Below are 57,671 nucleotides of genomic sequence, written 5' to 3'. Positions count from 1 at the left end.
CTGCGGGCAATCTGCAGGTTCATCTTGATACGTCGCGACGTGATGAAGTGGGTCAGTTGATCACGGCCATTAACGGCATTGGTGACGGTTTAGAAAAAATTGTGGCGCAGGTGCGCGGCGCGGCGCAAGAGATCAGCGATGGTACTGACACTATCGCCGCCAGTAGCCAGGATATCAGCGCCCAGATAAGCCGTCAGGCCAGCAGCGTTGAAGAAACCTCGGCCAGCATGGAACAGTTTGGCGCGACGGTGGAGCATACGGCGGACAGTTTACGCCAGGCGATGTCGTTGGTATCGGAAGCCACCAGCATGGTGAATCACGGCAGCAAAACAGTGGTGCGCTCGGTCAACACTATGTCGGCGATTAAAGTTTCGTCACAAAGCATTGCCGACATTACTCACGTGATTGAATCGATCGCTTTCCAGACCAATATTCTGGCGCTCAATGCCGCTGTTGAAGCCGCGCGTGCCGGTGAGCATGGCCGCGGCTTTGCTGTTGTCGCGGCTGAGGTGCGTGCGCTGGCGCAGCGTTCGGCACAGGCCGCCAAAGAAATTGATGGCCTGATTGCGACTTCCATCAGTAACGTTGCTGAAGGCCATACCTTGTCTGAGCAAACACGCGAAGCGATGACTAACATTGTGACGCACATTGAGCAGGTTCAGGCATTGATGGGTGAAATCAACGTTGCCGCGCAGCAGCAGGCAGCGGGCATTGGTCAGGTGAATCTGGCCATGAATCAGATCAGCCAGGCGACGCATCAGAACAGCGATTTAGTGGCGCAGGCAGAAACCACTGCACAGAACCTGAGTCAGAAAGGACATCATCTGACGCAGTTGGTCAGCGTTTTTAACCTCAAATCGTAATTGCCTGCGGGACGGTGTGACATACACTTAATACATCGTCCCTCAGGAGGATTTGCCATGCGTTACGCTTTCCTGTTGTTTTTTGCCTTACTGCTCAGCGGCTGTTCAGTTTTTAAAGATACGCCGGAAGCGCCGCCTGCGCCGACCAGCCATGCACAAGAAATTTCACGATCGCAAACTCACGGCTTGCCGAAGCTGGGCACGATTAGCGTTAGCGTGCGCGGTTCGCCAGATGACGCTGAGCGTGAAATCGATGCGCGAGCAAATCAAGCGGGTGCGATTTACTATCAGATTGTGATGGTTGATGAAACGGTGATGCCAGGCTTATGGTACGCCACGGCAACATTATACGGCGCTTCAACTGCCGCTCGCGCGCAGTAATAAACGATCGGTCAGCGCGTTTTCTAACGGACGCGATCCGCGCAAATCGAGCCATTGGCGACACCATGCATCAGCAATCGGCGGCTCAGCATATTTCAGCAGTTGCGCCGCCGTTGCCAGTTGTAGCATCTGATGCGTAAATTCATGCGCCTGCACTTCCTGCGCTTTATGCAGCCGTAGCTTGAGTTGACGCCAGCGCGCATCAAAATGGCGATTGCTGCCTTTTACCGCATCAAATTCCTGATTCAACATGTCGATAATGCCAGATTGCCGGGTGAGCACCCGCAGCACATCCAGGCACATCACATTCCCGGATCCTTCCCAAATGCTGTTAACCGGCATGTCACGATACAGGCGCGGCAGTTCGCTCGCTTCGCAATAGCCGATGCCGCCTAATACTTCCATCGCGTCGGCGACAAACGGCATGCCCGCTTTGCAGATGCCATATTTCGCTGCTGGCGTGAACAAGCGAGCAAAACTGACTTCATGCGGTTGGGCAGGCTGCGACCAGGCGCGAGCCAGACGTAATAAAAATGCGGTTTGCCCTTCTAGCTGCAGCGCTTGCGTCGCCAGCATCTGTCGCATCAAAGGCTGGTCCACCAAATTTTTTCCCTGCACCTGACGCTGATGTGCATGATAGAGCGCCACAGAAAAAGCGCGTCGCATTTGACCGTGGCTGCCAAGAGCACAATCGAAACGCGTCATGCTGCCCATTTTCAGGATCATCCGCACGCCTTCGCCTTCTTCGCCCAATAGCCAGCCAATGGCATCTTTAAACTCAACTTCTGCGCTGGCATTCGAGCGATTACCGAGTTTGTCTTTGAGTCGTTCAATAACGATCGCGTTGCGCTCGCCGTCAGGAAGCAGACGCGGCAGAAAAAAACAGCTTAACCCTTGCTGGGTTTGCGCCAGAATCAGATGCGCATCGCTTTGAGGCACGGAAAAGAACCATTTGTGGCCGACGATACGATAGGCTTCGCCAGGCCCGCGCTGCTCCAAAGGCTCTGCGCGAGTGGTATTGGTCATGACGTCGCTGCCGCCCTGTTTTTCCGTCATGCCCATGCCAATCAACAACCCACGCTTCTGTTCGCCAGGTTGTGCATGCGTGTCGTAACGATCGCTCAACAGGGGATCGAGCCAACCTTCAAACGCGGCGGGAAGCGTCCGTTGTAGCAAAGGAATGGCAGCGTGCGTCATGGTCACCGGACAAAGCGTGCCGGCTTCCACTTGCGCATGGAGAATAAAGCGCGCCGCACGCGCCACGCTGCCGCGTTCAAGCACATTGGGCTGCCAGGTAAGATTATGCAGACGGCTGGCGCAAACGCCCTGCATCAGTAAATGCCAGGCTGGATGGAAGCGCACTTCATCAAGACGCGCGCCACGCGCATCGTAACGCAGCAGTTCGGGTGGCTCAGCGTTGGCTAAACGGCCCAGCTCCAGTGATTCGGCGCTGCCAAGCTGCATACCAACCGAGGCGAGCCAATCGCGATCCCATTCACCGCCTTCACGCAGTAGCGCTTCACATAACGGCGTATCGGACAGAAAGAGATTACTGTTGCTAAGAGGTTGCGGCTGATTGAATACGGTGTGGGTTGTCCAGGTCATAACGGCTCCTCACGGATTTCACTCCCTAATTATGGGAGTGATGCGCAGTTATGCCTGGTACAGAAACTTTTTGCGGTGGCGATCACGCCATCAGCAATTACAGCGCGCGTTGACGCACCGCTTCAAACAAACAGACGCCGGTTGCGACTGACACGTTCAGCGAGGAAACGCTGCCCGCCATTGGAATGCTGATCAGCTCATCGCAATGCTCTCGCGTGAGGCGACGCATACCTTCACCTTCCGCGCCCATCACCAAGGCCATTGGACCGGTCATTTTGCTCTGATACACAGTGTGATCGGCTTCGCCGGCGGTACCCACTACCCAAATGTTGTATTCCTGCAGCAAGCGCAAAGTACGCGCCAGGTTAGTCACGCGAATTAACGGCACGTTTTCGGCTGCGCCGCTGGCCACTTTTTTCGCTGTTGCGTTGAGTGTCGCGGAGCGATCTTTTGGGACGATGACCGCATGCACACCCGCAGCATCGGCGCTACGCAGGCAAGCACCCAAATTGTGCGGATCGGTGACGCCATCCAGCACCAGTAAAAATGGTTTTTCCAGGCTTTGCAGCAGATCCGGCAGATCGCCTTCCTGATACTGACGGCCCGGCTTCACGCGCGCGACAATACCCTGATGCACGCCACCTTCAACCTGGCTATCGAGCCATTGACGGTTAGCCAGTTGAATCACGATACCTTGAGCTTCCAGCGCGGTTACCAACGGTTGCAGACGACGATCGTCGCGGCCTTTGAGGATAAAGACTTCCTGGAAACGTTGTGGATCGTTTTCCAGCAGCGCCTGCACGGCATGGATACCAAAAATTATTTCGCTCATCGATCTGCTCAGTATTGGGAGAATGAATGGATTACAAACCGCCCTTGCTCTTCGGAGCAAGGGCGGAGATGCGCATCAGACAGGATTTGCCTTCTTCGCGGCGCGCTTGGCCTTAGTGGCGGCGGCGATTTTACGGGTTTTCTCCGAGACTTTTTTACTTTTTTCTCGGTGTTTGCAGCAGCAGGCTTTTTCTTTTCGCCAGCGGGCTTTTTCTTCTCACCGCGGAACGCGGAATCTGGCTCGAAGTTAGCCTTCTTACTGATTTCACGACGACGCTTCGGCGGTGCTTTGCCTTCACGTTTATCGCGTTCACGAGCCGTTTTACCTTCGCCGCGTGGCTTGCGAGAGCTGGAAATCAGGGCAAAGTCGATTTTACGCTCATCCATGTGCACCGCTTCAACTCGGACTTCTACGGCATCACCCAGACGATAAGTACGCCCGCCTGATTCGCCAATCAAACGCTGACCAATCGGGTCGAAACGATAATAGTCATTGTCGAGCGTTGATACGTGTACCAGACCATCAATGAACAGATCGTTGAGGCGAACGAAGAAGCCAAAACCGGTGACGCTAGAAATGACGCCATTGAAGACATTGCCGACCTGATCCTGCATGAAGTCACACTTCAGCCAATCAGCAACGTCGCGGGTGGCTTCATCAGCACGGCGTTCAGTTAAGGAGCAGTGCTGGCCCAACTGCAGCATTTGCTGCATCTCGTAGTGATAACCGCCAGTTTCGGTAGTAATGCCTTTCACTTCGCCCTGCTCTTTTGCCAGCAGATATTTGATTGCGCGGTGCAAGAGCAGGTCTGGGTAACGGCGAATCGGTGAAGTAAAGTGCGCGTAAGAGGTCAACGCCAGACCGAAGTGACCACGGTTTTCTGGATCGTAAACGGCCTGCTTCATTGAGCGCAGCAGCATGGTTTGCAGCATTTCCGCATCAGGACGATCGGCAACTTGCGTGAGCAGCGCTGCGTAATCGATGGGTTGCGGCTTAGTCCCGCCCGGCAAGCTCAGCCCCAGCTCGTTTAATACGGTGCGGAAGCTTTTAATACTTTCATCGGTAGGACGATCATGATCGCGGAACAGCGCCGGCTCTTCATTTTTTCAACAAAGCGTGCCGAGGCAATGTTCGCCAAAATCATGCACTCTTCAATGAGTTTGTGCGCATCATTACGCGAAGTGCGCTCTACACGTTCGATACGACGTTCAGCGTTGAAGATAAACTTGGCTTCTTCCGTTTCAAACGAGATACCACCACGCTCTTCGCGCGCCGCTTCCAGCGCCTGATACATATTATGCAGCTCTTCAAGCTCTTTGACTCGCGGCGCATATTGCTCGCGCAGTTCCGCATTGCCCTGCAGAATATTCCACACTTTGGTGTAAGTCAGACGCGCATGCGAATTCATCACCGCTTCGTAATGCTTAAAGCCTGTCAGCTTGCCTTTGGATGAGACGGTCATTTCGCACACCATACACAGGCGATCGACCTGTGGGTTCAGCGAACATAATCCGTTGGAAAGCACTTCCGGCAGCATAGGAACGACTTGAGACGGGAAGTAAACAGAAGTGCCACGCTGATGGGCTTCATCGTCAAGCGGCGTGCCTGGACGCACGTAATAGCTGACATCCGCAATCGCAACCCACAAACGCCACCCACCGCCACGCTTTTTCTCACAGTAAACGGCATCATCAAAGTCTCGCGCATCTTCACCGTCAATAGTGACCAGCGGCAGCTGACGCAAATCAACACGCCCAACTTTGGCCTCTTCTGGCACCACTTCACTCAGCTTGCTTACCTGTTTCTCTACTTCTGGCGGCCAGGTGTGTGGAATCTCATGGGTACGTAATGCCATATCGACGGCAAGGCTAGTGCCCATGTCATCGCCAAGAATTTCAGCGATTTTACCAATGGCTTTCGTGCGGCGTGTTGGACGTTGTACCAGTTCGACCACCACCACCGAACCCATGCGGGCGTTCAGGGTTTCTTCTGGTGGAATGAGAATATCGAAACTCAGGCGGCTGTCGTCAGGCACCACAAATCCGGCTCCCGCATCAGTGAAGTAGCGGCCCACGATTTGATTGTTACGCGGCTCTTGCACACGCACAACGCGCGCCTCACGACGGCCTTTGCGATCCGCGCCCAAAGGCTGAGCGAGAATGACATCGCCGTGCATGCAGAACTTCATCTGTTCTGCAGAGAGGTAGAGATCGTCTTTCTGCCCTTCTGCGCGCAGGAAACCGTAGCCATCACGGTGGCCGATAACTTTGCCGCGCAGCAGATCGAGACGTTCAGGTAAGGCGTAACATTGACGGCGAGTGAACACCAGCTGGCCGTCGCGCTCCATTGCACGTAAGCGGCGACGTAATGCTTCAAGGTGTTCTTCTTCTTGCAAATTCATTTCTTGCGCCAGCTCATCGCGGCTGGCTGGCTTTTCGCGTTTTTCTAACAGCGCCAGGATAAATTCCCGGCTTGGAATTGGGTTTTCGTATTTTTCAGCTTCTCTATCCTGATAAGGATCTTTTGACATAACGGTTCCTCCGATGTCATTTAATTTTCATTGCCACCGGCGGTTCGGACAATATGATTTCATATAAAGGTGTATTTCCTTCAACGAGATCCGCCAGGGTATAGCTATCCAGTTCCCGTAAGAATACCTGCACCGCAGCATGGAGTGCATTCCTTAAACGGCAAGCTGGCGTAATGGCACACGCGCTGCAATCTACTAATTGTAGCGGTTCCATCTTACGAACGACTTCACCAATGACGATTTGATTGGCTTTCATGCCTAAACGAATGCCGCCATTTTTACCGCGCGTAGCTGCCACAAACCCAGCACGGCTTAATTGATTGATGATTTTGACCATATGATTACGCGATACGCCATAGGTATTGGTTACTTCGGTAATGTTAGTCAACTTGCCTTCCGGCAAGGTAGCCATATATATCAAGGCCCGCAGACCATAATCAGTAAAACTTGTCAGCTGCACATTAACCTCGGTGAATCATCAAAAGTGGCATTGATTCGTGTGTTCGCCTTGCGATTAATTTCAATTGTTAACCGGTTCGCTTTTTAATTAAGTAAGATGATAAACCAGAGTCTGGGCAGCTGTGCGTTTTTTAAGCCAGAGGGTGATTTGATAAGCGAAGGGATATTCAGGGGCGTCAAAGCGCGGAAAAACAAAGGCCGGAGATTGTCCGGCCTCAATGTGATTATGCGTCGAACGGATCGCGCAGAATCATCGTTTCACTACGATCAGGGCCAGTAGAGATGATATCAACCGGCACGCCAGTGATCTCTTCTACGCGTTTGATGTAGTTACGGGCAGCTTGTGGCAAGCCTTCCAGTGTTTTCACACCAAAAGTCGTTTCGCTCCAGCCTGGCATTGATTCGTAAATCGGCTCAATGCCTTCCCAGTTTTCTGCCGCCAGCGGTGTGGTGGTTGCTTCACTGCCATCTGGCATGCGATACGCTACGCAGATTTTCACTTCTTTCAGGCCATCCAGCACGTCCAACTTGGTCATGCAGAAACCTGATAAAGAGTTGATCTGAACGGCACGACGAACAGCAACAGCGTCCAGCCAACCAGTACGACGACGACGACCCGTGGTAGCACCAAATTCGTTGCCTTGCTTACACAGGAACTCACCCGTTTCATCAAACAGTTCCGTTGGGAACGGGCCTGCACCTACGCGAGTAGAGTAGGCTTTAACGATGCCCAGCACATAATCAACGTAACGAGGACCAATACCTGAACCGGTGGCAACGCCGCCTGCGGTGGTGTTTGATGAGGTTACATACGGATAAGTACCGTGATCGATGTCCAACAACGTACCTTGTGCGCCTTCGAACATGATCAGGTCGCCACGCTTACGCGCGCCGTCCAATAGTTCAGACACATCAACAACCATGCTGGTCAGGATGTCGGCAACCGCCATCACATCACTCAGCACTTTGTCGAAATCGACAGCTTCTTCTTTGTAGTAATGCACCAGCTGGAAGTTGTAGTAATCGACCACTTCTTTCAGTTTGGCTGCGAAAGTTTCTTTGTTGAAGAGATCGCTAACACGCAGAGCACGGCGAGCCACTTTATCTTCATAAGCCGGGCCAATACCACGGCCGGTGGTGCCGATCGCTTTGGCACCACGCGCTTTTTCGCGCGCCATGTCCATCGCAACGTGATATTGCAGAATCAGCGGACAAGCTTCAGAAATCAGCAGACGTTCGCGTACCGGAATCCCACGCGCTTCCAGGCCTTTCATCTCTTTCATCAATGCTTCAGGAGAGAGAACCACGCCATTACCAATAATACTGGTAACGTTTTCGCGCAGAATGCCAGAAGGGATCAAGTGGAGAACGGTTTTTTCACCGTTGATGACAAGTGTGTGGCCCGCATTGTGGCCGCCTTGATAACGCACAACGTAATTCGCGCGTTCAGTCAGAAGGTCTACAATCTTACCTTTACCTTCGTCACCCCATTGGGTGCCCAGTACGACGACGTTCTTACCCATTTCTCAAAATCACCGATTGCTTAAAAATGGATTCTACCATCTGATCGGGTCGCTTTCAGCACTTTTAGCATACGATTGCGCGCTTTTTTGCCTGAGTTTTGATCACTACAACATGTGGGGGAAACGCGCCTTAAAACCACAATTTAGGCTGTGAGCGATCGCGCATCAGATATTGCCGTGCATGCTTAACATGCAATAAATCACTACACCCGCGACCACTAAGCCGCCGCCAAAACGATGCAGCAGGCGATCGGGCAGTTGCGTCATGGTTTGAATTAACCGCCGCCAGGCACGTGGCATAAACATCGGTCCTAAGCCTTCCAGCACCAATACCAACGCTAATGCTATCCAGATACTCGTGTTCATTCCTGTAATCCAAACAAAAGGCCGACAAAAGTGTCGGCCCGTAGGTTATATCAGTTCTTATCGCGTTGCGTTAGAGGGCGCTTTCATATATCGGAAGAAATCGCTGTCTGGGCTCAACACCATGATGTCCTGATTTTCGTTGAAGCTATTTTCATAAGCGCGCAGGCTGCGGATGAAAGCATAGAAATCCGGGTCCTGACTAAACGCATTTGCAAATAACTTCGCCGTTTCAGCATCACCATCACCGCGGGTAATCAACGCTTCACGCTGTGCTTCTGCGATGGTACGTGTTACCTGATAATCGGCTTGAGCGCGCAATTTCTCCGCCTCTTCCTGACCTTGTGAACGCTGACTACGCGCTACCGCTTCACGTTCTGCACGCATACGGTTAAAGATGGCGTCAGACACTTCGGTCGGCAAGTTAATTTGCTTAATGCGCACATCAACAACCTGAATACCTAACGCCGCCATGCTGTTCGGGTTTGGCGCAGGTTCACTGCTGTTGGTTTCACGCTCAACGCGCGCTGCCGCGTTAGCAATCGCATCATCAGCGGCGGGTGTCGCAATTTCGTCGTCGTTGCCCGCGCTACCGGTATTCAGTGCATCACGCACGTCAGTGGTTAAGCGGCCACGCGAATCCGTCACGATGTCTTTCACATCCAGACGACCCATTTCAGAACGCAAACGGTCACTGAACTTACGTTTCAGCAGCACTTCAGCCTGTGAAACGTCACCGCCGCCGGTTGCCAGGTAATAACGGCTAAAATCACTGATGCGCCATTTGATATAAGAGTCAACGATCAGGTCTTTTTTCTCTTTGGTTACAAAGCGATCGGCTTGGTTATCCATGGTCTGAATACGTGCATCCAACGATTTAACCGTTTCGATAAACGGAATCTTGAAATGCAGACCCGGTGAAAACACCTGTGGTTTGTTTTCATCATCGCGCAACACTTTACCGAAACGCAGCACAATGCCCCGCTGGCCTTCTTGCACAACAAACAGCGATGCGTAAAGCGCCACCAGCACAACAATAAGTAAAAAGATTATGGGCTTACGCATCGATTACTCTCTCCCTTCGCGCTGGGTATCGTTGCGCTGAGCATTCACTCGACGCTGATCCAGGACGCTGTCTGGACTGTATGACGAACTTTCACTGCGGCTGGTATTACGGTCTGAAAGAGGTGGCAGCGTAGATGAACTCGTGCCTTTTTTACCACTCTGACCGGAAGAATCCATGCCACGCATCAGTTGATCAAGCGGCAGCACCATCAGGCTATTACCACGATCATTAACCAGCACCTTACGAGTGTGACTCAACACGCGTTCCATGGTTTCGATATACAGACGCTCTTTGGTGATCTCTGGCGCGGCTTTATACTCCGGCAGAATCTTGGCAAAACGCGCTACTTCACCTTGTGCTTCCAGAACAGTACGCTCTTTATAAGCACGTGCTTCTTCAAGCAGACGTTGCGCCTGGCCATTGGCTCGCGGCTGAACTTCGTTGGCGTAAGCTTCCGCTTCACGTACGTATTGCTCGCGGTTTTCACGCGCTGCAATTGCATCGTCAAACGCTGACTTCACCTCTTCCGGAGGACGTGCTGCCTGGAAGTTGACGTCAAGCACCGCAATACCCATGTTGTATGGACGAATGGTTTCATCGATTTCACGTTGGGTATCGCTACGCACCACGGTACGGCCTTCAGTCAGAATGCGGTCCATGGTTGAACGACCAATAACGCCACGCAGCGCACTGTCAGTTGCCTGACGCAAGCTGTCATCGGCGCTGGTCACTGCATAGAGATAGCGCTCTGGATCGGTCACGCGGTACTGCACGTTCATTTCTACGCGCACCACGTTCTCATCAGACGTTAACATCACGCCAGAAGCCGCCAGTTCACGTACTGCTTCAACGTTAACCGCGCGGACCTGATCGATAAATGTCGGTTTCCAGTTAAGGCCCGGCTCAACCAGATGGCTGAATTTACCGAAGCGTGTAACCACGCCGCGTTCCGCTTCTTTGATGGTGTAGAATCCGCTGGCGGCCCAGATGACCACAGCAGCAACAGCTACAATGCCAACAATTTTTCCACCGCTGCCGGAGCCGCGCTGTCCGTTGTCACTCTGTTTGCCACCGCCCAGTCCACCGAGCTTCTTGCTCAGCTTACGGAAGATATCATCCAGATCAGGTGGCCCTTTATCTCGACCTCCTTTATTTCCCCCAGAGTTGCCGCCTTGATTATTGCTGCTTCCCCACGGGTCGCGGTCCTGTCCGTTATTTCCGGGCTGATTCCACGCCATGTCTCTACTCCATTTATTGTATTTGCGGCTTACCTTCATCTTTCATGCTGGCGCGACGTTAGCTGCTCTCGCTTACCCCAATGACTTACCGCAGTATGCTTTATGGGATTCGCTCAATGACTGCCTTGCTACAACCTGAAATCTATTGGGTAAGTTCGATTGGGCAACATGTCAAACAATGTAACTGGTTAGTGACGGCTCTTGTTTACATAAACGACGCCAGTCAACAATTGGCATCCTGATCTGTAAACCGACACTGCCGTCTTCTTCATTCCACTCTTTCTCAATCGCCTGCAACTGATAGAAACGGCTGCGCAAGCGCCCCGCATCTGGTGGCAGACGCAAATCATATTGGGCAATTTCACCCGACAGGCGCTCTGACAACGCTTGCCACAACAAAGGAATGCCCACGCCAGTCTGGGCTGAAAGCCAGACACGAATCGGCAGATTTTCTTCGTTGCGATCAATACGCGGTTCAAAATTATCGAGCATATCGATTTTATTCATGATCAGAAGCTTCGGTATTTCGTCCGCTTCAATCTCTTCAAGAACCGTATCTACGGCTTCGATATTCTCATTCAGTCGCACGTCTGCACCGTCAATGACGTGAAGCAGCAATGCTGCCTGACGCGTTTCTTGCAGTGTAGCTTTAAACGCAGCGACAAGGTCATGCGGGAGATGGCGAATAAACCCAACAGTATCCGCTAATACCACCTCGCCAACATCAGCCACATTCAAGCGACGTAAAGTAGGATCAAGGGTCGCAAAGAGTTGATCCGCAGCGTACACATTGGCAGAGGTAATGGCGTTAAACAGAGTGGATTTTCCGGCGTTGGTGTAGCCTACCAGAGAAACGGTGGGTACATCGGCTTTAGCGCGCGCCTGACGTCCCTGCTCGCGCTGTTTTTCAACACGCTCAAGACGGGAAAGAATCTGGCTTATGCGGCCACGTAATAAACGGCGGTCAGTCTCTAGCTGCGTTTCACCCGGGCCACGCAGGCCAATACCGCCTTTTTGGCGTTCAAGGTGCGTCCAACCACGCACAAGACGCGTAGCAAGATGACGTAGCTGAGCCAACTCGACCTGCAATTTACCTTCGTGGGTGCGGGCGCGCTGGGCAAAGATATCAAGGATTAAGCCTGTGCGATCAATCACACGGCATTCGCATAACCGCTCCAGGTTTCTTTCCTGAGCGGGCGTTAAGGCATGATCGAATAATACGACCGATGCTCCACTTGATTTTACCGCATCGGCAATTTCAACGGCCTTTCCTTCACCGACAAAATACTTCGGGTGTGGCGCTTTACGACTGCCGGTAATGACTTGCAGCGCTTCGACGCCAGCAGAAGAAACCAGGGTTTCAAATTCCTGTAGATCTTCTACCTCTTTGTCTTGGGAGAACCAGATGTGTACCAGTACGGCCTGCTCACCGGCATCATAACGGTCAAACAAGCTATAACCTCGCTAAAAATAAAAGACCAGGACGGAAAACGATTAACGTTCTCCAGTCCTGGCTGAACGGCGGCGCCTTATTCTGCGCTATCACCGTCTTGTTGTGGCTGCGGCTGCGCTGATGGCGTGCTGCCGCTATGATGGTAATTATTCGTGCTGCCGCCGGTATTATTGCTATGGTGAGAAACCGGACGTGAAGGCACTACGGTAGAAATGGCATGCTTGTACACCATCTGACTGACCGTGTTCTTCAACAAAATCACAAACTGATCAAATGACTCAATCTGACCTTGCAGCTTAATACCGTTAACCAAATAAATCGAAACCGGAACACGTTCACGACGCAATGCGTTCAAAAACGGGTCTTGTAATGATTGCCCCTTAGCCATTCTATCTTTTCCTTATATGCTTGTAGTTTGTTGCTTTTAGAACCTAGAGTTCTGAAAAAACTGCGTAAAAATTTGCGCACGATAACCAGCCAATTGTACACAATCACCCATGCTTCGCACTAAGAACCTGTAACACCGTTTCGCGGGCTAATTGGGGTTCGTCGCTGTCTAACCAGTGAACGTTTTCCCAACCACGTAGCCATGTCATTTGGCGCTTAGCGAGCTGCCGGGTCGCGCAAATTCCCCGATAAACCATCTCGTTGTAATCAATTTCGCCAGATAAGTAAGACCACATCTGACGATATCCCACACAACGAATGGAAGGCATGTCCGTATGCAAATCACCTCGTGCAAACAGGGCCCGAGACTCCGCTTCAAATCCTGACGCTAACATCTGTTCGAAACGTAAAGCGATGCGCTGGTGTATCAGCTCGCGGCTCGCGGGGGCGATGGCAAACTGGTACACGTCGTAGGGTAACGCTTCGCCGGACGTTTTTGTCAGTTCCGTTAAAGTTTTACCCGAAATAAAAAAACTTCCAGTGCTCGCGAAAGTCTCTGCGGATCATTCGGATGAATACGACTGCCGGCAACCGGATCGATTTCACACAGTTGGCGGTGTAAGGCTTCCCATCCATCATCACGCGCCATTTGCTCTATACGCTGACGAACCTCCGGATCGGCCGAGGGCAGCGGCGACAATCCTTCAAGTAACGCCTTGAAGTAGAGCATAGTTCCACCAACAAGCAACGGAATACGTCCGCTTCGGACAATATCCGCCATTTCTGCTAAAGCATCGCGACGAAATTCCGCAGCCGAATAGGCCTCTGCGGGATCGCGTATGTCTAACAAACGATGGGGTGCCAACGCTAACTCTTCAGCCGATGGTTTCGCCGTGCCAATATCCATCTGACGATAGATTAAGGCAGAATCCACGCTGATAAGTTCCACAGGCAACTGCTTGCGCAGCTCAATCGCTAAGGCGGTTTTGCCCGAAGCGGTGGGTCCCATCAAAAAAATAGCCTTGGGCCGGCCAGCCTGGTTTAGTTCACTCATGCTTCAACGCGTTGATCGCGCTCTCAGTTTCAAGGGCTTGTAATAAGCCTGAAGGCGGCGATTTTAATAGCTGTGGGCAAAGCCGTTCCAGCTCAGCCAACAATGTAATCGCCTGCGAGTGATTCCAGTTTTGAGACTCTGCATCTTCGCGTCGTGCCAGCCATTGGGCCAGCTGCGCGGCAGAATTCTCTTGCTGTCGGGCCAAATAGCCTAACAGCTCAGGAATCAAGATTTGTAAATTTTGTGTTCGTAACGGTAAAGGCACTGCGCGTAAGGTCACATGGTCGCCTTGTGGCTGCAAATCAATTGCCATCTGATTGAGTAAGCTGGCATTTTCTTGCGCCGCCTTGCGCTCAACCTGTGCAATTTTCAGCCGGACCGGAATCAACAATGGTTGCGGTTTTAACCCCGCTTCGCCAGGCTGAAGCTGGGCCTGTTTCAACCAGCGAGATGCAACCGGTAGCGCCATAAGCATCAGGGTTTCATTTTGTTCCAGCAGCGCATATTGGCCCTGTATTACCGTTAATACGCGACCAAAACTTTGTGCATGCGCTGCCAGCGGAGCTTCTTTTACCGCTGGACGAAGCGTGGTTTCTGGCGCGCTAACCTGCGGCGTTTTCAGCAATTGCTGATACACCGAGCCTTCACGCTTACTGTAACTGTTCTCTTTCGTTTGCCACGCGGGAACCTGAGCGGGAGCTGGAGCTGAGACACTTTCACTGCGGCGCGGCGCGGGCTGGGCAAAATGGTTGCCTCCCGCCGCCTGGCGGTTTTCGGGCTGCCAGCGCGGAGCCGGTTCTTCAGCTTGCAACGTAGGCAACGTTGGCGCGGCGCTCGCCTGTAAAGCGCTGATTACGCCCTGATAAATAAAATCATGCACCAGGCGTGACTGATGAAAGCGCACTTCATGTTTTGCCGGATGAACGTTCACATCGACCTGATGTGGGTCGATCTCCAGATAAAGCACATAAGCGGGTTGTTGGTCGTCCTGCAGCTGCGTTTGAAAAGCCTGGCGAATGGCATGATTGATCAACTTGTCACGCATCATGCGGCCATTAACATAGCAATATTGCAGCTCGCTAACCTGACGTGAACCGGCGGGATCGGCGACCCATCCGCGTAAAGAGAGATCATCATGTTGCCAGTCAATACGCATCGCATGTTGCATAAAGGTGGTGCCGCAAATCGCGCCCAGACGGCGTTCGCGCTGCCCTTCATCAGTGACAGCACGATATTGGCGCATCAATTTGCCGTTGTGGCTAAGTGAAATAGCCACGTCAAAACGCGCCAGCGCAATGCGACGGACAACTTCATCGATATGCGTAAATTCGGTTTTTTCGGTACGCATAAACTTGCGGCGTGCAGGCGTGTTGTAGAACAGGTCGAGCACCTCAAGCGTGGTGCCGCAAGGATGTGCCGCCGGTTTGACTGTGACTGCCATATCGCGCCCTTCTGCATAGGCCTGCCAGGCTTCATTTTGCTCAGCAGTACGTGAAGTCAATGTCAGACGCGAAACGGAACTGATACTCGCCAGCGCTTCGCCACGAAAGCCCAGGCTCATAATGGCTTCAAGATCGTCAAGTGAGGCGATTTTACTGGTGGCATGACGTGCCAGCGCCATCGCCAGTTCTGCCTTGTTAATGCCGCAGCCGTTATCGCGAATGCGGATCAGCTTGGCACCCCCTTTTCAATATCCACATCAATGCGTGTCGCACCCGCGTCGAGGCTGTTTTCCACCAGCTCTTTTACAACCGATGCGGGACGCTCAACCACTTCGCCTGCGGCAATTTGATTAGCCAGCTGCGGCGGTAAAATTTGAATCGGCATGATGGATATCCTTTTAGCGGGTAGCCCGGCGCAGTGGCCGGGCAAACAATCAGGACGTTGGAATCTTCAGATTTTGACCTAGCATCACATTGGTCGATTTCAAATTATTCGCCTGCATAATCGCTTTCGGGCTAACACCGTAATGCGCAGCAATGCCCGTTAATGAATCACCTCGAACCACTTTATGACGTACCGGTTTTTGTGCGGCCGTCGTGCGGCTGGCTGCGGCGCTGGCGGGCACTTTTAAACGTTGGCCAACCCAAACTACATCACGCTTCAGGGTATTCATCTCACGCAACGTCGCCATGCTAACGCCATATTTTTCCGCAATCCCGGAAAGCGTTTCACCGCGTGTCACCGTATGACGCTGGGTAACGCCCGTGTACTGCGTTACGCCCGTGGCCGGATTACTGGCAACACTAATCGTCGGCTGCGAGCCGACTGGGCGGTTTTCCTCCTTTGGGACCGATTGTAGCGGGTGCGCCAGGAAATAAGTGCGCAGACCTTTATAGATCGACTGCGCAATTTTTTCCTGGTGTGCGCTACTGCCAAGCAGTCGCTCCTCCGAGGTATTACTGATAAAACCGGTTTCCACTAACAGTGAGGGAATATCCGGCGAACGCAGCACGCCAAGGCTGGCATGCTCAGGTAGACGCTTATGAAGGGTTGCGACACCCCGCATCTGTTGCAATACTTTTACCGCGATGTCATATCCCACGCGCTGCGAATGACCAAATTGCAGATCAAGCACCGCCTGGCTGAGATAAGGATCGGCCTGACTGTTTGCCAGCAAATCGCCCGCGCCGCCGAGCAGTTCAGATTGCTTCTCTTTCTGTTCCAGCCAGTTTGCCATTTCGCTGTTAGCACGCCGATTCGACAACACCCAAACTGACGCACCGGTCGCCGCATGGCTTGGTGCCGCATCGGCGTGAATCGAAACCAGCACGTTGGCATTGGCCTTACGCGCTACATCCGAGCGCCCCATGACCGAAATAAAATAGTCACCGTCACGTGTCAGCACACCTTTGAACATCGGGTCATTGTTCAATAACACTTTCAGCTTGCGAGCGATCGCAATGGTGACATTCTTCTCTTTTAAGCCATTCTGCCCCATCGCGCCGGGATCCTGACCGCCATGCCCGGCATCAATCGCCACAATTACCGTATCGTTAAGACTGGATGCGGAGCCAGGCCGAACCGTGCTTGCAGTACTGGTTACAGCGGTCACCGGACTCGCATCGAAAGGATTGCGGGTTGAGGTGCTTTGTGTCGGAACGCGAGAAGGTGTTAGCGTGCGGGAAGGTGTGCTTCGTGTTGCAGGCCGCGTACCGTTGATGGTAAACACCACGTTGTAATTGTTGCCATTGCGCTGCGTCACTGCACGCGTTTTGCCTGGCTGCGTTAGCTCAAGCACCAACCGAACGCTTTGCTTATCTTTCGGCGTGCTAGTGCGAATGCGTTTAACGATGTTTTCGCCACTGAAATTCAGCGGTAAACCTTGAATAACGCCGCTTTGACGAATATCCAACACTACGCGATCGGGATTACGCAGCGGGAAGAAACCGTAAACCGGTTGGCCGGCAAAGCTAAGTGTCACCGTTGCCTGACTGTCGCCATTCGCCACTTTAATATCAGAAAGATTCGCGGCAAACAGCGGTGTGGCAACCAGTAACAACAGTGTTACCAGCGCGATTTTCATCCGTGACATCATGCTTGATTCCTGCCTTGCTCAATCTCATCAATCCATGTTTGACCCAGTGGCGATTGCGCCACCAGCTCAGCTTCACGTGCCGTATCAACGTAGCGCAGCGTCAGTGCCAAATCGGGCGGCGGCAAAACGCCTGCGCCCTGCTGCGGCCATTCCACCAGGCAAATTGCGTCTCCCGTGAAATAATCACGAATTCCCATGAACTCAAGTTCCTCGGGATCGGCAAGACGATAAAGGTCGAAATGGTAAAGTGAGCGATCGCCCAAGATGTAAGGCTCAACCAGTGTATAGGTTGGACTTTTTACATTGCCTTGATGGCCTAACGCCTGCAGAAAACCACGGCTAAAGGTGGTTTTACCCGCCCCGAGATCGCCATACAAATAGATAACCGCCGCGCGGTGACATGCGCGAGCGAGTTGTGCACCTAATTCCAGCGTTGCCGCTTCGTCAGGCAGAGAAATAACACAGGTTTTCATGCTTTATTATTGATTCATCTCTGGATTAACAAACTGCCACAGCAGATCGAATAAGTCTGTCGCTAACATGCCGCGGGTGCCGCGTTTCGCTGCCACCGCATCGGCTGCAGCGCCATGCGCCACACAACCCGCACAAGCCGCATCGAACAGCGCCAATTTTTGCCCCATCAGCGAGGCGATAATACCGCTCAGCACATCGCCCATTCCGCCTGAAGCCATCCCTGCGTTCCCTACATCAGCAAAAGCCATTTCACCCGCTTCGCTGGCGATAATCGTTCCCGCGCCTTTTAATACCACAACACCACCATAGCGATTTGCTAAAGCTTGCGCGGCATGTAAGCGGTCACTCTCAATTTCGCTGGTCTTTATTCCCAGCAGGCGAGCCGCTTCACCTGGATGTGGCGTAATGATGCGATTCTGACGTTTCTCCGCACTGATTGCCAGCAGGTTAAGAGCATCAGCATCCCAAAGCATCGGCTTTTCGCTTTCAGCGACGCTTTTCAGTGCCTTCTTACCCCAATCTCGCTGTCCTAAACCTGGGCCAATGGCAATCACATCTGCCCATTCCAGCGCCTCGCTCAACCGTTCATCGGTTAATTCATCTACCATGATTTCTGGCCGTGCAGTCAGAATCGGCGCGATGTTATCTTTGTGAGTGAGTACTCGCACTAAACCACTGCCGGTGCGCAGTGCAGCTTCTGAAGTCATGCGAATAGCGCCTGCGGTTCCTGCATCGCCACCCACGACCAGCAAACGTCCCTGATTGCCTTTATGTGAGGTAGGTTTACGAGGTTTCAACCAGTGTGACAAAAAGCAGGCGTCAAAACGTGCCATAGGTGCTGTTTCACCGGACAAATAGGCGCTCAAGCCTAAATCTGCATAATTCAGCTCGCCAATGTAATCGCGGGCTTTACCGGTGATTTGACCCGGTTTCAGCGCAATAAAGCTCAACGTATGGGTTGCATCAACGACATCGCCAGGCGCACTGCCGGTGGCGGCAGACAGACCGGACGGCATATCAATGGATAAAACCGGCGCAGCATGCCTGTTTGCCTGCTGAATCAAAGTGGCATAAGGTTCCGCTGGCGCCCGATTGATTCCAGTGCCCAATAGCGCATCAATAATGAGATCAACTTTTTCGGGCCAGCTTGCATCGGCCGCATGGATTTCTCCCCGCCTCAAGCCAGGCGTCACGCGCGGATTGTGCTTCTTCAGGAAGCGGCTTTTTCCCTTCACAGGCCAGCAGCGTAACCTGTTTTCCCGCCGCTTGTGCCAGCCGCGCCACCACATAACCATCACCACCATTGTTACCGTGACCGCACAAAATTAACCAGCTCTGCGCCTCAGGCCAATGGGTTTGACTGTGCTCATAGGCAGCCTGACCGGCGCGCAGCATCAGTTCATATAAGGTAATCCCGAGCGTATCGGCGCCTTCACGCTCTAGCTGCGCCAGTGCCTGCGCAGGCCAGACAGAATATGGTAAACTGCCCCTGTTTTTCTTCGAATCCTGGTTACTCATGTCATACCCTCTCGATCTTCATCAACTCGCTCAACACATTAAACAGTGGGGATTAGATCTCGGCTTTCAGCAGGTCGGCATTACCGATACCGATCTCAGCGCGGAAGAGCCGCGTCTGCAAGAGTGGCTGGATAAGCAATATCATGGCGAAATGGATTGGATGGCGCGCCACGGTATGATGCGTGCCCGGCCGCACGAGCTGTTGCCTGGGACACTGCGCGTCATCAGTGTCCGCATGAATTATCTTCCGGCAAAAGCCGCCTTTGCCAGTACGCTGAAAAATCCCCAACTGGGCTACGTCAGTCGTTATGCTTTGGGACGTGATTACCACAAAGTATTGCGCAATCGACTGAAAAAGCTCGGAGAAATGATCCAGGCACACTGCGGCGAGCTTAACTTCCGCCCATTTGTTGATTCTGCGCCGCTGCTTGAACGCCCGCTCGCCGCCAAAGCGGGCTTGGGCTGGACCGGCAAACATTCACTGATTCTCAACCGGGAAGCGGGCTCATGGTTTTTCCTTGGCGAATTATTAATTGATCTGCCGTTGCCGATTGATGCGCCACAGGAAGAAAACTGCGGACGCTGCGTAGCCTGCATGACCATTTGCCCAACCAATGCGATTGTCGAACCCTACGTAGTGGATGCACGCCGCTGTATTTCCTATCTCACCATTGAGTTGGAAGGGGCGATCCCGGAAGAGTTCCGTCCGTTAATGGGCAACAGAATTTATGGCTGTGACGATTGCCAGCTGATCTGCCCATGGAATCGCTACGGGCAATTAAGTGATGAACCCGATTTTTCACCGCGAGCAGCGCTGCATGCGCCTGAGTTGATCGATCTTTTTGGCTGGGATGAAGCAAAATTTCTGCGTATTACCGAAGGTTCTGCCATTCGCCGGATTGGGCATTCCCGCTGGCTGCGTAATATTGCTGTCGCGTTAGGCAATGCACCCTGGTCAACGGAAGTGGTAGCAGCGTTACAACAGCGTCGGGGAGAACAGGCTTTGTTAGATGAGCATATTGAATGGGCATTACTACAGCAGCAGCAGAAACGTGAGCAGCTGGCTATTGAAGTGCAGCCGGCTCAACAAAAACGGCTGGTTCGTGCAGTGGAGAAAGGATTACCGCGTGATGCATGATTGAGCAACATGCTAGTCAAAAAAGTTTTTCCACACCTTGTGAATAAAAATAAAAAGCTGTTGTCATTCAAACGACATAACATTATCAAGTCGCTTAAATAACAAATTGAAATATTTTCATTAACTTATTATTCAATAGGTTACGCTGAAATTGTGTTTATTTAAGAATTGGGCTATCGCTTGGCTTGCTAATCAAAGCTGTGGATAACTCTGTTTAAAAGAGTTTTGTAGATCGCTGTGAATGGCATAGATGACGGCGTGTAGCGCTGTGGATAACCTTTAGAAAAGCGTCGACAGCAACAACAATCAACGTGTTATATAACTGGCTGATTTTATGTCATCAAAAAAATTTGGAGCGGGAAACGAGACTCGAACTCGCGACCCCGACCTTGGCAAGGTCGTGCTCTACCAACTGAGCTATTCCCGCATAGAAGGGTACTGCAACTGCTAAACACATTTTGGAGCGGGAAACGAGACTCGAACTCGCGACCCCGACCTTGGCAAGGTCGTGCTCTACCAACTGAGCTATTCCCGCAAAGAGGATACTGCTACTGCTAAAAAAATTTGGAGCGGGAAACGAGACTCGAACTCGCGACCCCGACCTTGGCAAGGTCGTGCTCTACCAACTGAGCTATTCCCGCGCCTTGTACCGTTAATAAATTCTTCACCGGTACGGGGTGCGCATTATACGAGAAATCGTTGCTGCTGCAAGTGCCTGAAAGCAAAATTTTTCGCTTTCGATGCGTTTGCTGATTAAATCAACAAACTGGCGATTTCCTGCGCACCGCCTGACGCTTAAAGCTGCAAAAAGTGCTCGCGGTAATAAACCAGCTCGGCAATGGATTCACGAATATCATCCAGCGCCTGATGCGTTCCGGTTTTTTTGAAGCCTGGCAAAATACCCGGCTTCCAGCGACGCGCTAACTCTTTCAGGGTGCTGACATCCAGATAGCGGTAATGGAAGTAGGCTTCCAGTTCCGGCATGTATTTGAACAGGAAGCGACGATCCTGCCCAATGCTGTTACCACAAATAGGCGAAGTATTGGCTGGCACCCATTTTTTCAAAAACTCAATGGTCGCCAACTCTGCCGACCGATCGTCAAATTCACTGGCTTTTACGCGCTCAACCAAACCGCTGTTGGTATGGGTACGCACGTTCCACTCATCCATCAGCGCCAGTTGTGCATCAGACTGACGCACCGCCATCACCGGGCCTTCTGCCAGGATGTTCAAATCGGCATCGGTCACGATGGTCGCGATTTCAATAATACGATCGCGTTCCGGATCGAGGCCGGTCATCTCAAGATCAATCCAGATCAGATTGTTTTCATTTCCAGTAGCCATGCTGTTACCTGCCGTTGCTGTAGTCGTCATTAACTGTGATTAGGGTGTATCATAGACGTTTTGCCCAGCGGGGCGAAACCAGGCGAAAGCCGTGTGAGGGTTAGTGAGCAAAAATAAACTGTCGAAAGGTCAACAACGTCGCGTAAGTGCTAACCACGATCGTCGTCTTAATCAGCGGAAAGATCGCCCGGAAGCTGACGACAATCTGTTTGGTGAAGCTGCTGATGGCGTGGTGGTCAGCCGTTTCGGGATGCATGCCGACGTCGAAGACAGTGCGGGCATCGCCCATCGTTGTAACATTCGCCGCACCATCCGTTCATTAGTGACCGGCGATCGCGTTTTATGGCGTCCTGCCCACAGTGGTGGTAAAGGGATCGTCGAAGCGGTGCATGAACGCACCAGCGTATTGACCCGTCCCGATTTTTACGATGGCGTAAAACCCATCGCTGCCAATATCGATCAAATAATTATTGTTTCGGCGATTCTGCCAGAGCTGTCGCTTAACATCATCGATCGTTATCTGGTCGCCAGTGAAACGCTGGATATTGAGCCGCTGTTGGTGCTGAACAAAACCGACCTGCTGGACGAAAAGGCACGCGCCTTTGTTGATGAGCAGATGGATATCTATCGCCAGATTGGCTACCGCGTGTTGATGGTGTCCAGTCGGGCAAAAAACGGCCTTGATGAACTGCAGGAAGCGCTGAACGATCGCGTCAGCATTTTTGCCGGCCAATCGGGTGTGGGTAAATCCAGCCTGCTGAATGCGCTGCTCGGCCTTGATCGCGAAGAGCAAACGGCCATTCTGACCAAAGATGTTTCAGATGCCTCCGGCCTCGGCCAGCACACCACCACCGCTTCACGTATGTATCACTTTCCCAATGGCGGCGATGTGATCGATTCACCGGGCGTGCGCGAGTTTGGTTTATGGCATCTTGAGCCGGAACAAATCACCCGTGGATTTGTCGAATTCCGTGAGTTTCTTGGCGATTGCAAATTCCGTGATTGCAAGCATGACACCGATCCGGGTTGCGCTATCCGCGAAGCGGTAGAAGCAGGTAAAATTAACATTTCCCGTTTCGAGAACTATCACCGCATTTTGGAAAGCATGGCGCAGGTAAAGACGCGTAAAAACTTCGCCAGCGAAGAATAACGGCCGGTATTCGCCATCTGACCGGGGCGCTGCTACAATCCGCCCCCATTTTTCTTAACGTCACGATAAATAGCCAGGAGGCTAAGGTGTTTGATCGTTTAAAACTCGGCTTGAATCATGTTCTCCCGAAAAAATGGCTGACTGAACTTGCCGGTTGGGGCGCCAGTCGCCGCGGTGGTTGGTTGACCAAACTGGTCATCGACATCTTCGTCTGGTTCTACAAAGTTGACATGGCGGAAGCGCGCAAATCTGATACCGCTAGCTACCGCACTTTCAACGATTTCTTTGTTCGCCCGTTGAAAGATGACGCGCGCCCGATTGACCTTGATGCAAACCTGATCGCCCTGCCCGCCGATGGCGCAATTAGCCAGCTTGGCCATATTGATGGTAATCAGATTTTTCAGGCTAAAGGCCATCATTACACCCTCGAAGCACTGCTGGCCGGTAATGAGCAGATGGCGGCGAAGTTCCGCGATGGCGAGTTTGTAACGACTTATCTGGCACCGCGTGATTATCACCGTGTACATATGCCGTGCAATGGCATCCTGCGCGAAATGATTTACGTGCCAGGCGATCTCTATTCAGTAAACCCGCTTACCGCGCGCAACATTACCAATCTTTTTGCTCGCAACGAGCGCGTCATCTGCTATTTCGAGACGGATATTGGCCCAATGGTGCAGATCCTGGTGGGTGCCACCATTGTCGGCAGCATTGAAACTGTGTGGGCAGGTACCATTACGCCGCCGCGTGAAGGTGTGATTAAACGTTGGCACTATCCTGCGGCTGATGATGAAGGCGCAGTGGTGTTATTGAAAGGTCAGGAAATGGGCCGCTTCAAGCTGGGCTCGACGGTCATTAACTTGTTCGCACCAGGCCGCATAAAACTGGCAGAAAGCCTGGAAGCTGAAAGTAAAACACGTTTGGGCCAACCGCTGGCGATGACGCTACCGATGGCGCCCCACGTTTCTGACGTTATCGTCGACTAAATTGAGTGTTCCCTTTGCGTTCGATCCTCTTCTTGCTGCTGAGCCTGTGGCTCAGCACCTCAGCCTTGGCGGCCAGCGTTCCGGAAGCCAGTTCTTTAAAACAGCAGCTGGAAGAGGCGAAAGCCGCTAAAAGCTCTCCGGCACAGGCGGAACAGATTCAGTCGCTTGAAGCTGCGCTAAATTCCCTTTCTGAACGTGATGAATCACTGGAACGGGCCCGGCAGTATCAGCAAGTTATTGATGACTTCCCGCGCCTTTCCCGTGAAATACGCCAGCAAATTGCCTCGCTAAACGACAGTCCTAAAACCCTTCGAACGACGATGAGCAGCGCTGAATTGGATCAAGAGATCCTGCAGGTCAGCAGCCAGTTGCTGGAAGAGGGACGGCAGGCTCAGCAGGAGCAAGATCGCGCGCGTGAAATCAGTGACTCCCTCTCTCAACTGCCGCAGGATCAGACAGAAGCGCGTCGCGCCATGACTGAAAGTGAGCGTCGTTTGCAAAGCGCAGGCAACGGCGGCACCACGCCGCAATCACAGACGCAATTGGCCGCACGTCAGGCAGAAAATGCCGCGAACAAAGCGCGCGTTGATGAGATAGAACTGGCACAGCTGTCAGCCAATAATCGCCAGGAGCTGGCACGCATGCGCGCGGATGCGCATCAACGCAAAGCCGCACAGTTAGATAACTATCTTCAGTTACTGCGTAATCAGCTCAACGACCAGCGCCAGCGCGAAGCTGAACTGGCGTTAGCGCGGACAGAGCAGTTGGCGGAAAACAGTGGCGATCTCCCGCCATCAATCAGCGATCAGTTCCGGGTTAACCGCGACCTTTCGGGTGCGCTGAATCAGCAGGCGCAGCGTATGGATTTGGTGGCTTCGCAACAGCGACTGGCTACCAATCAAATTATTCAGGTGCGTCAGGCGCTCACCACGTTACGCGAACAGTCGCAATGGCTGGGTGCATCGAGCTTACTGGGCGAAGCGTTGCGGGCTCAGGTTGCCCGCTTACCGGAGATGCCGAAGTCCCAACAGATTGATAACGAGATGGCGCAGCTGCGGGTGCAGCGCCTCTATTATGAAGATTTGCTGGAACGTCAGGATGCGTTGCGTAAAGCGCATCAGGCCGATGGACAGCCTTTCACCAATGATCAAAAACGTATTCTTGATGCGCAGCTGAAAACCCAGCGCGAACTGCTGAATTCGCTGATCTCCGGCTGCGATACCTTGATCCTTGAAATCACCAAGCTGAAGGTCGCTAACACGCAGCTTCAGGATGCGTTAACAGAAGTCAAAGACGCGACACATCGCTACCTTTTCTGGACTGCCGACGTCAGCCCCATTAGTTTGAGTTATCCGCTGGAGCTGGCTAAGGATCTGTCGCGTCTGCTGTCGCTCGACACCTTAGGCCAGCTCGGCAAAGCGCTGGCGATGATGTTTACCAGCCGTGCTACGGTGCTGCCTATTATCGGCGCGGTTTTATTGGTGGGTTTCAGTATTAGTTCACGCCGCCATTTCAACGGCTTCCTTGATCGCTCTGCCAGCAAAGTCGGCAAGGTAACGCAGGATCGTTTTCGCCTGACGATTCGCACCGTGTTTTGGTCGATTCTGGTGGCGTTACCGCTGCCGGTATTATGGGGCGCGCTGGGTTATGGTTTGCAAAATGCCTGGCCTTATCCGATCGCAGTTGCGATTGGCGATGGCATTACCGCCACGCTGCCGCTGCTGTGGGCGTTTATGATCAGCGCTGCATTTGCACGTAAAAACGGTTTGTTTATTGTGCACTTCCGCTGGCCCCAGAGCCGCGTGGCGCGCGCAATGCGTTATTACTCGCTGAGTATCGGCCTGATTGTGCCGCTGATTATGTTGCTGATCGCCTTTAGCAACCTCGAGGATCGCCAGTTCTCCTCCTCGCTAGGCCGCCTCTGTTTTATCCTGATCTGCGGAGCAATCAGCCTGGTTACCGTTAGCCTGAAACGTGCCGGTATTCCGTTACATCTGGATAAAGAAGGCAACGGCGAAAACATCATTAACCGCGTGTTGTGGAATTTGATGATTGCGATCCCCCTGCTCGCCGCCCTCGCCTCGGCGATTGGTTATCTGGCGACCGCGCAGGCGCTGTTGGCACGTCTGGAAACCTCGGTAGCGATCTGGTTCCTGTTGCTGATCATTTACCACATTATTCGTCGCTGGATGTTGATTCAGCGCCGTCGCCTCGGCTTTGATCGTGCCCGCGCACGCCGTGCCGATATACTGGCAAATCGCGCGCGCAGCGAAGAAGAGAAAGAGCAAGGCGCGCAAAATGTGGATGCGATTGAGATAGAAGAACCGGTCATTGATCTTGATGCCATTAGTGCGCAATCGTTGCGGCTGGTGCGTTCTATTCTCACCTTGATTGCTTTGGTTTCGGTGATTGTCCTGTGGTCAGAAATTCATTCGGCCTTCGGCTTCCTTGAGAATATCCGTCTGTGGGATGTGAACACGTCTATACAAGGCGTCGAGAGCATTCAACCGATCACGCTTGGCTCAGTGTTGATTGCGATCCTGGTGTTTATTATCACCACGCAGCTGGTACGTAACATGCCCGCACTGTTGGAGTTGGCTCTGCTACAACACCTTGATCTTACGCCTGGCACCGGTTACGCCATTACCACGCTAACCAAATATGTGTTGCTGCTAATTGGTGGCCTGCTGGGTTTCTCATTGATCGGTATTGAGTGGTCGAAACTGCAGTGGCTGGTCGCCGCACTCGGTGTTGGATTGGGCTTTGGTTTGCAGGAGATTTTCGCCAACTTTATTTCTGGCCTGATTATTCTGTTTGAAAAACCTATTCGCATCGGTGATACCGTGACAATTCGCGATCTCACCGGCAGCATCACCCGAATCAATACCCGTGCGACCACCATTACCGATTGGGACCGCAAAGAGATTATCGTGCCTAACAAAGCGTTCATTACCGAGCAGTTTGTTAACTGGTCCTTGTCAGATTCAGTAACACGTGTGGTGTTAACCATTCCAGCGCCTGCGAAAGTGAGCAGTGAAGAGGTTACGACCATTTTGAAACAGGCCGCCGAGCGCTGCAGTTATGTTCTGGATACTCCGCCACCAGAAGCATTCCTGGTTGATTTACAGCAGGGCATTCAACTGTTTGAATTGCGTGTTCATGCCGCTGAGATGGGGCATCGCATGCCGCTGCGCCATGAATTGCATCAGCTCATCCTGCAAGGCTTTGACCAGCACGGCATTGAAATGCCCTTCCCTCCATTCCAGATGCGAATGGAAACGTTGGGCAAGAAAGCGCCAGCGACCAATGGCGCGCCCGCGTCACGTAATTTCAAATCAGGTGGTTTGTAGAAAAAGATTTGTAGGGACAAAGTGTAAACAAAAACGCCCGGTTAGACCGGGCGTTTTTCTGTTTATCTCACGCTTACTGCTTCACAAACTCTTCACCCTGCGCGATATCTTTCTTCAGGGTTTCCAACATGCCATCCAGTGCCTGCTGCTCAAAACTGCTTAAGTTACCCAAAGGCTTGCGTTCAGCGACGCCATTTTTTCCCAGCAGCAGCGGTTGTGAGAAAAAGCGCGCATATTCCCCATCGCCTTCGACATAGGCACATTCCACCACGTTCTCTTCGCCTTGTAAGGCGCGTACCAGTGACAAGCCAAGGCGCGCTGCCGCTTGTCCCATGGATAACGTTGCTGAACCGCCACCCGCTTTGGCTTCTACCACTTCAGTACCTGCATTCTGAATGCGTTTGGTTAAGTCCCTGACTTCCTGATCGCTAAAGCTGACGCCTTTAACCTGTGACAGCAGCGGCAGAATAGTCACGCCCGAATGCCCACCGATGACTGGAACTTCAATATCGCCCGGTGATTTGCCTTTTAGTTCAGCAACAAAAGTATTGGCGCGAATGATATCGAGCGTAGTGACACCAAACAGGCGGTTTTTATCATACACGCCATGTTTTTTAAGCACTTCAGCGGCAATGGCTACCGTAGTGTTGACGGGATTAGTGATGACGCCAATTAACGCTTTAGGTGCAGTTTGAGCAACCTGATCAATCAGGTTACGGACAATGCCCGCGTTGACGTTAAACAGGTCAGCGCGATCCATGCCGGGCTTACGTGCCACACCGGCAGAAATTAATACTACGTCAGCGCCTGTCAGGGCTGGCGTGGCATCTTCTCCACTGAAACCTTGAATTTTTACCGCAGTAGGAATATGGCTGAGATCGACAGCGACGCCAGGCGTAACCGCGGCGATATCATAAAGGGTGAGTTCTGAACCCGCAGGAAGCTGCGTTTTGAGTAAGAGTGCGAGCGCTTGGCCAATGCCACCTGCAGCACCGAGGACGGCAACTTTCATTCGTGACTCCTTATTAAGGTGGGGCAGAGAAGAGCCGAAATTCCATCTGAGTCAGACCTTAATCAACAGCTCAGGCGATGACGATTATCCGCGCTCATTCTACGTGCTAACGCGCTTAATCTCCGGATTCAATAATTACTTATCATCTCATTACCTGAATGACCGACAACTTCGCCGTCTGCAGACAGAGAACGGCTGTGTTCGTTATCTGTTGCTACATCTCCAATAGTATAACAACTTTGCAACCTTTGCCCTGATGCGTCATAAAGCGCGGTTTTGGTCTGAACAAAAATCTTTGCTATTATCCACGCCCGCTGGCCGCTTCAGATAGCTCACTTGCTAACCAATTGAATAAAAATTCATTTAAATGCATAATCATCGCTCTGCCGTGGGCTGAATCCCGGTTATTCCCCTTTTTTATTGGTAACCTATGCGAAACCCATCCAAACAAGACGATCTGATTAAGGCCTTTAAAGCCTTATTAAAAGAAGAAAAGTTCAGTTCCCAAGGCGAGATTGTTCAGGCGCTGCAGGATGAAGGCTTCGAGAATATTAACCAGTCAAAGGTTTCTCGTATGCTCACCAAGTTTGGCGCAGTGCGTACTCGCAACGCCAAAATGGAGATGGTTTACTGTTTACCTGCAGAATTAGGCGTGCCCACCACCACCAGTCCACTGAAAAATTTGGTGCTGGATATCGATTACAACGATGCACTGGTGGTGATTCATACCAGCCCCGGCGCGGCTCAGTTGATTGCACGCTTGCTGGACTCCTTAGGAAAATCAGAAGGTATTCTTGGCACCATTGCAGGTGATGACACCATCTTTATCACCCCTGCCCGCGCCTTCACAGTTAAACAACTGCACGACGCTATTCTGGTTTTATTCGAACAAGAGCTATAAACCCCGCTTTGGCTGCCGGCAGTTAACCTGCCGGTTACGCGTTCTTTTCTCTCTGTTACACAAGAAACTCAAATTTTTTCTTAAAATTCAATATATTGATATTACAGCGCTTCATATTTAGCGCTGCGCGCAAATGGTTAAACCTTTGCGCCAACTTAACCATTTGCGCTATTTTACACTGCTTTACATCACAGACTTAGCGTCATTACCCAGATCTAAATCAACTTGCAGCCATATCGACCACTACTTTTCGCACAAAAAGATAAAGTGATGCATGTCACTGTTTTAACATGAAATTAACCACAAAAGATCATTTTTTAACCACTTTTTATAACTTAAGGTTATTAAAATATGTCATAAGGATAAAGAATCGCAAAAAAACATTATTAGCAGAGTATTAATTTCTTCCGTTATTAGTTCTATACTTGTTTCCGTGATGCGAATCACACAAACAAAAAGATAAAAACAGACGACGAGGAAATATATATGAACGTTAAAACCACTATCGCCACCCTGAGTATTCTATCTGCCCTGTCATTTGGTGCTGTTGCAGCTGATTCTATCAATACTTCGCAAGCGCAAAATTTGCAGTCCGTTGGCACCATAAGTGTTAGCGGTGTCGCTGGCTCGCCAATGGATATCAACCAGAAGCTGAGTGATAAAGCCGATCAGCAAGGCGCAAAAGCCTATCGTGTGATTGAGGCTTACAACAACGGCAACTACCACGCGACGGCTGAACTTTACAACTAAGTTCAGGCGACAAGACAACAGATAACGGGCGGCCTTTTTGAAGCGCGCATATGCACTTCGGGTTGCCACCTCAAATTTCAGGAGAGTGAATCATGAAAACCAAATTAACCCTTGCCGTATTAAGTCTGGCTTCTGTTCTGTCATTTGGCGCTAGCGCTGCCAGCTTGGTTTCAAATCAACAGGCGCAGACTCTACAGCCTATGAATCAAACCATTACCGTAAGTGGTCGTGATGGTGATCAGACGAATATCCGTGAAGTGCTTTCTGAGAAAGCCGATGCGCAAGGTGCCAGCCACTATCGTGTTATCGAGAACAATCAAGACAACACCTATCACGTGACAGCTGAGCTGTATAAATAATTAACCGAACCGGTGTTTAAACGACACCTGACACATATCGACGACCCGCTTCATCTTTGAATTCCGCAGGTTGTTGATTGTAATGAGGAGACGAATTATGAAAATCAAAGCAACCATCGCTACAGTTAGCCTGCTTTCAGTTATCGCTTTTGGCGCATCTGCTGCCCAGCTAGTGACTGAACAGCAAGCACAAAATATGCAGCCTGCGGGAACCATCACCATTAGTGGTACGGCTGGCGCACCAATGGATTATCGTGCGCAGCTTTCTCAGAAAGCCGATGAGCAAGGTGCCAGCGCTTATAAAGTGATTGAAGCACGTACCGGTGATAATTATCACCTCACCGCTGAGCTCTATAAATAATTCCTCGTCAGTTTCTTGACGAACCCTTTGGCCCCGCTCGTCGGGGCCCTTTTTCGTTGTTATTTGACATTGAAATGGAGTTGACCTTCCAGCTCCTCTTCTGCTTCATCAAATAATAAAATTAGCGCGCCGTAGCGTCTTTTCTGTCCCTTGCCTAAGTTCACAAATTCGATGTGTAGCGGCATAGGCAATATTTCACCTGTGACAACTTCCCATAATCCATCCAGATCACAGATACGCCGATCTTCCAAAGCAAAACGTTCGCTGAACTGGCGAAAGAAATGGGCTTGATCAACGATCTCATTAAAGTCAAAACACTCGTTTTTCATGCGGACAGCTCCCATCCTCCCACTGCGGACGACCGCTTTCGTCGTCCGTAGTGATGAAACTAGTTCAGACCGCCCAGATGCAGCGCTTTGATTTCCAGGTATTCTTCCATGCCAAGCACCGATCCTTCGCGCCCTAATCCAGACTCTTTAACGCCGCCAAACGGCGCCAGTTCAGTTGATACCGCGCATTCATTAATACCAATCATGCCGCTTTCCAGCGCGGCTGAAACGCGAAAAACGCGCTGCAAATTCTGCGTATAGAAGTAGGCAGCCAGGCCAAACTCTGTGTCATTAGCGCGGCGAATAACGTCATCTTCATCATCAAAGCGGAAGCATGCTGCCACAGGACCAAACGTCTCTTCCTGTGCCAGTTTCATCCCTTCATGCGCCTCAGTAATGACCGTGGGTTGCCAGAAATTGCCACCCAATGCGTGACGTTCTCCTCCCACCAGTACTTTGCCGCCTTTAGCTATCGCGTCTTTAACATGCTGTTCTACTTTCTCTACCGCTGAAGACTCAATCAACGGTCCAACAATCACACCCTCTTCCATGCCATTGCCTACTTTAAGTTTTTTCACTTCGTCGGCGAGTTGGTTAACAAAGCGGTCGTAAACGGCATTATGGATATAAAAGCGATTGACGCTGACGCAGACCTGCCCGGCATTGCGGAACTTATTGGCAATCGCGCCCTGTACCGCTGCATCAATATCTGCATCATCAAACACGATGTAAGGCGCGTTGCCGCCTAGCTCCATCGACACTTTTTTCATGGTTTCGGCGGCGTTACGCATCAGCAGCTTGCCGACTTCCGTGGAGCCGGTGAAAGAGATCTTGCGCACCACTTTGCTGGCCATGATCGCGTCGCTGATAGCATGTGTGTCGCCAGCGACAGCATTCAATACGCCATCCGGCACGCCCGCTTTTTTGCCAACGCCAGCAAGGCAAACGCACTCAACGGCGTGTTATTTGCGGGTTTAATAATACCGGTACAGCCCGCTGCCAGTGCGGGTCCCAGCTTGCGCGTCAGCATTGCCATGGGGAAATTCCATGGCGTGATAGCGGCCACCACACCAATCGGTTCACGTGTAGCAAGAATGCGCGATCCCGCTTTGGCCGGAGGAATAATTTCACCATTTGCACGCTTGGCCTGCTCAGCAAACCACTGAATAAAACTGGCGGCATATTCCACTTCGCCTTCAGCTTCTTTTACAGGCTTACCTTGTTCAGCTGTCATTAGCTGACCAAGCCAGTGTTTGTTCTCAATCATCAGCTGATACCAGCGATTAAGAATATCTGCGCGGGCTTTAGCCGTTTGCGCTCGCCAGGCAGGAAAGGCGCGTTCAGCCGCAGCAATCGCCTGTTCGGTTTCGCTTTTCCCTGCTTTTGCGACCTGCGCTATTACCTCGCCTGTAGCGGGATTGGTCACGTCAAAGGTGGCGGCAGCGCGATGCCATTTGCCATCAGCCAGGTAGCCGGTCTGAAACAGTTCGCTGTCTTGTAGTGAAGTACTCATTGATTCGCTCCTGTCAGTTTCACTTTCCGTCAAGAAAGTATAGTTGGCAAAAGCGACAGGTTTTATGAAGGAATGGCATTGCGCAGGCCGCTGCGGTACGCAGCGGCCAGTTTCAGATTTGGATGAGCGTATTCTGGTATTTACTTAACATCAGTGCCAGCCGTTTTACCGGCTCAGTGACGCTAGCTGGCGCTTCGTACTGCTGCAATTTTTCTTGATAAACATCCAGTTCTTGCAGCAAACGCTCAAAGTAATAACGCCGCTTGTCATCGCTGCTGGCAGAGATCACCCGATCAGCGGTATAGCGAAGCTGGCGATGATAGGCCGATAAGTCAGCATTAACCGGCACTTCGGCATTACGTAGACGCTGATGACCGATAATCAACGTGAGCGCGATGCGGTACTTATCTATATCGCCAGGAAACAGATTCAACAGTAGAAAGAGTTGCTGATAGAGCGCAGGCAGGTGGTTTTCACGACGTCGTGCCTGATTGGTGGTCATCGCTGATACGGCTGCATACATGAAGCGGTTCAACAATTTGCGGCCGGTGCGCTCTTTTGATTTATCGCGAATCAGCAGAATTACCATCATCGCCACAAAACAACCAATGACCTGGCCCAGCACGTTATCGAGGAAAACGTTGAACTCGAACTGCATCGGATTATCCAGCACCAGCACGTTGATGGTGCCGATCAGCGCACCCAGCGTACCCAACTGGCGTCGCTGAACAAAGATACCGCCGATGAGACCCAGCAATCCAATGGCAATACACAACAGGAGCGCGCTTTGCTGGGTGCCCGGCAACACATACATAAAGTAGAGTGCCCCCAATGGCACCGCCACCGTCATGCCATACAGAAAGTCTTTGGCCATCATCAACGGATTTGGCATACGCATCGCCAGCGCGGTGATGACTGCCAGCATCACCATGCAGCCGCTACCAGAAGTCCATCCGGTATAAAGCCAAAACAACGAGCCCAGCGCCGTTGCTACAAAGGTACGGATACCGTTGATCATTGCATGATGCGTTTCTGCTGATCGTGCCTGAATCACTACCTCACGCTGTAAAATCTCCTCTTCCAGCGCGGTGATACGGCTATTACTTCTGATGCCGTTGATCAACAGCAAATATTCTGTGGCTGCGCCGACCCAGCTCGCCAGCGTGAGCGGCGAGGTTTTACTGCTGACGCCCAGCACCCGACGCATAATCTTCATACGCTGGTGCACGTCTTCGACGCTTTCAACCTCTTTTTCAATCAGCAAACGATACTGCGGCGCGATGTAATCTGGTCGGGCGTTTTGTATCAAAAACGTTTCCGCCGCTTGGGTAATCAGCGTCAGCGATAAGGTATTCAGCATTTGCAGGCGGCGATTAGCGTTCTGCCAGCGCGAAGATTCCATCATCAGCTGGCTGCGCATGCTGTTAAGTGCAGTGGTACGACGCACCAATGCGGCCCACGCTTTATCCACTTCCTCTTTGTCACCATGTGCAACGCAAAGTTGCAGCAATTTGTAGTGCGCCACCAGCAGTGAATCAACTTCCTGATCGATCACTTTTTTAATCGATCGCGGTGAGAAGATCATGTCGGCGAGGATCGCACACAAGATCCCTAAAACGATTTCGCTGCAACGCTCTACGGCATATTGCGGTGCTAACGTCAGGCCGCCGCTGGCATCCGCAGTAACCACGATAATCAACGCGGTATACCCGGCTAATCCCAGCGCATAAGAGTTTTCAACTTTAATCAGCGAGGAGAGCCAAACGCATAAACCGGCCCAGATGCAGCACAGTAGTAGCATCACCACCGGCGCACGCACGGTCGCAATCATGATGGTTAGCGCAGCGATACAACCAATGAAAGTACCGATAATACGGAGGATGCCGCGATAGCGCAGCGCGCCAGAATAGGGATCGCCACCTGCAGCAAAGGCGGTGCCGCCAGCGACAATCCCTGCGGTCATCACCGCCCAGCGTGGCGTTTCAAGATTGAGGTGAAAGCCGATCATCAACGCTGCGACCAGCGCGAAACTGAGCTTTACCGGGAAACGCAGAAACTCAATCATAACCCTTAACCGAACTCACGCAGGCGATTGAACAGCTTGCTCATCGGCGAGGCATTGGTATGTTGGCGATCCTCTTTTCCGGTGATAACCACTGTTGCGGTGGTGCCCGCCGGGAAGCGATTACCGGGCTGCTGATCGAGACGAATACGTACCGGCACACGTTGTGCCAAACGTACCCATTCAAGATTTGAATCCACGGTTGCCATACCTTTGGTATCTACCGAACTGCTGCTGTTTGTCACACCCGCGGCAACGCTGTCTACCGTGCCGCGTAACACCACGTTACTGCCTAAAGGTGTGACTTCTGCGCGGAAACCTTGCTGAACGCCGTGCAGCTTGGTCTCTTCCAGATATGCCAGCACATAGAACGAATGTTGCTGCACCAGCGCCACCGCGACTGAGCCGCGCGTGATGTATTCACCTTCAAAAACGTTAAGGTTGGTTACCCAACCGTCAGACGGTGCCTTGATCGTGGTGCGGTCGAGATCAATTTTCGCCAGATCGCGCGTAGCAATGGATTTCGCTAACTGATGCTCGCTGGTTTGCAGATCGTTGTTGGCTTGATCAATCGCTTCACGCGACATCGCAGAAGTGCCCAGCTGATTACGTCGTCCAGCTTCACGGCGTTTTTCGCTGACCAACGCCTGATAATACTCAACATCCGCCTGGGATTGATCCAACGCCTTTTGATAGCGCGGGCGATCCACCACAAACAGCGTGTCACCCTTCTTCACTAACTGGTTGTCGTGAATCGGGACATCTGTGATCAAACCAGTGACATCGGGTGAGATCGCTACGATATCGGCTGAGAATTTGGCATCACGCGTCCACGGCGATTCGGTGTAAAACACCCAAGCGCGAAAAATGATGATGACTGCGATGATGACTAACAGAATGGTAATCGCGTAACGCGCGATTTTTCTTATGAGCGTTTTCACTTAAACCTCAGACAAATAGACGGGATACAAGGTAAAACACACAGCAGTAAAGTGCTGTATTAAAAAGTGCCGGATGCCAGACAAGATCGTAAATACCGCTGGGCGTCAGCACACGCTTCACCAACCAGAACAGCATCAGTGAAATAATCAGTTCAATGAAAACGGGCGGAAAAGAGAGCCCAAACATGACAAATACCGGAAGCACACTCATCAGAAATCCTTAGTTCGACCTTGCCGGGATAATCCGTTGCCTAATTGAACCCATTAATGTTATCGAAGATAACGAACAGCTGAACACCACATCCGAACCACGGATGGCTTAATAATAGCGTATCATCGGGTGATATCAGGCAATGAAGAATCACCGGGTAATACCCCGGCGCGCTTATAGTAACGCGCTTGACTATACGTTTTCTACCGAATGTGATCTAAATCACTTTTTAGCCAGAGTAAACAATGGAACGACTAAAAGGCATGTCCATTTTCGCCAAAGTGGTTGAAATGGGTTCTTTTACCGCCGCTGCACGTCAACTTCATCTTAGCGTTTCGTCTATCAGTCAAATTGTTGCGAAACTGGAAGATGAGCTGCAGGTTAAACTTCTTAATCGCAGCACGCGCAGTATTGGACTGACTGAAGCAGGAAAAATTTATTATCAAGGCTGTCGCCGCATGCTGGCAGAAGCGATGCAGGTTCATGAGCAGCTTTATGCCTTCAATAATACGCCCATTGGTGTACTGCGCATCGGCAGTTCATCCACCATGGCGCAGAACGTTCTCGCCGGCATGACCAGCGATATGCTGCGTGAATATCCCGGGCTTAGCGTTAATTTGGTCACCGGTATTCCCGCGCCAGACTTAATAGCGGATGGGCTGGACTTAGTGATTCGTGTCGGTGCATTGAAAGATTCCAGCCTGTTCTCCCGCCGCCTTGGCGCTATGCCAATGGTGGTCTGTGCAGCAAAAAGTTATCTGGCGCAGCAGGGAACGCCGGAAAAACCCAGCGATATCGATAACTTTGCCTGGCTGGAATACAGCGTGCGGCCTGACAACAATTTCGAGTTAATCGCCCCGGAAGGTTTGGTTACGCGGTTATCACCGCAGGGACGTTTCGTCACTAATGATTCACTGACGTTGATTCGCTGGTTAAAAGCGGGCAATGGCATCGCTTACGTGCCAATGATGTGGGTGATTGAAGAGATTAAAGCAGGCGAGATTGATATTTTATTTCCGCAGTATCAATCCGATCCGCGTCCGGTTTATGCGTTATATACCGAAAAAGATAAACTGCCGCTTAAGGTACAGGTCTGTATCGATTATCTGACAGAGTATTTTGAACAGGTCGCCGAACAGTATCAGCAGCACCGTAAAAGCTAACAACCCGCCGGGTGGCGGGTTGTTTTTAACACATCAGGCGGTGCCGCCGATGGTGAGTTTGTCGAGTTTCAACGTGGGCTGACCTACGCCAACAGGCAGGCTTTGGCCTTCTTTACCGCAAACGCCAACACCTTTATCCAGTGCCAGATCATTACCGACCATGGAAATCTGCTGCATAGCTTCAATGCCAGAACCGATCAGCGTCGCGCCTTTCACCGGTTTGGTCACTTTACCCTTTTCAATCAGATAAGCTTCCGACGTTGAGAACACAAATTTCCCGGACGTGATATCGACCTGGCCACCACCGAAGTTAGGCGCATACAAGCCGTACTCAACGCTTTCAATGATCTCTTGCGGGGTAGATTTACCCGCCAGCATGTAGGTGTTTGTCATACGCGGCATCGGCAGATGAGCATAGGATTCACGTCGGCCATTGCCGGTTGGCTTCACACCCATTAAGCGCGCATTGAGCTTGTCCTGCATGTAACCTTTCAGCACGCCGTTTTCGATCAGCACATTGTATTGGCCAGGCACACCTTCATCGTCAATTGCCAGCGAACCGCGCAGGCCATCAATCGTGCCGTCATCAACCACGGTACAGAGATCGGAGGCGACCAGTTGCCCCATTTTACCGCTGAACACAGACGTACCGCGGCGGTTGAAATCACCTTCCAGACCATGTCCAACAGCTTCGTGTAACAGCACGCCCGGCCAGCCTGCGCCCAACACCACCGGCAAGGTGCCAGCAGGCGCGGCGACGGCAGAAAGATTAACTAACGCCATGCGTACCGCTTCACGTGCCCAGGCATCAGCACGTACGTCACCGTTTTCATCGGCGAGGAAAAATTCATAACCTGTGCGGCCACCGCCACCGCTTGAGCCACGCTCGCGCTTGCCGTTGTCTTCCACCTGAACACTGATAGAAAGACGGACCAGCGGACGGACATCCGCCGCCAGCGTACCGTCGGTTGCGGCCACCAGCACTTGCTCGTAAACACCGCTCAGGCTGGCGCTGACTTCCTGCACGCGCGCATCGGCAGCACGCGCAACCTGATCAACACGGTGCAGCAGTGCAATTTTGTCTTCACGCGTCAGACTATCCAACGGATTAGTCGGTGCATAGAGCGAGCGGTTTATCACCGCTGACAGCGTATGCGCTTTGCCATCACCTTGCTCACGCACGATACTGCGTGCTGCTTCAGACGACAGACGCAGCGCATTCAAAGTGATTTGGTCAGCATAGGCGAAACCGGTTTTTTCACCGCTAACCGCGCGCACGCCAACACCTTGATCAATATGGTAGGAGCCATCTTTAATGATTTTGTCTTCCAGCACCCAGGATTCGTGGAAACTGGACTGAAAATAGAGATCGGCATAATCCAGACGACGTTCTGAAAGCTGCCCTAACAGGGAAAAAAGGTCCTGCTGATTAATGCTGTTAGCAGTTAGCAACTGCTCACTTACCAGGTTCAGAGTCATCGTTTCTCACTCATTATGTGCTCGGATAATCATAGCCTGCGGCAATTCCGGTACGGCGTCAAATTCACTTGGTGCCGTTTTCACGCGGTTTGCGCAGCACTTCATTGATTTCCGGTTTATCCAGCGGTCCGCTGATGTGATAACGCAGCAGCGATATTTTGTTCCACAGTGGTCCCAATACCTTACTGGCGGCAAATACCGCGGCACCCACCACAGGATTCACGACAAATGCCGCCGCAACGCCGACCGAGGCGGAAATTTCCGGCGCAACCACCGCTTCCATATCAATGCGACGCTGCACTAAATCCATCTTGCCTTGCATGGCAATGTCCGCTTCAAGCCCGTCCACCAACAGGTTATCCGTTCTCATCACGCCATTTTCAATCCATGCGGTGCCATTAATTGAATCGAAATAGAATCCCTGATTGAAGGTGTCATTGAAGTCAAAGCGGAGCTTGCGTAGCAGCGCGTCAAAGCTGAACAGCCGCAGAATTTGACCGGCGGTACCGGTATTCACATCAGCGATTTGGCCTTTGCCGAAATGCGTTTTTAACGTGCCGCTCAGCGTTTTCTCTGAAGGCTGCCACGGCGCTGAACGCCAGTGCAGATCGTAATCGATGTTAAACGGTGCGTCGCGCAGCGGCGTGTTCATCCCAAACCAGTTGGTCGCATTATTGATGTTTTGGCCTTTCAGGGTGCCTTTTAGTGAAGTGCGCTGGTCGTTAGGTCGGTTTACCCATTCACCCTGAATGTTGAGTTTTGAGCTACCCGTATCCACTGAACCGTTAGTAAGCGCTAACGTATCACCTTTAGGTTGCAACGTGGCCTGCATGCGGCCATATTTTTGACCCATTAACCAGCACTCGCTGCAGCGAAGTTGTAACGCCGGCCAGCCACTGAAATTAATTTGGCTGGATTGCTGCGACAACGGTGACGCGCTTTTCGCCTGACTATCGCCCCATTGTGGATTGTAATAAAGGTAATCGAGTGCAATCTGCCATGGCGCAGAAGGTGATATGGCCAGTTGCCCTTGGATTTCTTTACCTTTTACTGAAACCTGCGTATTACCGTTGGCATTTTCTGCCAGCGTCGCATCAATATCATGCCACTGCTGTCCTGCCAGCTTGACCGCTGGGCTACGTAGAATGATGTTGCCAGGAATAGTCGCACCGCCAACTTGTCGCGCACTTTGCGTCGTTTTAGTGCCGCCATTACCGTCGCTGCTACCGGCCATCAACGCCGTCCAGGCTTCGCCATCCAGCGCCGGTAAGTTCAACACCATGCCGGTGTTTTCAGGCAGCGCGGGTGTACGTTTCGCATCATTCAGCCAGATGCCGCGATCAACGCGCAACTGCGGTTCCAGCAACCACCGGCTGTTAAAGCGATGGCGCTCATCAATGCTGCCACTGAGTTCAAAACGCTTCAGATCACCGCTGGCTTTGATAGTGATCGGCATCGCTTCGCCGCCTTTTTTATCTAGCGGCGCAGGTAAGCGACTACTTACTTCTTTCGCTTCGCCTTTAATCCCAATCTCATAACGTGCGCCGCCTTTATGCGGCAGCGTAATATCAACATTGCCTTGCCATGGCAAATGACCGCCGAGCTGGCTACGAAATTGCTGTGGGATTTGCGTGATTTTGCCCGGCTGCCAGTCGCCCAACAGTTTGACGCTCACACCAAAATCGTCGGGATTTTCTTTGGTGCTGAAAGTGACGCCCAGCGGCTGACCAAACCAGTTCGCCTGCATTTCCTCACTGTCTAAATTACCGTTGTTGTAACGGAATCGGCCCGTCAGGTTGGTCAATGTCGTGTTGAGCGGCTTGATATGTAGCGAGTTATTATTCATTACCACGTTACCGCTGGCATGCACCAGTTTGCCATTCAGCGGGATATCCAGATTAAGGTGGCCGCGTGTATTGCCGCCAATCTGTAACTGCTCTAATGCCGCGCCCAAAGAGCTTTTCAACGGCGTTTGCTGGAAGTAGTCAGCAATTTGGCTGCCCTCGCCGCTTACGTCGCCATCAATAATCAGCTTCTCTTTGAGATAATCAGGAATAATAGCGCTGATATTGCGAACATTAACGTCGCCCAGCTTTGCGGCTGGCGCATTCATCCACAAACCGTCATTGATGAAGTTGAGATCGATGTCGAGATTATTGATAGCTGGCCATTTAGGCTGAAAAGCATACGTTGCCTGACGCAGCGGCACCCAAACCTGGAACATGCCATCGTTATGTTTGAACGGGAACAGTTTGGGATTACCGGCAAACAGCAGCGTGGCATTGTCCACCTTGCCGCCTTTAATCGCACCGCTGAGATAATGGGTTAAGTTATGCCCCATCAGCGGAACCGGGAAATAGCGCCATGCATCACCGGCATTGGTCAGGTTAATGCCAGCAAGGATATCCAGGCGTGGCTCGCTGCCCCTGTTCTGTTGATAACGGAAACCGCCGCGCGCCCAGAGCGAACGTGCCTGCACGTCGAGATCTTTGCCATCCAGGGTCAATCCATGATCATCACGTAGCCAGCTCATTGACCCCGTGATTTGATCAATTTCCAGCGGAGCCTGGAACATGTCGCCATACGGCACATCGGCACGGCCCATATCCACTTTCACTTGACCATTCACCAGGCTGCCGCGTGCTTCACCGTTCAGCTTGCTGATCCCTGGCAACAGCTTCCAGTGTTGCCAGCTAAAATCGCGCCATTTTACCTGCATGCGGGTATTTTCTGGCTGCTGTAACGGGATATCCAGTGCCAGTCCTTCAATGGTGCCTTGCGGTCGCACGGCGCGCCAGTTATCGAACAAGGCTGGCGATAACGGCGCAAAAAGCGGCACCAGCGGCGCAATGTGCTCTAAATTTAACTGCGTCGCGCGGACGCGCACTTCAGCCTGCTGATTCGCTCCCAGCAATTGTTTGTCTTCAGGTCGCCACAGCAACGCGAAATGTCCCGCGGGCCAGGCTATACCATCGGTGCTGAGTTTGGTTTGCGGCACATTCACCGCCCAGCCATTTTGATAACGTGAAAGATGTGCAGTCAGGCCATCAACCTGCAGCTGATGCGGCCCTCCCTCGCCCTGCCAGCGCGCGCCGCCTTTGCGCAACAATAAATCACCTGCATAGATTTCGCCTTCACGCAAATTAACCCATGCCGCAAGGCTAAAGCGCGCGCTGTCGAGACGCGTGTTATCGCGCATCCAGCGTCCTAACCATGGCCGTACATCTACGTCGTCCGCCTGCATCCAGATGCGCCCGTCGTTAAGTAAACCTTCGCTATCGTTGAGATTGAGGCGCACCTGCACCACGCCATGTTGGCCGGTAAAACTGGAAAGACTGACTTCACCTTCGGCGCGGTGACGCGTTTTTCGTTTACCCAGGTGAGCTTAGGGATCGCCAGTTCGGCGTGTTGGCCTGAAGGGGTGAGAAAGCGTATTGAGCTGTCGCGCAGATCGAAGTGATCAAACTGGCGCAAAAAGAGTTCGTTGATTTGGGCTGGCTTGAAGCTATTTTTCTGTTCATCACTCGCCAGCAGCGGGCGGTTGCTGTCGAGATGCAGCTGCCAGAAGGTCAGATCACGGAACTGCCAGCGCCAATGCAGCAAAGATTGCCACACATCCAGCGCCAGATTAACCCGGGCAATGGTCAGCTTGTCGCTGTCCTTCATTTCTACGTTGAGGTCGTGAATTTCCAGCGTTGGGCCGAAGTTCTCCCATTTGCCCTGCAGCTTGCTCGCCTTTATCGGCATGCCGCTGGCATTGGAAGCAATCTGCAAAATGTTACTGCGATAGCTGTCGAGATGCGGCATCGCCAGACGCAGCCCACTGACAAGCAGCGCGACAATCACGATGACTGTCGCGACCAGCAGTAACAAGATCCTCGGCAACTGCCTCACTCACACTTCTCCTTGCCTTCCGCGAATGACGGAGGATTCATTCTCATACCCAACCGTCATCAGACAAAAATAAGCGGTATGAATGTGCATTTTAACCCAAACATGGGCGCTTTTTAGCCCGACCAACTTGGTCGGGCCAGCGTTAGCAAGACGCTACATCATCACAACATCAAACTGCTCTTGGGTGTAAAGCGCTTCGACATGCACCTTAACCTGTTTCCCGACGAAAATTTCCACCTCGGCCAATGCATGTGACTCATCGGTTTTTAAAGCTTCACCGACGGTTGGCGAGACGTAGACCAGGAAACGATCGGCGTCGTAAGCATGGTGAACGCGGACTATCTCACGCATGACTTCGTAGCAGACGGTTTCGACGGTTTTCAAGGTGCCGCGCCCTTTGCACACCGGGCAATCTTCACAGAGTACGTGTTCAATGCTTTCGCGCGTGCGCTTACGCGTCATCTCCACCAGCCCCAACGCGGAGAAACCGCTGATGCCGGTCTTCACCCGGTCTTTATTTAGCGCACTTTCCAGCGAATGTAGAACGCGGCGGCGATGATCTTCATTACTCATATCAATAAAGTCGATGATGATGATGCCGCCGAGATTACGCAGCCGCAGCTGGCGAGCAATAGCCTGCGTTGCCTCTACATTGGTATTAAAAATGGTTTCGTCGAGATTACGATGGCCGACAAAGGCACCGGTATTAATGTCAATGGTGGTCATCGCTTCGGTTTGATCGATGATCAGATAACCGCCAGACTTCAACTCGACCTTGCGATCCAGTGAACGCTGAATCTCATTCTCTACGTCAAACAAATCGAAGATTGGCTGTTTGCCGTTGTAGAGCTCCAACTTACGGGCCATTTCTGGAATATATTCGCTGGTAAATTCCAACAGCAAATCGCAGGTCAGACGTGAATCAACACGAATGCGATCCAACGCGGCATCCGTGAAATCACGCAAAATACGCTGTGCCAGCGCCAGCTCACCGTAAAGCAGGCAGCGTGTTTGGTTGCGCTTTTTACGCTCGCTGACTTTGGTCCACAAACGTTTTAAAAAAGCGGCGTCTTGCGCCAGCTCTTCGTTGCCGATGCCTTCTGCAGCAGTACGAATAATGAAGCCACCGAGATCGTCACAATAATCAGCCACTACAGCTTTCAGCCGTTCGCGCTCGCTTTCGCTTTCAATGCGTTGTGAGACACCTACATGCGACGCACCAGGCATGAACACCAGATAACGCGACGGCAGTGTGATATCGGTAGTCAGACGTGCACCTTTGGTGCCCAGCGGATCTTTCACCACTTGCACCATCAGATCCTGGCCAGGACGTACCAGTTCAGCAATATCGCGTACGATAAAATTCTTTTTCTCATCGCCGGCTACGCATTCGGTGTGCGGCATGATATCGGAAGCATGTAAGAAGGCGGCTTTTTCCAATCCAATATCGACAAAAGCGGCCTGCATGCCAGGCAATACGCGACTAACGCGTCCTTTATAGATATTACCAACGATACCGCGGCGCGCTTCGCGCTCGATATGGATTTCCTGCAGAATGCCGCCGTCAATATAAGCGACGCGCGTTTCGGATGGCGTGACGTTTACCAGCAGTTCAGCCGTCATTGTTGTCCCCTTAAGGCACGCAGTGACTGAAAATGGCTGAATAACTCTCCTGTCTCAACCAAAGGTAATCCGACAACCGCGTGATAGCTTCCATTGATTTTGCGGACAAAGTTTCCACCTATGCCCTGAATGCCGTATGCCCCGGCTTTATCCATCGGCTCGCCGGTCGTAATGTACTCGCGAATATCTGATGCGGTTAAGTTTCGAAACGTGACATCAGTTGTAACCAGACAATCCAGCGCTTGCTGACGATCAACCAGCGCGACGGCGGTCATCACTTGATGCGTTTGCCCTGAAAGTTTGCCCAGCATTTCTGCCGCATGTTCTGCGTTGCGCGGTTTTTCGAGCACTTCGCCGTTTAACACCACGATCGTGTCCGCGCCCAGCACGGGTAAATCATGCTCAGCCAACATAACGCCCGCGCGAGCTTTGTCATTCGCCAGACGGCGAACATAGGCATCAGCCGCTTCATTCGGCTGACGCTGCTCTTCTACATCGGTAATGAGACGTTCAAATGTGAGGCCAAGCTGAGTCAACAGCTCACGCCGACGCGGTGAACCGGAAGCCAAATAAAGGGATACCATAAATTTCCTTATTGAACAGCGAACTGACGACGAATCTTTCTCATTAATAAGAATAGCCAAGGCCAGAGAATACCGTCGACGACACTGCTCCAGAAAATCTCGGGTCGAAATGAGACGTTGATCACTAAGAATTCCGCCCAGAATACAATCACATCCATCGCCAGCGACAGCACCATAACCATTAACGCCTGCTGCCACAACGCTAAGTTACGGAAAAGCTGGAATTTAAAGGCTACAAGGTAGGCGATGATGCTTAGCGCTAACGCGCGTACACCGAGCGTCGAACCGGCAATCAAATCCATGATTGCACCCATCAAAAATCCACTACCTACGTTTACCCGATGCGGTAGCGCTAAAACCCAATAGATGAGAATTAACAAAAGCCATGAAGGCCGGAACATATAGAGCTGGTCCGGCCATGGCATGATTTGCAAGATGAGAGCAACCAGAAAAGACAGCCAGATAACCCAACGTCCCTGGCTGCGATATCGACTCAAGGCTGACCTCCGCGTGAGCGGGCTGGCGTACCTTGTGTGTTGCCTTCGTTACGCGTTGGTGCTGGAGGTCCCATCTGCACAGCAGGTGCGGGTGGACCCATTTCTCCCGCAGGCGGTAAAACTTGCGGCATCATCTGCATCAATCGTTCGTTAGCAACACGATGGACATCTGCCGGCGCCATAGGCATATCCCCATTGCGATCGGCTCCCCACAGCAGCAGCAAATAGCGCAGACGCTGCAAACCTGCGGCTGGACGCGCCTGAATCACAGTGTAAGCACGTTGCGTATCCACTTTCACGGAAGAGACCACACCCACCGGATAACCTTCCGGGAAGCGCCCGCCTAATCCTGATGTGACTAACACATCACCTACACGGATATCAGTATTACCTGGCAGATGCTCAAGTTGCAGATCTTCGGTGCAGCCATTTCCGGCCGCAATAACACGAATATCGTTACGCAACACCTGGATAGGTAACGCATGTGAGGCATCACATATCAGCAACACGCGGCTCGAGACTTGCCCTACGGCAATCACTTGCCCTACTACGCCTTTATCACTGATAACGGGCTGACCTTCATAAACACCGTTAACACTGCCTTTGTCGATGACCACTTGATCGGTATAAGGATCGGTGCCGGTGGAGATCACCTGCGTCACCATTTTTTGCTCATCCTGACGTAGCGGTGAACCCAACAGTTCACGCAGACGTGCGTTTTCCTGCTTATATTGCCCCAGCATTAACAGGTCACTATTTTTCAGGAAGAGTTCGCGACGTAAGGCTTTGTTTTCCAGCTCAAGCTGCTGACGCGATGCCAGCGTTTCTGACACGCCGTCTAAAAGCTGGCGTGGCCCGTTAGCCAGAAAGTAAAACGGACTGACCGACGTATCCAGATAGTTGCGTATTTGATTGAATGAACTCACACGGCTGTCGGCAATAATGATAGCTATTGCCACAATCACCGCCAAAAAAGACGCAACTGCAGGGAAGGCCCCCTGCTAAAAATCGGCTTCATATAATCTGCGTGTTCCTCGACAACAGGTAAGGAAGCACGGTAATGACCGTACTCCCTTGGGCTGGACGTATCTAACCGACGCGTGCCGCGCCGGTTTACACGCTATTCCCTGCGCATGATAATTCACGGTCTCAGCCGGTTGAGGCGATTATTCTTCGCTGAACAGATCGCCGCCATGCATGTCGATCATTTCCAGTGCTTTACCGCCGCCGCGTGCTACGCAAGTTAATGGATCTTCTGCGACAACCACCGGAATACCGGTTTCTTCCATCAGCAGACGATCCAAATTACGCAGCAACGCACCACCGCCGGTCAATACCATGCCGCGTTCGGAAATATCAGACGCCAGTTCTGGCGGACATTGTTCCAACGCAACCATTACCGCACTAACGATACCGGTCAGTGGCTCTTGCAACGCTTCAAGAATTTCATTGGAGTTCAGCGTAAAGCCGCGCGGTACACCTTCAGCAAGGTTACGACCACGCACTTCAATTTCACGCACTTCATCGCCCGGATAGGCTGAACCGATCTCATGCTTGATACGTTCTGCGGTCGCTTCACCAATCAATGAACCGTAGTTACGACGCACATAATTAATAATAGCTTCATCGAAGCGGTCACCACCGATGCGCACGGAAGAGGAATAAACCACACCGTTCAGGGAGATCACAGCCACTTCTGTCGTACCGCCACCGATATCAACCACCATTGAACCGGTTGCTTCAGAGACAGGCAGGCCAGCACCGATTGCCGCAGCCATTGGCTCTTCAATCAGGAACACTTCACGCGCACCAGCACCTTGAGCAGATTCGCGGATGGCACGACGTTCTACCTGCGTCGCCCCCACCGGCACGCAGACCAGCACGCGTGGGCTGGGACGCATAAAGCTGTTGCTATGCACTTGTTTAATAAAGTGTTGCAGCATTTTTTCGGTGACGAAGAAATCAGCGATAACGCCGTCTTTCATCGGGCGAATGGCTGCAATATTACCTGGCGTACGGCCAAGCATCTGTTTTGCGTCATGACCGACGGCCGCAACACTTTTCGGTGAACCGGCTCGATCCTGGCGGATAGCAACCACGGAGGGCTCGTTCAGCACGATGCCTTGTCCTTTCACATAAATCAGGGTATTCGCGGTACCCAGGTCAATGGACAAGTCATTGGAAAACATGCCACGAAATTTTTTAAACATACTAAGGGATAATCCTGCAAGCTGGGGGCGGAAAATAAAATCCGCTTACTTTACCAACCACACGAAGCTGCCACAAGGCGCAAAAACGTTCTGCTTCGGTGAAAAAACACGCCAAATTGCGTTTAAGTTATCTGTACGAGGCTTCTGCACCAGCGGAATGGCGAAATGACGCCTTGTTAGCCGCTTTTAGCTGCAATGTTTCAGAAGAGCTTCGACATAAACTTTAACATTTCCGGCCAGATATTCTGGACTCTGCGTTAGGTTCATTGGCAAAAAAGCGAGTGTAAAGCCTATAAAGCGGCGCAATGGGCTAAATACGATAACGTTGAGAATACTTTTTAACGTTACTGTTTACCGGTTGAGATGGCGCAAATAGGTCGCCTTGCCCCCTGCTACACCTAAGCCCACCAGCGTTTGCCATTCGGCGCGCGTTCGTACGCCTGTGGCAAAAACTTGGGTATGCGTCGATTTACACACTTCCATCAAATTCTGCACAAAAAGCTGGTTTTCAGTTCGGTGCTCAATGTTGCGAACTAAGCCGGGATCAAGCTTGATCAATTCCACCGGTAATTGCTTGATATAGGCGCTGCTTACCACCGTCAATCCAGCCTGGCTTACCGCAATCCGGCAACCAAAAGCTTTTAACGCACGAAAAACTGGCGTTAAACGGTTGATGTGTTGACATACATCTGCCTCGGCAAGTTCAAATAAAAATCGTTTTCTTTGTCCTTTTGGACATTGCAGCAGCATATTCTGCAGCCAGAGCACAAAAGAACGCTGTAACAAAGAGTCTATATTCACAGGCATGACCAGCGTTTCTTCCGGCCACCATTCTGATAAAGCCGCGATTCGCGTCACTAATTGGCGATCCCAAATCTCTGCCATGCCGAGCTGCTGTACCAGCGGCATATACTCTGCCGCTTGCACCTCTTTATCGCCATCAAAGATGCGCGTCAGCATTGTCCGGTGCTGCACCTTGCCTTCTCTGTTCACTGCAGGTTTTTGATATAAGCGTGGCCCACCGCGGCTCAGCGTATTTTCCAATAAAGTGCGCCAGCGCACGCTACCTCGCCCGGCATCAAGAGGATTGCCTTCGCCATTCGACCAGTTATTCCCGCCAAGTAGCGTTGCCCGCCGTGTCGCCATTTCGACATTTTCCATTACCTGCGGCACGCTTTGTCCGCTGTGCCAGGCGCTGATACCGATATGTATCAGATCGTCACGATTCACCATGCGCATGGGTGGCAGCGAATCGACAGCATTAATCAATTTATCGGCAATGCCATTCGCCTCTTTTAAGCTACGATGCGGCAGTAATACGGCAAAATCACTGCGGAAATAACGGGCCAGCAGCGCGCCTGGATAGCGCAACACAAAAGTCGACAACATGTTGACCAGATCGAAAAGATATTCTTCGACTAAGGAGGGACCCAGTGTTTCATTCAGGATATCGAAATCGGGCAGGCGCACCATCATAACCACCCCGTGCGTGCCGACAGCCTCCTGATCTTCAAGCAGCGTAGCCAGCTGGTTATCGAAAAACAGACGATTATTCAAACCTGTGCGGCCATCCTGAGCGGCAAATGTGCGAATCAGGGTATCGATGCGAAGCCGCTGCTCACCCGCTTCCTGTAAATCTGTCAGCAGCACGTCCAGCGCACGACTGGCTTTGGGTGGCCACTCGTCGATATGGCTGTTGCGCATTATCTGGCGCTCACCTTCAATAATTGCATCTGCACGCACTTCTAAATGTTCCATGCCTCGCCATTGTCGGGTTAACCAGCGATGCATAATGAACAACAGTAGACTCATCACCAGCACAACGGAGAGTAAGGCACCAAGCGTATAAGCCGCGGTAATAGAACGCAGCCAGGTTTTCGCCGGATCGAGCATCAGGACACGTAAACTCACGCCTGTTTGGTGCATTAATGGCACATCAAATTGAATAAAACGATTGGGTTGATCTTCAATCATTTGATGTTCGTGGCGAGAGAGTGTGAGCAGCGTGTGACTACCGCTGTGCAAGGTGAGTTGCTCGGCATTCATGACCGGCATCAAGCGAGATAGCCAGCCGTTGAGTTGATCGGGTGTTTGGTTAAAAAGTGATTTATCCACTTCGGTCGCCAGCACTTGTACTCTGTTTTCAACCCGCTGATGGCTCAGCCAAAAAACGCTGAAAGCACAGCCTACCAGCATAAGTAACATCGCCAGTACGCTGAGAAATGTAATAAACGCGGATAGTTTGGTGGTTAATCGCATCCCTGTGCCTGTATTACTGCGGTGATAACCAGATCACGTTCCTGTATGGCATCGCCGAGCCGATGAAAACGCGAGCAAAATAGCATAATTTGCGTCAGGCGGCAGCGTTGCAATGTGTGAGCGATCAGTATACCGCTGGCAGATGACAGCTGAACTTTATCGCGAAACTTTTCGGTGTATTCTGATTGGCAAGGCTTGCCAGGAAATTTCACATTTTCGCGGCGAAATTCGCCAGCATCAGGGTTTTTAGCCATGCTGGAAGACAAAATCGAGTCTGGAGAATAGAGCATGAAAACAACCAAAAGCCTGACTGAAAACGACGTTACCCCTGAAAGTATTTTTAATATGCAGCGCCGTCAGGTCTTGAAAACTTTAGGTTTGAGTGCTGCGGCCATGAGCGTACCCAGTATGGCGAATGCAGATATCCTCAGTTGGTTTAAAGGCAACGATCGTCCTGCAGCACCGGCTGGCCGCCCCTGGATTTCAGTAAACCCGAGCAATATCAAAATAATCTGACATTAACGCCAGAAGATAAAGTGTCGGGTTATAACAATTTCTATGAATTTGGTCTGGATAAGGCGGATCCTGCCGCTAACGCTGGCACACTGAAAACCGATCCATGGAAACTGACGATAGACGGTGAAGTGGCTAAACCCATTACGTTAGACATGGATGAGATTTTTAAACGCTTTGCTATGGAGCAGCGTATCTATCGCATGCGCTGTGTCGAAGCTTGGTCGATGGTCGTTCCATGGGTTGGTTTTGAGTTAAATAAACTCCTTAGTCTTGCGGAGCCCACCAGCAATGCGCGTTTTGTCGCCTTTCAAACACTTTATGCACCAGACCAGATGCCGGGCCAAAAAGATCGGTTTATTGGCGGCGGACTGAACTATCCCTATGTTGAAGGATTACGCTTAGATGAAGCCATGCATCCGCTGACCCTTCTCAGTACTGGCGTCTATGGCAAGGCGTTGCCCCCTCAAAACGGTGCGCCAATTCGCCTGACCGTGCCGTGGAAATATGGATTCAAAGGGATTAAATCGATCGTCAAAATTACGTTAACGCGTGAGCAGCCACCGACAACCTGGAACCAGATCGCCAACAACGAATATGGCTTTTATGCCAATGTGAACCCGCATATAAATCATCCACGCTGGTCGCAGGCCACCGAGCGTTTTATTGGTCCCGGCGGATCCTTGAAAGTCGAGCGTCAGCCAACACTGCTGTTTAATGGTTATGCGGATCAAGTCGCCTCGCTCTATCGTGGACTCGATCTGCGGGAGAATTATTGAGTGCGCCTTTCTATTAAGCAGATTACCTGGCTAAAGGTGGTGCTGCATTTAGTGGCATTTTTACCGCTGGTTTATCTTTTCCTGGCAGCCAGCCAGGGAGGATTGAGCGCTGACCCAGCCAAGGATATCCAACATTTTACTGGCCGTATGGCGCTTAAATTGCTGCTGGCAACGCTGTTGGTCTCACCCTTGACTCGCTACGCTAAACAGCCGCTGTTGATCCGCACACGCCGCCTGCTTGGCGTCTGGACCTTTGTGTGGGCCTGCCTTCACTTACTGAGCTACTACCTGCTGGAACTTGGCGTTGATAATCTCCGTTTGTTGGGGAGCGAATTAATTTCCCGTCCTTATCTTACGCTGGGAATTATTTGTTGGTTGATACTGCTGGCACTTACTGTCACTTCATTTCAACGTATGCAGCGCAAGCTCGGCAAACGCTGGCAAACTTTGCATAACTGCATCTATATCGTGGCCATACTGGCACCTATTCACTACATTTGGTCAGTGAAAACTGTGTCGCCGCAACCGTTGATTTATGCCGGTATTGCTGCACTGCTATTAGCGTGGCGTTACAAAAAATTCATTAAATGGTGGCCTTTTTAACCCTTCCTGCGTTGTTTTCTGCCTCTACTCTCTGATAAAAGATGTGGCCCTTGGGCCACGTCCAATCATCTTCGCAGATAAGACCAGTATTTTGCTGCGAAATGCTACGAAACGGATATAATGCCCGGCTTTATTGCAAGCCATGTCTTCTTTTTACCCTGACGGGTGACAAACGAAGAGAGGCAAGGTATTTTACGCGATGCCTCAATGATTGCGGGAGATGGCAGCAAGATGGCGCATAAATTACACATTCTGCTCTTAAACGGTCCCAACCTTAATTTGCTGGGAACGCGCGAGCCTGAGAAATACGGTCACACCACGCTAAATCAGATTGTCACCGATCTGACGCAGCAAGCAAACCAATTGAATGTGACGTTAAGCCACTTGCAATCCAATGCTGAATTCCAGCTTATTGATCGCATTCATGAGGCCAAAGGCAATGTGGATTACATCATTATTAATCCTGCCGCGTTTACGCATACCAGCGTAGCACTGCGTGATGCACTGTTGGCGGTAGATATTCCGTTCATCGAAGTGCATCTCTCAAACGTGCATGCTCGCGAGCCCTTCCGTCATCATTCCTATCTTTCTGATGTTTCTGCTGGCGTGATTTGTGGACTTGGCGCTGACGGCTACGCATGGGCTTTACAAACGGCAGTAAAACGCCTGTCTCAAACAAATTAATCAAACTGAGTACGGAACCCCACTCATGGATATTCGTAAAATTAAAAAACTGATCGAACTGGTTGAAGAGTCTGGCATCTCCGAGCTGGAAATCTCCGAGGGCGAAGAGTCCGTTCGCATCAGTCGTGCACCTGCAAATGTTGGTTATCCGATGATGCAGCAGGCTTATGCTGTTCCTGCTCCGCAACCTGCCCTGGCTAACGCTATTGCACCGGTTGCTACCGTGGCGGAAGCCGCACCAGCGGAAATCAGCGGCCACATCGTGCGTTCTCCTATGGTCGGTACTTTCTACCGCACCCCGAGCCCAGATGCCAAAGCCTTCATCGAAGTGGGTCAGAAAGTGAATGCCGGCGATACGCTGTGCATCGTTGAAGCCATGAAAATGATGAACCAGATCGAAGCCGATAAGTCTGGTGTGGTGAAAGCGATCCTGGTGGAAAGCGGTCAACCGGTTGAATTCGACGAGCCGCTGGTCGTCATCGAATAACGAGGCGAACCATGCTGGATAAAATTGTAATTGCTAACCGTGGTGAGATCGCGCTGCGTATTCTGCGTGCCTGTAAAGAACTGGGCATCAAGACCGTAGCGGTGCACTCTAGCGCGGATCGTGACCTCAAGCACGTGCTGCTGGCGGACGAAACCGTCTGTATCGGCCCGGCTCAGTCGGTCAAAAGTTACCTGAACATCCCGGCCCTGATCTCCGCAGCGGAAATCACCGGCGCCGTGGCGATCCATCCCGGCTACGGCTTCCTCTCTGAGAACGCCGATTTTGCCGAGCAGGTTGAACGCTCAGGCTTTATCTTCATCGGCCCGAAAGCGGACACTATCCGCCTGATGGGAGACAAAGTCTCCGCTATCAACGCGATGAAGAAAGCAGGCGTGCCAACCGTACCAGGCTCTGACGGCTCGCTGACCGACGACATGGAAAAGAACCGTGCCTTCGCGAAGCGCATCGGCTATCCGGTGATCATCAAAGCCTCCGGCGGCGGCGGCGGCTGCGGCATGCGCGTCGTGCGCAGTGACAAAGATCTGGAAGAGTCCATTAACATGACAAAAGCGGAAGCCAAAGCGGCTTTCAACAATGACATGGTTTATATGGAGAAGTTTCTGGAGAATCCGCGCCACATCGAGATTCAGGTACTGGCCGATGGTCAGGGCAACGCCATCTATCTCGGCGAGCGCGACTGCTCTATGCAGCGCCGTCACCAGAAAGTCGTTGAAGAAGCGCCAGCGCCAGGCATCACGCCTGAAATGCGCAGCTTTATCGGTGAACGCTGCTCTAAAGCCTGTATCGAAATTGGCTATCGTGGCGCAGGTACTTTCGAGTTCCTGTATGAAAACGGTGAATTCTACTTCATTGAAATGAATACCCGTATTCAGGTTGAGCATCCGGTTACTGAGATGATCACTGGCGTCGATCTGATCAAAGAGCAACTGCGTATCGCTGCCGGTCAACCGCTGTCGATCAAGCAATCTGACGTAGAGATTCGCGGTCACGCAGTTGAGTGCCGAATCAACGCCGAAGATCCCAATACCTTCCTGCCGAGTCCGGGTAAAATTACCCGCTTCCACGCGCCGGGCGGTTTTGGCGTACGTTGGGAATCGCACATCTACGCTGGCTACAGTGTGCCGCCGTACTACGATTCTATGATCGGCAAACTGATCACTTACGGTGAAACCCGTGACGTGGCCATTGCGCGCATGAAAAACGCGCTGGCGGAACTGATCATTGACGGCATCAAGACTAACGTCGAGCTGCAGATGAAGATCATGTCCGACGAAAACTTCCAGCACGGTGGTACCAACATCCACTATCTGGAGAAAAAACTCGGCCTGCACGATAAATAAACGCAACGCTGAGACAATGAGAGGCCGGTTAATCCGGCCTTTTTCTTTTGCCGCTGGGATTGGGGTGAATGATGGATCCTCGCTTTTTACAGGCACATAAAGAAGCGCGCTGGTCGCTGTATTTGACGCTGGCCTGGCTAGTCGTTTGGGGCTTATCTGCCTGGCTGGGCGGTAATCAAATCGGCATTATTGGCTTGCCTCGCTGGTTCGAACTTTCCTGCGTTTTTGCGCCGCTGCTGTTCATTTTTTATGCTGGTTGATGGTGCGGCTGATATTCCGCAATATGTCGCTGGAGGATGAAAATGGAAACTGAAATTGTCCTTCCTTTATTAGCCTACCTGGTGGGGATCGCCGCTCTGTCGGTGTTTGCCGCGCGTAAACAGCGCCAAGGCAATTTCCTTACTGAATATTTCCTCGGTAACCGCTCGATGGGCGGATTTGTCTTGGCGATGACCATTACGACTACATATATCAGTGCCAGCTCATTTATCGGTGGCCCCGGCGCAGCCTATAAATATGGTTTAGGCTGGGTGCTGCTGGCGATGGTGCAAGTTCCAGCGGTATGGCTTTCGTTAGGCGTATTAGGCAAAAAATTCGCTATCCTGGCGCGACGATACAACGCAGTAACCCTGAATGACATGCTCTATGCGCGTTATGGCAGCACACTGCTTATTTGGTTAGCCAGCCTGAGCCTTCTTATTGCTTTTATTGGGGCGATGACCGTCCAGTTTATTGGTGGTGCACGCCTGCTCGAAACAGCGGCCGGCATTCCTTATGACACTGGATTGCTCATTTTTGGCGGCACCGTTGCGCTCTATACCGCTTTTGGTGGTTTTCGCGCCAGTGTACTCAACGACGCTATGCAAGGCGTAGTGATGCTGATTGGTACCTTTCTGCTGCTGTTTGCCGTTATTCATCAGGCGGGTGGCTTACACGCAGCGGTAGAAAAACTTCATGCCATCGATCCTAAACTGCTATCGCCGGAAGGGCCGGGCGATATTATTAACCCTACCTTTCTCACGTCGTTTACCGTGCTGGTCTGCTTTGGCGTTATTGGCCTGCCGCACACCGCGGTACGCTGTATCTCCTATAAAGACAGCAAAGCAGTACATCGTGCGATTATTCTTGGCACTATCGTAGTGGTGATCTTGATGCTTGGCATGCATCTGGCGGGTGCCTTAGGTCGGGCCGTTTTGCCCAATCTCACGGTGCCCGATAGCGTGATTCCAACATTAATGATTACTGTGCTTCCACCGTTAGCCGCTGGAATTTTTCTGGCAGCGCCCATGGCGGCTATCATGTCGACGATTAATGCGCAGCTGCTGCAGGCTTCAGCAACGCTGGTAAAAGATCTTTATTTGCGTGTTGCGCCGCACCAAATGGAAAATGAAGCGCGACTGCGCGCCTTGTCTGGCACCATCACTTTTGTGCTCGGTATTCTGCTGCTGGTCGCCGCCTGGAATCCGCCCGATATGATTATCTGGCTCAATCTGCTGGCCTTTGGTGGCCTGGAAGCGGTGTTCTTGTGGCCTCTGGTTTTGGGTCTGTATTGGGAACGCGCAAATGCCGCAGGTGCGATCAGCGGTATGGTGGTTGGTGGCAGCTGCTACGCTTTTCTGGCGAGCCTGAACTGGCAAATAGGGGGATTTCATCCCATCGTACCTGCCCTGCTTTTAAGTCTGCTGGCATTTTTAGTCGGCAATCTATTTGGACGTGTCCCGCAACCGGTTGATGCGCCACCACACTGAATTAAAGAGAGACATTATGCCGTGGATTCAAATTAAAATTAATAGCGCAGGTGAACATGCGGAGACGCTGAGCGATGCGTTAATAGAAACAGGCGCGGTGTCAGTGACTTTTCAGGACACCAATGACACACCCGTCTACGAACCGCTACCGGGCGAAACGCGCCTGTGGGGCGATACCGACGTGATTGGTTTGTTTGACGCAGAAACGGATATGGAAGCGGTAGTCGCTGAGCTGTCACAACATCCGGTATTAGCAGCTGATTTCCGCCACAAGATCGAACAGATTGAAGATAAAGACTGGGAACGTGAATGGATGGAGAACTTCCACCCAATGCGTTTTGGCGAGCGTTTGTGGATTTGCCCAAGCTGGCGCGATGTGCCGGATCCCAACGCAGTTAATGTGATGCTTGACCCCGGTTTGGCTTTTGGCACCGGAACACACCCAACAACCGCGCTATGCCTGGCTTGGCTGGATGGATTGGATCTAACCGGTAAAACTGTGATCGATTTCGGTTGTGGTTCAGGGATCCTGGCGATCGCCGCCTTGAAATTAGGTGCAGCGCAGGCGATTGGTGTTGATATCGATCCGCAAGCGATTCAAGCCAGCCGCGATAATGCGGAGCGTAACGGCGTTTCTGAACGACTTTCTCTTTATCTGCCGCACCAACAGCCAGAGAATCTTCAAGCTGACGTTGTGGTCGCGAATATCCTTGCGGGTCCGCTGCGTGAATTAGCGCCGCTGATCAGTGTGCTGCCAAAACAAGGAGGCCATTTGGGCTTATCGGGTGTTTTGGAAAGCCAAGCTGAAGGTGTGTGTGAAGCTTATATAGAGCAGTTCGATTTGGATCCGGTTGCCGTTAAAGAAGAGTGGTGTCGAATTACCGGCGTAAAACGCAACGCTTAATAATTTAGGCTCATTATCAAGTCTGTTAGCGCGCGATAATAAGACCCTTTTCAAAACGCCTTGGGTATAAATCACAGGGCGTTTCCTTACAATTTCTCCATTAAACTCCCCGCACAGGTACAGCGCCATCACTATTTATAGGGCCATCAACCGGCACCGCAATTTCAGTTTTTTATTCAATTAAAATAAGAAATTTAAATTGAGCATGGCTGCGCTATTACTGGTTCTGGCACCGTTAACCTATGCCCATAATATTCACTCCCCTGAGCATTAGGGTGATTTAGGTGCTGCTTATTGAACCTGTAAAACCACGGTAAATCAGTTGCCTGTTGATATTATCAGCGTGGTTAACGGCACGCTGAATCCTCTGAATTTGGACTATTATGCCAAAAAAACATTGTTAATAATGGTCATACTATTCAGGTTTGTATTAAAGGTGGCGGCACAATTAAATGAGATAGAGAGACTTTTACATTACGCCCATTCCATTTCCATACGGCAAGTGAAAAGCGCATCCAGAGTAAATCTCTCTCGTTAGAAATGCATTTTGTTATTGAAAGCGAACAAGATAAATTGCCCGTTATCGGTGTCACGTTCGAAGCAGGTCAAGTAAAACCTGCTGTTGAGGCGGTTTAAAAGCATGATCCTTCTAAAGTGAATCAAGAGAAAATGCTTAATAAACCATTGAGTCTCGCTGAACTGATTCCAGATAATAAATATTACTATCGCTTCAATGGCTCACTGACCACATTTCCTTGTTCAGAAGGCGTACGCTGGATAATAATGAAAAATTCAGTAAGCGCTTCGCCTGCGCAATTACCACCCTTTGTCCGCTTATTAGGCGATCACGGCAATAACCGTCTGGTTCAGCCACCGGACGATCGCCTTATAGTTGAGTAAAGCGTTGACGTCGCCTGACTGCATCCTGACATGCGACATGACCGAACCCTCTTCTAAACCCTTTTCTTCCGCCACATGTATCGTTAATCACGCTAAGTGACGTTTAATATCTGGCATTTTGTTGAACTTTATCGGAAAAACGTTTGTTCACAATTCCAGCGTAAATCAGTAACTCGTTGAATTTAAATAATAAAAGTTAATGTAAGCTTACAACATCCCGATTCGCTTGATCTTTCCATGCTTATTGTTCAAAGTTTGGCCTTTCATCTTCCTGAAAAAATGCGTAATATAC

General features: G+C 51.5%; 41 protein-coding genes, 3 tRNA genes and 10 pseudogenes (1 of these 54 only partly in view). 20 read left to right on the top strand and 34 right to left on the bottom strand.

Going from position 1 to position 57,671, the window contains the following annotated elements; translation table 11 throughout:
* Nucleotides 1-863: the 3' end of a methyl-accepting chemotaxis protein gene (locus KQP84_RS05345; RefSeq protein WP_215845483.1), read on the top strand. 1,069 nt of this gene lie to the left of the window's left edge; 863 of the gene's 1,932 nt are visible here — the last part of the coding sequence; its start codon lies beyond the left edge, outside the window; it ends in the stop codon at nt 861-863.
* 57 nt (nt 864-920) lie between these two features.
* A complete protein-coding gene (gene bsmA, locus KQP84_RS05340; protein WP_215845482.1) occupies nt 921-1,244 on the top strand; it encodes a biofilm peroxide resistance protein BsmA in 324 nt (107 codons plus the stop codon).
* On the opposite strand, the gene KQP84_RS05335 is transcribed toward bsmA, so the two are convergent.
* From KQP84_RS05335 to nnr, 15 genes and pseudogenes are all read right to left on the bottom strand, one after another.
* Nucleotides 1,221-2,849: an isovaleryl-CoA dehydrogenase gene (locus tag KQP84_RS05335; RefSeq protein ID WP_215845481.1), complete on the bottom strand. Its 1,629-nt coding sequence runs from the start codon at nt 2,847-2,849 to the stop codon at nt 1,221-1,223. The two genes, bsmA and KQP84_RS05335, sit on opposite strands and share 24 nt — an antisense overlap.
* Nucleotides 2,850-2,946: 97 nt before the next feature.
* The gene (gene rlmB, locus KQP84_RS05330) at nt 2,947-3,681 is read right to left on the bottom strand and encodes a 23S rRNA (guanosine(2251)-2'-O)-methyltransferase RlmB (protein ID WP_215845480.1); all 735 of its coding nucleotides are present in this window, start codon (nt 3,679-3,681) and stop codon (nt 2,947-2,949) included.
* Nucleotides 3,682-3,756: 75 nt separating this feature from the next.
* Nucleotides 3,757-6,211, bottom strand: a pseudogene (gene rnr, locus KQP84_RS05325) (ribonuclease R).
* Nucleotides 6,212-6,227: 16 nt separating this feature from the next.
* The gene (nsrR, locus tag KQP84_RS05320; protein WP_215845479.1) at nt 6,228-6,671 is read right to left on the bottom strand and encodes a nitric oxide-sensing transcriptional repressor NsrR; all 444 of its coding nucleotides are present in this window, start codon (nt 6,669-6,671) and stop codon (nt 6,228-6,230) included.
* A 223-nt stretch (nt 6,672-6,894) separates the two neighbouring features.
* Nucleotides 6,895-8,193, bottom strand: coding sequence for an adenylosuccinate synthase (locus tag KQP84_RS05315; protein ID WP_215845478.1), 1,299 nt, complete (start codon nt 8,191-8,193; stop codon nt 6,895-6,897).
* A 165-nt stretch (nt 8,194-8,358) separates the two neighbouring features.
* A complete protein-coding gene (locus tag KQP84_RS05310) occupies nt 8,359-8,559 on the bottom strand; it encodes a DUF2065 domain-containing protein (RefSeq protein ID WP_215845477.1) in 201 nt (66 codons plus the stop codon).
* A 57-nt stretch (nt 8,560-8,616) separates the two neighbouring features.
* Nucleotides 8,617-9,621 carry a protease modulator HflC gene (hflC, locus tag KQP84_RS05305; protein ID WP_215845476.1) on the bottom strand — a complete coding sequence of 335 codons (1,005 nt, stop codon included), beginning with the start codon at nt 9,619-9,621 and terminating at the stop codon, nt 8,617-8,619.
* Between the two features lie 3 nt (nt 9,622-9,624).
* Nucleotides 9,625-10,860 (bottom strand): FtsH protease activity modulator HflK, encoded by a 1,236-nt coding sequence (gene hflK, locus KQP84_RS05300; RefSeq protein WP_215845475.1) that lies wholly within the window; start codon nt 10,858-10,860, stop codon nt 9,625-9,627.
* Between the two features lie 171 nt (nt 10,861-11,031).
* Complete coding sequence (gene hflX / locus KQP84_RS05295) at nt 11,032-12,312, bottom strand: ribosome rescue GTPase HflX (RefSeq protein WP_215845474.1); 1,281 nt, start codon at nt 12,310-12,312, stop codon at nt 11,032-11,034.
* Nucleotides 12,313-12,389: 77 nt separating this feature from the next.
* Nucleotides 12,390-12,701, bottom strand: a complete 312-nt coding sequence (gene hfq, locus KQP84_RS05290; protein WP_215845473.1) for an RNA chaperone Hfq — start codon at nt 12,699-12,701, stop codon at nt 12,390-12,392.
* A gap of 103 nt (nt 12,702-12,804) precedes the next feature.
* Nucleotides 12,805-13,754: pseudogene (gene miaA / locus KQP84_RS05285) on the bottom strand (tRNA (adenosine(37)-N6)-dimethylallyltransferase MiaA).
* Nucleotides 13,747-15,581, bottom strand: a pseudogene (mutL, locus tag KQP84_RS05280) (DNA mismatch repair endonuclease MutL). Before mutL ends, miaA begins: the two co-directional pseudogenes overlap by 8 nt.
* A gap of 49 nt (nt 15,582-15,630) precedes the next feature.
* Nucleotides 15,631-17,292 carry an N-acetylmuramoyl-L-alanine amidase AmiB gene (amiB, locus tag KQP84_RS05275; RefSeq protein ID WP_215845472.1) on the bottom strand — a complete coding sequence of 554 codons (1,662 nt, stop codon included), beginning with the start codon at nt 17,290-17,292 and terminating at the stop codon, nt 15,631-15,633.
* Nucleotides 17,289-17,765, bottom strand: coding sequence for a tRNA (adenosine(37)-N6)-threonylcarbamoyltransferase complex ATPase subunit type 1 TsaE (tsaE, locus tag KQP84_RS05270; RefSeq protein ID WP_215845471.1), 477 nt, complete (start codon nt 17,763-17,765; stop codon nt 17,289-17,291). Before tsaE ends, amiB begins: the two co-directional genes overlap by 4 nt.
* Before the next feature lie 6 nt (nt 17,766-17,771).
* Nucleotides 17,772-19,284, bottom strand: a pseudogene (gene nnr, locus KQP84_RS05265) (bifunctional ADP-dependent NAD(P)H-hydrate dehydratase/NAD(P)H-hydrate epimerase).
* Here nnr and queG point away from each other — a divergent pair.
* Entirely contained in the window at nt 19,283-20,422 is a 1,140-nt protein-coding gene (gene queG / locus KQP84_RS05260; RefSeq protein WP_215845470.1) for a tRNA epoxyqueuosine(34) reductase QueG, read from the top strand. The pseudogene nnr and the gene queG overlap by 2 nt on opposite strands.
* Before the next feature lie 351 nt (nt 20,423-20,773).
* Here the strand turns inward: queG and KQP84_RS05255 are convergent.
* From KQP84_RS05255 to orn, 4 genes are all read right to left on the bottom strand, one after another.
* Nucleotides 20,774-20,849: transfer RNA gene (locus tag KQP84_RS05255), tRNA-Gly, on the bottom strand.
* A gap of 32 nt (nt 20,850-20,881) precedes the next feature.
* Nucleotides 20,882-20,957 (bottom strand) — tRNA-Gly (locus tag KQP84_RS05250).
* Nucleotides 20,958-20,987: 30 nt separating this feature from the next.
* Nucleotides 20,988-21,063, bottom strand: a tRNA-Gly gene (locus tag KQP84_RS05245).
* Between the two features lie 154 nt (nt 21,064-21,217).
* On the bottom strand, nt 21,218-21,766 hold the full coding sequence (orn, locus tag KQP84_RS05240) for an oligoribonuclease (RefSeq protein ID WP_215845469.1): 549 nt from the start codon (nt 21,764-21,766) through the stop codon (nt 21,218-21,220).
* Between the two features lie 103 nt (nt 21,767-21,869).
* On the opposite strand from orn, the gene rsgA reads away from it, so the two are divergent.
* The 3 genes from rsgA to mscM all read left to right on the top strand — a co-directional run bounded on the left by rsgA (nt 21,870) and on the right by mscM (nt 27,252).
* Nucleotides 21,870-22,916 carry a small ribosomal subunit biogenesis GTPase RsgA gene (rsgA, locus tag KQP84_RS05235; protein ID WP_215845468.1) on the top strand — a complete coding sequence of 349 codons (1,047 nt, stop codon included), beginning with the start codon at nt 21,870-21,872 and terminating at the stop codon, nt 22,914-22,916.
* Between the two features lie 86 nt (nt 22,917-23,002).
* Complete coding sequence (gene asd / locus KQP84_RS05230; protein WP_215845467.1) at nt 23,003-23,902, top strand: archaetidylserine decarboxylase; 900 nt, start codon at nt 23,003-23,005, stop codon at nt 23,900-23,902.
* Between the two features lie 14 nt (nt 23,903-23,916).
* The gene (mscM, locus tag KQP84_RS05225; protein ID WP_215845466.1) at nt 23,917-27,252 is read left to right on the top strand and encodes a miniconductance mechanosensitive channel MscM; all 3,336 of its coding nucleotides are present in this window, start codon (nt 23,917-23,919) and stop codon (nt 27,250-27,252) included.
* Nucleotides 27,253-27,325: 73 nt separating this feature from the next.
* Here the strand turns inward: mscM and mdh are convergent, their stop codons facing one another.
* Nucleotides 27,326-28,264 (bottom strand): malate dehydrogenase, encoded by a 939-nt coding sequence (gene mdh, locus KQP84_RS05220; RefSeq protein WP_215845465.1) that lies wholly within the window; start codon nt 28,262-28,264, stop codon nt 27,326-27,328.
* A 430-nt stretch (nt 28,265-28,694) separates the two neighbouring features.
* Between mdh and argR the strand changes: the two genes are divergently transcribed.
* The 4 genes from argR (at nt 28,695) to yhcN (KQP84_RS05200) (ending at nt 30,635) form a co-directional block, all read left to right on the top strand.
* Complete coding sequence (gene argR / locus KQP84_RS05215) at nt 28,695-29,165, top strand: transcriptional regulator ArgR (protein WP_215845464.1); 471 nt, start codon at nt 28,695-28,697, stop codon at nt 29,163-29,165.
* Between the two features lie 486 nt (nt 29,166-29,651).
* Nucleotides 29,652-29,915 (top strand): peroxide/acid stress response protein YhcN, encoded by a 264-nt coding sequence (gene yhcN / locus KQP84_RS05210; protein ID WP_215845463.1) that lies wholly within the window; start codon nt 29,652-29,654, stop codon nt 29,913-29,915.
* A gap of 92 nt (nt 29,916-30,007) precedes the next feature.
* On the top strand, nt 30,008-30,274 hold the full coding sequence (locus tag KQP84_RS05205) for a YdgH/BhsA/McbA-like domain containing protein (RefSeq protein WP_215845462.1): 267 nt from the start codon (nt 30,008-30,010) through the stop codon (nt 30,272-30,274).
* Between the two features lie 97 nt (nt 30,275-30,371).
* A complete protein-coding gene (gene yhcN / locus KQP84_RS05200; protein ID WP_215845461.1) occupies nt 30,372-30,635 on the top strand; it encodes a peroxide/acid stress response protein YhcN in 264 nt (87 codons plus the stop codon).
* Nucleotides 30,636-30,694: 59 nt separating this feature from the next.
* On the opposite strand, the gene KQP84_RS05195 is transcribed toward yhcN (KQP84_RS05200), so the two are convergent.
* From KQP84_RS05195 to aaeX, 5 genes and pseudogenes are all read right to left on the bottom strand, one after another.
* The gene (locus KQP84_RS05195; protein ID WP_215845460.1) at nt 30,695-30,964 is read right to left on the bottom strand and encodes a barstar family protein; all 270 of its coding nucleotides are present in this window, start codon (nt 30,962-30,964) and stop codon (nt 30,695-30,697) included.
* Between the two features lie 59 nt (nt 30,965-31,023).
* Nucleotides 31,024-32,477: pseudogene (locus KQP84_RS05190) on the bottom strand (NAD-dependent succinate-semialdehyde dehydrogenase).
* Nucleotides 32,478-32,589: 112 nt separating this feature from the next.
* Nucleotides 32,590-34,542, bottom strand: a complete 1,953-nt coding sequence (gene aaeB, locus KQP84_RS05185) for a p-hydroxybenzoic acid efflux pump subunit AaeB (RefSeq protein ID WP_215845459.1) — start codon at nt 34,540-34,542, stop codon at nt 32,590-32,592.
* 5 nt (nt 34,543-34,547) lie between these two features.
* Nucleotides 34,548-35,480 carry a p-hydroxybenzoic acid efflux pump subunit AaeA gene (gene aaeA / locus KQP84_RS05180; RefSeq protein WP_215845458.1) on the bottom strand — a complete coding sequence of 311 codons (933 nt, stop codon included), beginning with the start codon at nt 35,478-35,480 and terminating at the stop codon, nt 34,548-34,550.
* Between the two features lie 7 nt (nt 35,481-35,487).
* Nucleotides 35,488-35,691: a p-hydroxybenzoic acid efflux pump operon protein AaeX gene (gene aaeX / locus KQP84_RS05175; RefSeq protein ID WP_031375118.1), complete on the bottom strand. Its 204-nt coding sequence runs from the start codon at nt 35,689-35,691 to the stop codon at nt 35,488-35,490.
* A 245-nt stretch (nt 35,692-35,936) separates the two neighbouring features.
* Between aaeX and aaeR the strand changes: the two genes are divergently transcribed.
* Nucleotides 35,937-36,854, top strand: a complete 918-nt coding sequence (aaeR, locus tag KQP84_RS05165) for an HTH-type transcriptional activator AaeR (protein WP_215845457.1) — start codon at nt 35,937-35,939, stop codon at nt 36,852-36,854.
* A 33-nt stretch (nt 36,855-36,887) separates the two neighbouring features.
* On the opposite strand, the gene tldD is transcribed toward aaeR, so the two are convergent.
* The 9 genes and pseudogenes from tldD to KQP84_RS05120 form a co-directional block, all read right to left on the bottom strand.
* Nucleotides 36,888-38,333, bottom strand: a complete 1,446-nt coding sequence (gene tldD / locus KQP84_RS05160) for a metalloprotease TldD (RefSeq protein WP_215845456.1) — start codon at nt 38,331-38,333, stop codon at nt 36,888-36,890.
* 64 nt (nt 38,334-38,397) lie between these two features.
* A pseudogene (gene yhdP, locus KQP84_RS05155) lies at nt 38,398-42,227 on the bottom strand (AsmA2 domain-containing protein YhdP).
* 153 nt (nt 42,228-42,380) lie between these two features.
* Nucleotides 42,381-43,850 (bottom strand): ribonuclease G, encoded by a 1,470-nt coding sequence (rng, locus tag KQP84_RS05150; RefSeq protein ID WP_215845455.1) that lies wholly within the window; start codon nt 43,848-43,850, stop codon nt 42,381-42,383.
* Entirely contained in the window at nt 43,847-44,434 is a 588-nt protein-coding gene (locus KQP84_RS05145) for a Maf family protein (protein ID WP_215845454.1), read from the bottom strand. Before KQP84_RS05145 ends, rng begins: the two co-directional genes overlap by 4 nt.
* Nucleotides 44,435-44,442: 8 nt before the next feature.
* Nucleotides 44,443-44,931: a rod shape-determining protein MreD gene (mreD, locus tag KQP84_RS05140; RefSeq protein WP_215845453.1), complete on the bottom strand. Its 489-nt coding sequence runs from the start codon at nt 44,929-44,931 to the stop codon at nt 44,443-44,445.
* Nucleotides 44,928-45,949 (bottom strand): annotated as a pseudogene (gene mreC / locus KQP84_RS05135) (rod shape-determining protein MreC). Before mreC ends, mreD begins: the two are co-directional and overlap by 4 nt.
* A gap of 148 nt (nt 45,950-46,097) precedes the next feature.
* Nucleotides 46,098-47,141, bottom strand: coding sequence for a rod shape-determining protein MreB (gene mreB / locus KQP84_RS05130; RefSeq protein ID WP_003855260.1), 1,044 nt, complete (start codon nt 47,139-47,141; stop codon nt 46,098-46,100).
* Between the two features lie 310 nt (nt 47,142-47,451).
* A pseudogene (gene csrD / locus KQP84_RS05125) lies at nt 47,452-49,400 on the bottom strand (RNase E specificity factor CsrD).
* On the bottom strand, nt 49,391-49,690 hold the full coding sequence (locus KQP84_RS05120; protein WP_215845452.1) for a hypothetical protein: 300 nt from the start codon (nt 49,688-49,690) through the stop codon (nt 49,391-49,393). Before KQP84_RS05120 ends, csrD begins: the two are co-directional and overlap by 10 nt.
* Between KQP84_RS05120 and msrP the strand changes: the two are divergent.
* From msrP to KQP84_RS05075, 9 genes and pseudogenes are all read left to right on the top strand, one after another.
* Nucleotides 49,689-50,692, top strand: a pseudogene (msrP, locus tag KQP84_RS05115) (protein-methionine-sulfoxide reductase catalytic subunit MsrP). The gene KQP84_RS05120 and the pseudogene msrP sit on opposite strands and share 2 nt — an antisense overlap.
* Complete coding sequence (msrQ, locus tag KQP84_RS05110) at nt 50,693-51,295, top strand: protein-methionine-sulfoxide reductase heme-binding subunit MsrQ (protein WP_215845451.1); 603 nt, start codon at nt 50,693-50,695, stop codon at nt 51,293-51,295.
* Nucleotides 51,296-51,526: 231 nt separating this feature from the next.
* The gene (gene aroQ, locus KQP84_RS05105) at nt 51,527-51,979 is read left to right on the top strand and encodes a type II 3-dehydroquinate dehydratase (protein ID WP_215845450.1); all 453 of its coding nucleotides are present in this window, start codon (nt 51,527-51,529) and stop codon (nt 51,977-51,979) included.
* 25 nt (nt 51,980-52,004) lie between these two features.
* The gene (accB, locus tag KQP84_RS05100; protein WP_215845449.1) at nt 52,005-52,466 is read left to right on the top strand and encodes an acetyl-CoA carboxylase biotin carboxyl carrier protein; all 462 of its coding nucleotides are present in this window, start codon (nt 52,005-52,007) and stop codon (nt 52,464-52,466) included.
* A gap of 11 nt (nt 52,467-52,477) precedes the next feature.
* The gene (accC, locus tag KQP84_RS05095; protein ID WP_215845448.1) at nt 52,478-53,827 is read left to right on the top strand and encodes an acetyl-CoA carboxylase biotin carboxylase subunit; all 1,350 of its coding nucleotides are present in this window, start codon (nt 52,478-52,480) and stop codon (nt 53,825-53,827) included.
* Between the two features lie 71 nt (nt 53,828-53,898).
* A pseudogene (locus KQP84_RS05090) lies at nt 53,899-54,140 on the top strand (YhdT family protein).
* The gene (gene panF, locus KQP84_RS05085; RefSeq protein WP_215845447.1) at nt 54,130-55,575 is read left to right on the top strand and encodes a sodium/pantothenate symporter; all 1,446 of its coding nucleotides are present in this window, start codon (nt 54,130-54,132) and stop codon (nt 55,573-55,575) included. Before KQP84_RS05090 ends, panF begins: the two are co-directional and overlap by 11 nt.
* A gap of 16 nt (nt 55,576-55,591) precedes the next feature.
* Entirely contained in the window at nt 55,592-56,479 is an 888-nt protein-coding gene (gene prmA, locus KQP84_RS05080) for a 50S ribosomal protein L11 methyltransferase (RefSeq protein ID WP_215845446.1), read from the top strand.
* A 654-nt stretch (nt 56,480-57,133) separates the two neighbouring features.
* The gene (locus KQP84_RS05075; protein WP_215845445.1) at nt 57,134-57,379 is read left to right on the top strand and encodes a carbonic anhydrase family protein; all 246 of its coding nucleotides are present in this window, start codon (nt 57,134-57,136) and stop codon (nt 57,377-57,379) included.
* Nucleotides 57,380-57,671: the final 292 nt, after the last annotated feature.

The organism is Candidatus Pantoea bituminis (assembly GCF_018842675.1).
GTDB lineage: Bacteria > Pseudomonadota > Gammaproteobacteria > Enterobacterales > Enterobacteriaceae > Pantoea > Pantoea phytostimulans.
This window is presented reverse-complemented; position numbering and strand designations above follow the sequence as displayed.

Excerpts from the sequence above, each read along its gene's own strand:
- queG (WP_215845470.1), top strand. The coding sequence starts at position 19,283 with ATGTCATACCCTCTCGATCTTCATCAACTCGCTCAACACATTAAACAG.
- hflC (WP_215845476.1), bottom strand. The coding sequence starts at position 9,621 with ATGCGTAAGCCCATAATCTTTTTACTTATTGTTGTGCTGGTGGCGCTT.
- KQP84_RS05195 (WP_215845460.1), bottom strand. The coding sequence starts at position 30,964 with ATGAAAAACGAGTGTTTTGACTTTAATGAGATCGTTGATCAAGCCCAT.
- accC (WP_215845448.1), top strand. The coding sequence starts at position 52,478 with ATGCTGGATAAAATTGTAATTGCTAACCGTGGTGAGATCGCGCTGCGT.
- mreB (WP_003855260.1), bottom strand. The coding sequence starts at position 47,141 with ATGTTTAAAAAATTTCGTGGCATGTTTTCCAATGACTTGTCCATTGAC.
- yhcN (WP_215845463.1), top strand. The coding sequence starts at position 29,652 with ATGAACGTTAAAACCACTATCGCCACCCTGAGTATTCTATCTGCCCTG.
- argR (WP_215845464.1), top strand. The coding sequence starts at position 28,695 with ATGCGAAACCCATCCAAACAAGACGATCTGATTAAGGCCTTTAAAGCC.
- aaeR (WP_215845457.1), top strand. The coding sequence starts at position 35,937 with ATGGAACGACTAAAAGGCATGTCCATTTTCGCCAAAGTGGTTGAAATG.
- aaeX (WP_031375118.1), bottom strand. The coding sequence starts at position 35,691 with ATGAGTGTGCTTCCGGTATTTGTCATGTTTGGGCTCTCTTTTCCGCCC.
- KQP84_RS05205 (WP_215845462.1), top strand. The coding sequence starts at position 30,008 with ATGAAAACCAAATTAACCCTTGCCGTATTAAGTCTGGCTTCTGTTCTG.
- hflK (WP_215845475.1), bottom strand. The coding sequence starts at position 10,860 with ATGGCGTGGAATCAGCCCGGAAATAACGGACAGGACCGCGACCCGTGG.
- orn (WP_215845469.1), bottom strand. The coding sequence starts at position 21,766 with ATGGCTACTGGAAATGAAAACAATCTGATCTGGATTGATCTTGAGATG.
- KQP84_RS05310 (WP_215845477.1), bottom strand. The coding sequence starts at position 8,559 with ATGAACACGAGTATCTGGATAGCATTAGCGTTGGTATTGGTGCTGGAA.
- tsaE (WP_215845471.1), bottom strand. The coding sequence starts at position 17,765 with ATGAAAACCTGTGTTATTTCTCTGCCTGACGAAGCGGCAACGCTGGAA.
- aroQ (WP_215845450.1), top strand. The coding sequence starts at position 51,527 with ATGGCGCATAAATTACACATTCTGCTCTTAAACGGTCCCAACCTTAAT.
- tldD (WP_215845456.1), bottom strand. The coding sequence starts at position 38,333 with ATGACTCTGAACCTGGTAAGTGAGCAGTTGCTAACTGCTAACAGCATT.
- amiB (WP_215845472.1), bottom strand. The coding sequence starts at position 17,292 with ATGATGTCACGGATGAAAATCGCGCTGGTAACACTGTTGTTACTGGTT.
- KQP84_RS05145 (WP_215845454.1), bottom strand. The coding sequence starts at position 44,434 with ATGGTATCCCTTTATTTGGCTTCCGGTTCACCGCGTCGGCGTGAGCTG.
- mdh (WP_215845465.1), bottom strand. The coding sequence starts at position 28,264 with ATGAAAGTTGCCGTCCTCGGTGCTGCAGGTGGCATTGGCCAAGCGCTC.
- KQP84_RS05120 (WP_215845452.1), bottom strand. The coding sequence starts at position 49,690 with ATGCTCTATTCTCCAGACTCGATTTTGTCTTCCAGCATGGCTAAAAAC.
- prmA (WP_215845446.1), top strand. The coding sequence starts at position 55,592 with ATGCCGTGGATTCAAATTAAAATTAATAGCGCAGGTGAACATGCGGAG.
- accB (WP_215845449.1), top strand. The coding sequence starts at position 52,005 with ATGGATATTCGTAAAATTAAAAAACTGATCGAACTGGTTGAAGAGTCT.
- aaeB (WP_215845459.1), bottom strand. The coding sequence starts at position 34,542 with ATGATTGAGTTTCTGCGTTTCCCGGTAAAGCTCAGTTTCGCGCTGGTC.
- rng (WP_215845455.1), bottom strand. The coding sequence starts at position 43,850 with ATGACGGCTGAACTGCTGGTAAACGTCACGCCATCCGAAACGCGCGTC.
- KQP84_RS05335 (WP_215845481.1), bottom strand. The coding sequence starts at position 2,849 with ATGACCTGGACAACCCACACCGTATTCAATCAGCCGCAACCTCTTAGC.
- hfq (WP_215845473.1), bottom strand. The coding sequence starts at position 12,701 with ATGGCTAAGGGGCAATCATTACAAGACCCGTTTTTGAACGCATTGCGT.
- rlmB (WP_215845480.1), bottom strand. The coding sequence starts at position 3,681 with ATGAGCGAAATAATTTTTGGTATCCATGCCGTGCAGGCGCTGCTGGAA.
- bsmA (WP_215845482.1), top strand. The coding sequence starts at position 921 with ATGCGTTACGCTTTCCTGTTGTTTTTTGCCTTACTGCTCAGCGGCTGT.
- KQP84_RS05315 (WP_215845478.1), bottom strand. The coding sequence starts at position 8,193 with ATGGGTAAGAACGTCGTCGTACTGGGCACCCAATGGGGTGACGAAGGT.
- yhcN (WP_215845461.1), top strand. The coding sequence starts at position 30,372 with ATGAAAATCAAAGCAACCATCGCTACAGTTAGCCTGCTTTCAGTTATC.
- panF (WP_215845447.1), top strand. The coding sequence starts at position 54,130 with ATGGAAACTGAAATTGTCCTTCCTTTATTAGCCTACCTGGTGGGGATC.